Below are 43,452 nucleotides of genomic sequence, written 5' to 3'. Positions count from 1 at the left end.
TCCTGCGCGGCGACGACCGGGCTGGAGGGCGGGTTGCTGTCCTCGTGGCCGTCGACGATCGCCGCGACCGTGACCGTACCCGAGGCGGGCACCGTCGGCAGCGCGTCGGGTGCGTAGGTGTCGGCGGTGCAGTTGATGCCGATGTTCAGCGTCGGGCAGAACGTCACGCGGTACTGCTGCGGACCCGCGCCGACGTTCTGCGGCGGTGCGGACACGGTGACCTGCGCGCCGGCGTCGTACGAGTCCGGCAGGACCGCGCGGGTCAGGACCGGTCGGACGCGCTGCACGTCGGACGGAGGACCGCAGAAGTTGCTCGTGTCGTCGGCGCACGCGATGACCGAGACCCCGGTGTCCGCACCCCACTGGGGGTCGGCGACCCAGTCGGTGTTACCGGCCATGGTCCGGTAGTTCTGTCCGTCCGTGGAGTAGGCGAAGTGGTCGACGCGACCGCTCGCCCTGGCCCCGGAGATCCGGATGCCGTACGCGCCGGCGTTCTGGTCCTGCAGTTCGACGTCGATCGTCGCAGCGGCCTGTCCGGGGGCCTGGTAGCTCGTCACGGAGGTGGGGTCGCTCGCGGTGCAGAACAGCCCGTTGTCCGCGAGGGCGACGTACTGGAAGTCGCCGTTCGCGTTCAGCATGTCGGTCACGCTCCCGCTCGCCCACGTCTTGTCGGACCCGGACGTCGAGCACCCGGCGGGGATCGGGACGCCTGGCTGGTACCGGACGATCCGGAGCGAGGTGCTGCCACCGGCCCAGTCGCTCTCGGCAGCGGTGATCGAGACCGACGTCACGCCGTTGCCCTGGGTCGGCCTGGCGGTGATCGTCGGCTTGGCCGGTCGACCGACGGCGTTGCCGCTCCCGCTGCCGCTGTTCCACTTCACGACGGTGCCGTCGCGGTCGGCGTCGTTGCGTGCTGACACGGTGACGGCGTAGCTCGCGCCGCTCTGCAGGCCCTCGAACGCCGCCGTGGTCGTCGCACCGGCGTTCCTGGTGGTCGAGGCGCCGGGACCGGTGAGCGTGACGACGTAGTTGCGGACCGCACTGCCCTGGTTCGGGCGGGGCACGGCGTTCCAGCGGACGTCGATGCGGTTGGGCGTGGTGGCGTCCGCCGTCACCGTGATGCCCGTCGGTGCTGCCGGGACGAAGTCCGCGCTCATCTGCACCGACTGTGCCGACGCTGCCGACTGCCCCACGGCGTTCGTCGCCGTCACGGAGAACCGGTACGACGCCGTCGGGTCGAGGCCGGTCACCGTGCAGACCGTCGCGGTGCCGCAGTCCTTCGCGATGCCGTTCGTCCCCGTGACGCGGTAGTTCGTGACGGGCGAGTTGTTCGCCTGCGGGGTCGACCACGTCAGCGTCACCTGACCGCCGTTCAGACCGCCCGTGCGCACCGGGGCGCCCGGGGCGTCGGGGACGTCCTGCACCGCGATCGTCACGTCGCCCCAGACGTACCGGTCCGGGTCGTTCGTCGCGTCGGCGACCTGGTACTGCAGGTTCGTGTTGACGGGCTTGGCCGAGGCCGCGACGCTGACCTGCAGCCGCGAGTCGTCGGCGCTCGGGGTGATCGTCACCCCGGACGGCACGCCGCCGGACAGCCCGCGGATCGCCACGACGCGGAGGCGTTCGTCCGGGAACGGGTTGGTCGGCTGGTCGTTCGCGAGCACGTCGATCGTCGTCGACTGTCCGCGCTTCGCGACCGCGGTGTCGGCGCCGGGCTGCACCCGTGGCCGGGTCGAGCCGACGACGTCGATGCTGACGAGCCCGGACCGTCCGGCGTTGGCGGCGTCGGTGACACCGACGCCGATGGTCGCGGTGGTGTCCTTCTTCGCCGTGTCCGCGACCTGGACGGTCAGCTGCTGGCCGGACACGGTGGCGGTCGTGCCAGCAGCCGGACGGCTCACCACGGCGTACTTCAGCTCCGGGAGGTCCTGCGGGTACGGGTAGTCGGTCAGCTTCGACAGGTCGATCGTGCGGGACTCCCCCGGCTGCATGTCGATCGACGACCCGGTGAAGACCGGCGGCTGGTTCGAGCGCGGCGTCACCTTCACGGGGAGGACGAGCGTCGCCACGCGGCCCTTGCCACCGTTGGCGCTGGAGCCGTCGGTGACCTCGAACGAGATCGACGCGTTGCCGTAGTAGAGCTTCGCGGACCGGAACTGCAGCGTCGAGGCGTCGACGCTCAACCGGCCGCCGTCGGCGTGCGTCGCCTTGACGGTCCCCGGGTCGGTGATCCGCGCCGTCGCACCGCTCGCCGTGACCACGTACTTCGACAGCGGGATCCGGACGGTCGACTCACTCGTGACGGTCACGGTGCCGGCACTGCGGTTCACCTGCGGGAGGGCGTCGTCGAACCCGGGGACGTGGATGAACCCGTAGGACACGATGTCCGGGTGGTCGGTCCGGGCGACGGAGAACGGGATGACCTGGGAGGCGTCGGCGAGCGTCACCACGATGCGCCCGTCCTCGGTCGTCCGGGCCGCGTCGCCGTAGCCGTCCACCACGCCGACGCGGAGGTCGGCCGTGCTGCCCTCGGCGAAGAACACGTTCCGGAGCACGTCGACGGTGACGGTCTTCCGCCGGAGGATGTCCTGCAGGTCGAGGGTGGTGTCGTCCACCTCGGGGCGGAGGGGGCGGGCGTCCCGGTCCACGGTCACCGTGAGGAACGCCGTGCTCGTCCCGCCGCTCTGGTTCGTCGCCGTGTAGAGCACGGCGAAGTCCCCGCGCGTGGCGGACGCCGGTGGGCTGACGCGGATCTCCTGCCCGCGCAGCACCTTCGCCGTGACGCCCGACGCGGTCGGCTCGGCCTTGCTCACCGTGAGCCGACCGCCCTCGGGGTCGGAGTCGTTCTGCAGGACGCGGACGGTCACCGAGCCGCCCGGTCGGATCGTGACGTGGTCGGCTTCGGCGATCGGGTTCGAGGCCTGCTCGGCACGCGGCGCGATGCCGACGCGGACCGTCCCGGTGGCACGGGCGCCCAGGGCGTCGACCACGGTGTACGTGAACTCGTCGGTGCCGGCGGAGTAGTCGCCGGCGTCGTAGGTGAGCGAGTCGGAGCTGACGTCGCTGACCGAGCCCTTGTCCGGGTTGGAGGCAACGCCGACGAGCTGCACGGAGTCGCCGTCGGGGTCGATCCCGTTGAGCGGGACGGCCACGCGGACGGACTGCCCGGCGACCACCCGTGCCGTCACGGTCTGTGGCACCGGCGGGTTGTTCGTCGCGCTGTCCTGCTCGCGCACGGAGATGGACACGGCGGCGTCCGCGGTCTGACCGTCCGGGCCGGCGACCCGGTAGACCGCGGTGTAGTTGCCCGGCGTCTCCGGGGCCAGGTAGCGCAGGTGGTCGCCGGAGGCGAAGAGCAGCCCGCCGTCACCCGGCACGTTCTGCACCAGGTCGGGCTGGAGCGTGAGCGGCTCGCCCTCCGGCTGGGTGTCGTTCGCGAGCACGTCGATGTCCGTCACGTCGCCGACGCGGACGGTGGCGGTGTCGGGCTGCGCGACCGGCGGCTGGATCCGGTCGGGCTTCGGGATCTCGACGACGGTGATCGACCCGGTCGAGGACGCCAGACCGTTCGTCTCCGTGTAGCCGAAGGTGACCGGACCGTCGAGCGGCGCCGTCAGCGTCACCCGTACCGTGTGCTGGTCGAGGATGCTCGCCTGCACGCCGGACGGCCGCGCCGGGCCGTCGAGGACGGTCACGAGCAGCACGCCGCCCGCCGGGTCGATGTCGGTGGCGGTGACGTCGGTGTCCTTCGTGGACAGCGTGTTCACGAAGACGGTCTTCGGGGTGGTGATCGGCGCGGTCGAGGCGTCCGGTGGCGCGAGCACCGTGATGCGCACGACCCCGCTCGCGGTCTTCGTGCCGTCGGTCACGGTGTACTCGACCTGGTGGTCGCCGACCGCGCTGCTCTGCACCCGGAAGGTGCCGGCGTCGTAGCTCGGCGTGATCGTCACACCGCTCGCCGACGAGACGCTCGTCAGCGTCACGGTGCCGTTGCCGCCGCGGACGTGCACGAGCGGCGACACGGAGAACGGCTTGCCCGCGTACCCCTGCACGGGGAACGCGTCGGCACGCAGCGGGACGCTCCCCTGCTTCGCGACGTGGACGGTCAGGGACCCGCGGCCGTCGGCGGTGCCGTCGCTGACGACGAGCTGCACGCTGCGGTCGCCGGTGCGGCCGCTGGTGTCCCGGAAGTCCAGGAGACCGTCCGGGGTCGTCGAGACGCGGTCACGGTCGGACGCCGTCGCGCTCCGCAGGTAGACCGGGTCGCCGTCCGGGTCCACCCAGTCGCCGAGCACGTCGGTCGAGACGTGCCCGTTCTGCACGACGTCGGCGGAGGTGTCCCGGACCTGGCGCGGCGGCGAGTTCTGCGACGGCGACCGCACCGTCACCCGGACCGTGGCCGTGTCCGAACCGCCGTTGCCGTCGGTGATCGTGTACCGGAACGTCACCGTGCCCGACGCACGCGAGGTCAACGCGACCTGCAGCCGCTGACCGTCCTCGACGACGGTGACGCGCGCACCCGCGCCGGAGACGTCGCTGACCTCACTGATGACGATCGGGTCGCCGTTCGGGTCGTGGTCGTTGAGCAGGACCGGGAGGCTCGTGGTGCGTCCCGGACGAGCGCCCAGGTCGTCGTCGACCGCGACCGGCGGCTTCTGGTCCTTCTCGACCTCCGGGTCGTCGTCGGAGACCTGCTCCTGCTGCTGGTCGTCGTCACGCGTGATGAGGTCAGCCCAGTTGTCGATGAGCTGCCCGCTGCGGTCGATCGCCCAGGAGCGGCCGGTGGAGGGGTCGTTGGCGACGACGGTGTCCCCGTTGTGCATGATCTGCAGCGCCGCGTTCCCCGGCACCCGGTCGAGCCGCTGGAGCGCACGACCGGTGCAGGTGTCGACGGCCTGGCCCCCGCTCCACGCCCCGAACGTGCAGGTGCCGTCGACGAACGGGCGGGCGGCGCGTCCGGAGACCGCCAGCGCGGTGCGTGTCACCGACCCGGACGGGGTCACGCGGACGAGCCCGGCAGCACCGGCGACGACGACGCTGTCGCCATCGGTCGAGGACGTCTGCAGCGCCGGGGACCCACCGACCCGCGCACCGACGTCGACGGTGTCACCGTCGATCGCGAGCTGCCCCGAAGTGCGGTCGAGCACCGCGACGTGCCCACCGACCGCCGCGACCTGGAAGTCGTCCCTGCGGTCCATGCGGACGTCCCACCGCTCGGCAACGGACAGCGTGGTGCCGACCTGCACGAGGGACGCCGTGCCGGTGCGCGGCGAGTAGACGGCGACGTGGTCGTCGGCGGCGTCGAACACGGCATCGGCGCCGAGGGTCAGGTCGGCCTTGGTCGAGGCGTCGAAGTCGGCAAGGTCCGCCGCGGGCGTGGACCAGAGCTCACCGGTGTCCTCGTTGCCGATCACCGCCGTGTCCCCGGCGAAGAAGACCTGCGGCGACCCGGAGGGCAGCGTGACCGCGTCACCGACCGACGCGTCGGCGACGTCGACCTTCGCGACGGTGCCCTTGGTCTCGTCGACGCTGTAGACCGTGGAGCCGCGCTGCAGCACCGAGAGCGAGTCGGTCGAGGCCTCGATCGCGGTGTTCAGCTCGAGGACCGCGGTGTTCGCGCGACCGACGGCACCGTACTGCGCGGATGGCACCCAGACCGTGCCGTCGCCGAGGTCGACGCGCTGCGTGTGGTAGCCGCTCGACACGACGGCGGCCCCGGCCACGAGCGCACCGACGAGCACCGAGACGCCCGCGGTCACCGCGGCCGACCGGTGCCGGGCGAGGAGGCGACGGATCACGACCCGCTCCCGACGGTCGCGCACCGCTCGGCACTGGCCGCGCCGGTCTTGCCGTCCCGGTTCACGGCGACGGAGATGCACTCCTGGTCACCGCGCTCCCCGGAGACGACGAACGAGGTGCCGGACTGCTGGCTCGACGATCCGTTCGAGGAGATGACGTACGTGTCGCCGGCGTCGAGGCCGGGGTCGTCCCAGCGGAACGTCACCGACTGGCCGGTCGTCGACGCGCGGATGTCGGACACGGTCGGGATCGCGCCGGACCCGACCTGGCCGACCACCACGATCGCGGCGACCGCCACCGCGACCACCACGACGCCCGCGAGCGACGCGGCCCAGGCGACGGTGCGCCGGGACGACCGACGTGCCCGCGTGGTGGAGCCGGTCCGGTGCACGGTGCCGACGCTGCGTGATCCCGTCGCGGCGAGTCCGCCCTGCACCGGGCGCCGCGTGCGTCGGCGACGGCTGACCCGCCGCGGCGGCTGGAGTTCACGGACCATCGTCCGGTCGCCCTCCGGCGTGGGGGTCGCGATGGCCCAGGACTCGACGGCGACGTCGGCGGGGGTCTGCGGCAGCCCGAGTTCGGCCTGCACCTGCTGGAACCCGCGGACGAGCTCCATCACGGTGGCCGGCCGGAGCTGGGTCTTCCGGGACATCGCCGTCGCGAGCAGGCGCTCGAGCGACGGGGGCACGTCGGTCCGACCGGTCGGCTTGACACCGCCCTTGTCGATCCGCGCCATCAGGTCCGCCGCGCCGTTCTTGCCGCCGGGGACCTCGAAGGGGCTGCGGCCGGCCACCAGCGAGAACACCGTGGCCGCCAGCGAGTAGACCTCGGACTGGATCGTGCCGCGGGACTCGTCGATGAGGACCTCGGGGGCGGACCACGGGATCGACATGCCGATCGGCTCGTCGGGGTCGGCCTGCCCGATGGTGGCTGCGATCCCGAAGTCGGACAGCACGGGGTTGCCGTACGCGGTCAACAGGATGTTGGACGGCTTGACGTCCCGGTGCAGCACGCCCTCGCGGTGGGCGGTCTCGAGCGCCGAGCCGATCCGGATGCCGATCGAGAGGACCTCCGACACCGGCACCGGGGTGCGACGGTAGCGCTCGCTCAGCGACGACGAGCAGAGCTCCATCACCAGGTAGGGCCGCCCGTCGGACGCGACGCTCGCCTGGAAGACCGTGAGGATGGACGGGTGCGTGCTCAGGCGCGCCATCAGGTTCGCCTCGGCCTGGAACATCTGCCGGACGCGGTCGTCGACGACCTCGTCGAGCAGGACCTTCACCGCCACCTGCCGTCGGGGCATGTCCTGTTCGTAGAGGAAGACGTCAGCGAACCCGCCGGAACCGAGCACGTGGACAGGGCTGAAACCGGCGATCACGGGAGGGCTGGACGGCAGGCGTCGCACCATGACGGCTCCTCCCTCCGGCCCATGCGGCCGGTTGCTGGTCCAGGCGGTCAAGTCTACGGATGCCGACCGTCACCGATCTGCTGACGCGTGCGCGGGGAACCGCGACCGCGCCCCAGTTCGGGGGTCGGGTCAGTGGCGCGGGAGCGTGTCCTCGAGGTCGCGGTCGACCGGTGCGTCGTCCACCTGCAGCACCACGACCGTGACGTTGTCCCGGCCGCCGGCCACCAGGGCGTCACCGACCAGTCGCTCGGCGAGTTCCTGCGGGTCGACGACCTTCGCGGCGATGCGCCCGATGCCCGCGTCGCCGATCTCCTTCGTCAGGCCGTCGGAGCAGATGATGTAGCGGTCACCGGTGCGCAGCGGCAGCGTCCACCAGTCCGGCTCCGGCGGCTCCCCGAAGCCGACGGCCCGCGTGATCACGTTGCTGTCGGGGTGGGCCTCGGCGTCCTCGGCGCGCAGGACGCCGGCGTCGACCATCTCCTGGACGACGGAGTGGTCCACGGTGATGCGTCGCAGGACACCGTTCTCGGCGCGGTAGGTCCGCGAGTCCCCGACGTTGAAGACGAGGGCGGCCGGCTGACCGTCGGCCTGCACGAGGGCGAGCCCGGTGACCGTCGTGCCGGCACCGATCGCGTTGCCGCCGGCTGCGCGCTCGATGTCGGCGGTCGCGAGCAGCAGCGCGTGCTGGATCGTCTCACGCGACCCGAACGGGCCGGTGACCGAGTCCCCGAGGCGCCGCACGACCGCGTCGCTCGCCCGGTCACCGGCGAGGTGCCCGCCCATGCCGTCGGCGACGACGAAGAAGGGCGCCTCGACGATGTAGCTGTCCTCGTTGTGGTCACGTCGACGCCCGATGTCGGTGGCCGCTCCCCACGAGAGCGTCAGGGTGGCGCCGCCCGCTCCGGGGACGTCGATGGCGTGGGAGGCGGCTGCTCGGCCGAGTTCGGTCACGGTCTTCGATCGCTCTCTGGGGGGTCGTGGGCGTGCCGGTCAACGAGTGGTTCTGCGTGGCGGTGGGGACGTCGGGAAGTCGTCCGTCGGTGGCGTCACACGGAGGTGTGGCGAGAGGATCTCGATCCCGATGCCGTCCCCGATCTCGACTACCGTACCGGTCAACGCGACGATCGACGCACCCGACGGCATCCGGTAGGCAGCAGCCCCGGCGGGCCGGACCACGGTGCCGTTGGTGGAGTGCAGATCGTCCACGACGGCGGCTTCCCCCTCGGCGTGGAAGGCCACGTGGGAGGACGACACCTCCCCGGACGGGGACCGGACGACGACCAGCTCGGGCTCCGGTCCGCGCACCACGCGCGGGAGCGCCGGCCGGCGGCCGACCACGACCGGTCGGTCGAGTCGGATGACACGGTCGGCGATCCGGATCGACGGCACGCGCACACGCGGCGGCTCGACGACGGCCGGGAGGCTCGGGGGGACGCCCGGCACACCGGTCGCCCCGGCGGGAGTGCGACCGCCGCGGGCCCGGACGACCGTGTCCTCGGGGTCGGTGCTCGATGCGTCCACGACCTCGGGCCGCGCGGAGTCCTCGGTGCCGACGGCGACCCGGCCCGGTGTCGGGAGGTCGAGCGGCTCGTCGGACGGTCCGCCTGGTCGCAGCGGGACCCGGATGACGGTGTCCTCGACGACGTCGGAGGCACGATCGGTGCTGACGGCACGATGACGCGGACGCAGGACCGTGTCCTCGATGTCGTCGCCGTCGTCGTGCACCAGTGCCCGCTCCCCTCGTCGTCACCACCGTAGACGATGCGGTGCACCCGGCATCACCCCCACCACGCCGGAGCGGTGCGGGCCCGGACCGACCGCAGCACGAGTCCGGCGAGGGCGTCCGTGGGGACGGCATCGAGGGCGTGGCGCGCTCTGGCCCGCGCGCGCTCCGGTGACCCCAGCGCCCAGGAGCACCAGGCCCCGAGTGCGAGCGCGCCGGCGACACCGAGCCGCTCGTCTTCGGGACACCCGCGCAGACGCCAGTCCTGCCAGGGGCCGACGCACCGGTCCCCCGCCCTCCGGAGGCGATCGCGGTCCGGTGCCGGGCCGGCTCCCTGCAGCGCGAGCGGCGTCGGGTCGTGGAAGGGGTCGAAGGGGCGGATGACCATCGGGATCCGGTCCGCCGGGGCGGCGATGAACGGGATCAGCGCCATCCGCGTCGCCAGGGCGACGCACGCGGTCGACACCGCGGCCCCGCCGCGCCGATCGAGGGGCGCTGTGCCGGGCGCGACCAGCGCCGCGGCGGCGACCGGCAGGGTGACCGCGGCAGCGATCTCACGCGACCGGCCGGCGATCAGGGAGTCAGGAGTTCGGAGTGCGATGGCGTTCATGGGGCCATCGTGACGCGATCCGGGCCTCCTGACCGGGGCAGGTCGTGGCCCGGTGGAGAACCGCGCCGATCCTGGCCCTGTGCAGGGATCGTCCGCTCAGACCGGCGCTGGCTGCAGGCTCTCCGCGACGAGGTCCCATCCGCCGTCCACGCGCTCGAGCACCACGCCGGCCTGCGACGCCCAGTCGATCAGGTCGTCCATCGACCCGACGCTGGCGTCGGTCCGGGCCAGCAGCGACACCAGGCGGCCCTTCGCGGTCTTGTTCCAGTGGTTCAGGGCCTTGCGTCGACCGGACCCGTCCATGCTGACCACGCGGAGCGTGACCGCGCCCTCCGTCGGGCCGAGCGCGCGGTAGCCCTCGGACCGGAGGTCGAGCACCAGTCCGTCGGCGCGGGCGCGGAGGGCGGTGCGGGACGGTCCGGGCCAGTGCGACGCCAGCCGCAGCGTGCCCAGTCGCGCGTCGTGCGACAGCCGGTAGGCCGGGATGCGGTCGCCGGCCCCGATCGGCCCGAACATCGCGGACTGCACCACGACGTGTCGGTACCACCAGTCGCGGACCGCGGACGACGCCCCGGGGACGTCGAGCGGGTCGTAGAGGACCCCCGTGTACCGCTCGATCGCGGGCAGCGTCGCCGACGTGGTGAGCGCGAGGTTCCGGAAGCGCTCGGCGATCGACTTCGGGCCGAGCTTGAGTGCCGTCCGCGCAGAGGACTCCTCGGAACTGACGGAGCGGGCCGCGGTGATCACCGCGGCCCGCTCGTCGGACAGTTCCGGGAACGAGAGCCCACCCAGATCGAGGGTGGAACCCGTGTCCCCGCCCTCCCGCTTCGTCTCGGACGGCGGGAGGAGGACGGTCAGTCCGGTCAGGACGCCAGCGCGGCCTGCCGCGCCACGATCGTGACCGTGTCGTGCTCGACGGAGAGGAAGCCGTCCTCGGCGTCGACCGCGACGGTGGAGCCGTCGGCACGCGTGATGCGGACCTGGCCCTGCGCGAGGATCGCGAGCATCGGCTCGTGCCCCACGAGGATGCCGATCTGGCCCTCGGTCGTGCGTGCGACGACCATGGAGGTGTCGCCCGACCAGATCTCGCGATCGGCCGAGACGACACTCACGGTGAGACCCGCCATGTCAGCGGTTCTCCTTCTGGATCTGCGACCACTTCTCTTCCACGTCGTTGATGCCACCGACGTTGAAGAACGCCTGGGTCGCGACGTGGTCGAACTCGCCGTCGGCGATGGCTGCGAAGGACTCGATGGTGTCCTTGAGCGGCACCGTGGAGCCCTCGACACCCGTGAACTTCTTGGCCATGTACGTGTTCTGCGAGAGGAACTGCTGGATGCGACGTGCGCGCTCCACCGTGATCTTGTCCTCTTCGGAGAGCTCGTCGACACCGAGGATGGCGATGATCTCCTGCAGTTCCTTGTTCTTCTGGAGGATCTGCTTGACGCGCGTGGCCGTCTGGTAGTGGTCAGCGCCCAGGTACCGGGGGTCCATGATCCGCGACGTGGAGGTCAGCGGGTCGATCGCCGGGTAGAGGCCCTGCGACGCGATCTCGCGGGAGAGCTCGGTCGTGGCGTCGAGGTGCGCGAACGTCGTGGCCGGAGCCGGGTCGGTGTAGTCGTCAGCCGGCACGTAGATCGCCTGCAGCGAGGTGATCGAGTGACCGCGCGTCGAGGTGATGCGCTCCTGGAGCACACCCATCTCGTCGGCGAGGTTGGGCTGGTAGCCCACGGCGGACGGCATGCGACCGAGCAGCGTCGAGACCTCGGAACCGGCCTGCGTGAAGCGGAAGATGTTGTCGATGAAGAGCAGCACGTCCTGCTTCTGCACGTCACGGAAGTACTCCGCCATCGTCAGCGCCGACAGGGCAACGCGGAGACGCGTCCCCGGCGGCTCGTCCATCTGGCCGAACACGAGGGCCGTCTTGTCGAAGACCCCCGCCTCTTCCATCTCACCGATGAGGTCGTTGCCCTCACGGGTGCGCTCACCGACACCGGCGAACACCGACACACCGCCGTGGTCCTGCGCGACGCGCTGGATCATCTCCTGGATGAGGACGGTCTTGCCGACGCCTGCACCACCGAAGAGGCCGATCTTGCCACCCTGCACGTACGGGGTGAGGAGGTCGATGGACTTGATGCCGGTCTCGAACATCGAGGTCTTGGACTCGAGCTGGTCGAAGGCCGGGGCCTTGCGGTGGATCGGCCAGCGCTCGGTGATCTCGAGCTTCTCGTCGGTGTTGAGCACATTGCCCAGCACGTCGAAGACCTTGCCCTTGGTGACGTCGCCGACGGGGACCGAGATCGGGGCGCCCGAGTCACGGACCTCCTGACCACGGACGAGGCCGTCGGTCGGCTTCAGGGAGATGGCACGGACGAGATCGTCACCGAGGTGCTGCGCGACCTCGAGGCCGATCTCCTGCGACGACTCACCGATGGTGATGGTCGTGAACAGGAGGTTGTACATCTCGGGGATGGCGTCATGCGGGAACTCGATGTCGACGACGGGACCCGTGACACGGGCGATCCGGCCGACACCGGGCGCCGACGACGTCTCGACCGCGGTGGTTGCGGTGTCGGTCATGGCTGGTGCCTTCCTGGTGGGTTCTGTCCGCGAACGACGCGGACTACTTCTTCTTCGACGAGAGGGCGTCGGCGCCGCCGACGATCTCGGAGATCTGCTGCGTGATCTCGGCCTGACGCGCGTTGTTCGCGAGTCGGGTGAAGTCACGGATCAGGGAGTCGGCGTTGTCGCTGGCCGCCTTCATCGCCTTCTGTCGTGCGGCGTGCTCGGAAGCAGCCGACTGCAGCATGGCGTTGAAGATGCGGCTCTCGATGTAGACCGGGAGCAGCGAGTCGAGCACCGCGTCGGCGTCCGGCTCGAACTCGTAGAGCGGGAGCGGGTCGTTGCCGACGGGCTCGTCGACGCCGTCCACGACCTCGAGCGGGAGCAGGCGCACGACCTGGGGTTCCTGCGTCGCGAGGCTCAGGAAGCGGTTGAAGACGATGTGGATCTCGTCCACGCCGCCCTCGGCCGTGTCCTGGAGGAACTTCGACACGACAGCGTCGCCGATCTCCTTGGCCGTCGAGAACTCGGGCTGGTCGGTGTTGCCGACCCACTGCTGCTCGGACGGGCGCTCACGGAACGCGAAGTACCCGACGGACTTGCGACCGACCAGGTAGTAGACGACGTCCTTGCCCTCGCTGCGGAGCAGGGACGCGAGCTCCTCGCCCTGCTTGAGGACGTTCGTGCTGAACGCACCGTTCAGGCCGCGGTCCGACGTGAAGAGCACGACGGCAGCACGGGTGGACGACTCGGGCTCGGTGGTCAGCACGTGGTCGACGTTCGAGAACGTCGCCACGGCGGACACGGCCCGGGTCACCGCACGCGAGTACGGACCGGACGCGGCCATGCGGGCCTGCGCCTTCTGGATCCGCGACGCCGAGATCAACTCCATCGCGCGAGTGACCTTCTTCGTGGTCTTCGCGGACTTGATTCGCTGTCGGTAGACCCGGACCTGCGCTGCCATCTAGCGACGACCCTTGACGATCTGCTCCTGGTCGACGTCCTCGGCGTCAGCCGACTCGAACTGCTCCGAGCCGAGCGTCTTGCCGTCGCTCGTCTGGAAGCTCTTCGTGAACTCGTCGATCTGCTTGCCCATCTCGGCGACGGTGTCGTCGCTGAGCTGGTTCGTCTCGCGCAGGGTCGTGAGCACGTCGGAGTTGCGACGCAGGTGGTCGAGCAGTTCGGACTCGAAGCGCAGCACGTCCTTCACAGGGACGGTGTCGAGCTTGCCGTTGGTGCCGGCCCAGATCGAGACGACCTGCTCCTCCACCGGGTACGGCGAGTACTGCGGCTGCTTGAGCAGCTCGGTCAGGCGCGCACCGCGGTCGAGCTGACGACGCGAGGCCTGGTCGAGGTCCGACGCGAACATCGCGAAGGCCTCGAGCGAGCGGTACTGCGCCAGCTCGAGCTTCAGCGTGCCGGAGACCTTCTTGATCGACTTCACCTGGGCGTCACCACCGACACGGGACACCGAGATGCCCACGTCGACGGCCGGACGCTGGTTCGCGTTGAAGAGGTCCGACTGCAGGAAGATCTGGCCGTCGGTGATCGAGATGACGTTGGTCGGGATGTACGCCGAGACGTCGTTCGCCTTGGTCTCGATGATCGGGAGACCCGTCATCGAGCCAGCGCCGAGCTCGTCGGACAGCTTCGCGCAACGCTCCAGCAGACGGGAGTGCAGGTAGAAGACGTCACCCGGGTAGGCCTCGCGCCCCGGCGGACGACGCAGGAGGAGCGACACGGCACGGTAGGCCTCGGCCTGCTTCGACAGGTCGTCGAACACGATGAGGACGTGCTTGCCCTGGTACATCCAGTGCTGGCCGATGGCCGAACCGGTGTACGGGGCGAGGTACTTGAAGCCGGCCGGGTCGGAGGCCGGAGCGGCGACGATGGTGGTGTACTCCATCGCGCCGGCGTCCTCGAGCGCACCCTTGACGGAGGCGATCGTGGAGCCCTTCTGACCGATGGCGACGTAGATGCAGCGGACCTGCTTGTTCTCGTCGCCCGAGTCCCAGTTGGCCTTCTGGTTGATGATCGTGTCGATCGCGATCGCCGTCTTGCCGGTCTGGCGGTCGCCGATGATCAGCTGACGCTGGCCACGGCCGACGGGGATCATCGCGTCGATGGCCTTGATGCCGGTCTGCATCGGCTCGTGGACCGACTTGCGGCTCATGACACCGGGTGCCTGCAGCTCGAGGGCACGACGGCCCTCTGCTGCGATCTCGCCGAGGCCGTCGATCGGGGCGCCGAGCGGGTCGACGACCCGGCCGAGGAAGGCGTCGCCGACGGGGGCCGAGAGGACCTCACCGGTACGGGTGACTTCCTGGCCCTCTTCGACGCCGGAGAACTCACCGAGCACGATGGCACCGATCGAGTCCTCGTCGAGGTTCTGGGCGAGGCCGAGCGTGCCGTCCTGGAAGCGGATGAGCTCGTTGGCCATGACGCCGGGGAGGCCCTCGACGTGGGCGATGCCGTCACCGGCGTCGGTGACGTGCCCGATCTCGGCCGTGGAGGCCTTCGTCGGCTCGTAGTTCGAGACGAAGTCCTTCAGGGCATCACGGATCTCATCGGGGCTGATGGTGATGTCTGCCATGGGATTTTCCTTGTTGGTTTCCGGGGCCCTGCGGCTCCGAGAGGGTGATGCTGCCCGGTGGGGACAGTTCCCGTTGTGGACTTGGGGTGACGGGTTCGACCGTACGCTCAGCCGGCGAGCTGGAGCCGGAGGTCGGCGAGGCGCGTGGAGACGGTGCCGTCGATGACGTCGCCGCCGACCTGCACCCGGACCCCGCCGACGACCTGGGGGTCGACGACGTGGTTGACGATGATGTCCCGGCCGTAGCGCTCCGAGAGACCGCGGGCGACGCGTGCCGCCTGGCCGTCGGAGAGCGGGACGGCGGTGATGACCGTCGCCACGACCTTGTCGGCCTGGTCGGCCACGATGCGCGAGGCATCACGGACGAGTTCACCGATCCGGCGGCCACGGGGCTGCTGGACGAGGGCCGACAGGATCGTCACCGTCTGCGGCGACGACTTGCTGCCGATCAGCCGCTCGACGAGTGCCGCCTTCTGCTCCGGGCTGCCGAGCTTGGTGCCGAGCGCCAGCTCGAGACCGGCGTCCGAGCGGACCGCCGTCTCGAAGGCGAACAGCTCGGCCTCGATCGGGGTGCCCGGGTCCGCGGTGGCAGCGACGGCGCGGATGCCCGCGTCCTCGATGCCGGCGAGCAGGTCCTGCTGCGACGACCAGCGCGAGCCGGCCACCGCGGTCAGCACGGCGCGCGTGGCGTCGGACTGGCCGGCGAAGACCCGGTCGACGACCGACTTCTTGCCGACGACGTCGGCGGTCGGGTCGGCCAGCAGCGTGAGGAACTGGGACGCACCGGCGACCACGCGCCCTGCGGCGAGGACCTCAGCACCCGTCACCAGGTCGGCGCTGACGCCGAGGTCGGCCAGCACCGCCTGCGTCGACGTCATGGCTGAACGGGTGGCGCTCCGCATGCTCAGCGCTCCGTCTCGACCTGCGAGGCCTGGACCTGCGAGGACTCGACGCTCTTCGACGACTCGAGGTCGGCGAGGAAGCGGTCGACGACCGCGGTGGCCTTGGCGTCGTCCTTGAGGGACTCGCCGATGACACCCGACGCGAGGTCGAGGGCCAGCGAACCGACCTCGGTGCGGAGCGACTGGAGCGCACTCTGACGCTCGGCCTCGATCTGCGCCTGGGCGTTGCTCGTGATGCGCGCAGCGTCGGCCGAGGCCTGCTCGCGCACCTCGTTGCCGATGGCGGTCGCGTCGGCACGGGCCTGCTCGCGGATCCGCGAGGCTTCGGCACGGGCGTCGGCGAGCTGCTTGTTGTACTCGTCGAGTGCTGCGGCGGCCTGCTGCTGGGCAGCCTCCGCCTTCTTGATGCCGCCTTCGATGGCCTCGGTGCGCTCATCGAGCATCTTCGTGATGCGCGGCGTGACGACACGCCAGAACACCAGGAAGATGATGACGAAGGCCACCGCGGACCACACGATGTCGTACACCGGGGGGATCAGCGGATTGATGTTCTCCTCCGCCGCGATGATGAGTGCAGTGTTCATCGAGGGCCTTAGTTGGTGAAGATGAAGTACGTCGCGATGCCGATGAAGGCCAGGGCCTCCGTGAAGGCGATACCGATGTACATGAGGGTCGTCAGGCGGCCCTGGAGCTCAGGCTGGCGAGCGACGGACTCGATCGTCTTGCCGACGACGATGCCGACGCCGATGGCCGGGCCGATCGCAGCGAGGCCGTAGCCAACCGTCGCGATGTTGCCGTTGATCTCCGCGAGAACGGTCGTTGCGTCCACGTGTTTTCCTTTCGAGGTGCGGGTCCGACGGATGCCGGTCCCGTAGGGGGTCAGTGAGGAATCAGTGCTCGTCGGCCAGCGCCAGCTGGATGTAGACGGCGGTGAGGAGCATGAAGACGTAGGCCTGCAGCAGCGCGACGAGGATCTCGAAGAAGCTGAAGGCGATGCCGAAGGCCAGTGTCCCGATGCCGAAGACCTTGAACAGGCCCTCCGCGTCGAAGAAGAAGAACCACGTGGCGGAGAAGAACAGGACGAGCAGCAGGTGCCCGACGACCATGTTCATGAGGAGTCGCAGCGTCAGCGTGACCGGGCGGAGCACGAACGTCGAGACGAGTTCGATCGGCGTCACGATGATGTACAGCGGCCACGGCACCCCGGGCGGGAAGAGCGAGTTCCGGAGGAACGTGCCCGGGTGCTTGCGCAGTCCCGCGTAGATGAAGGCGACATACGCGACGATCGCGAGGATCATCGGCATCGCGATGCGGCTGGTGCCGGCGAGGTTCATGAACGGGATCAGACCCGTGAGGTTCATGGACAGCACGCCGAAGAAGATCGTCGCGAGCAGCGGCAGGAACCGCTTGCCGTCCTTCTCACCGAGGTTGTCGAAGGTGTTGCGTCGCACGACGTCGAAGCCGTACTCGATGAACGCCTGTCCGCGGTTGGGGATCAGCTTGAGCGCCCGGGTCCCCGCGAAGGCGAAGACGAGCAGCACTGCGACCGCGATGAAGCGGATGATGACGACACGATCGATCTCGAAGGGCGTCCCGGCGAAGAAGATGGGGTCCGGGAAGAACTCGTTGATCGACGGGCCATGGAACTCGGCGGCCTTGCTGCTCCCCGCCGCCACGGTGTTGACCGCAGCGGAGAGAGACAGGGGAAGAGCGTGGGATAGCAGCGCTGTCTCCTGTGTCGGCGCGCGCACGTCATGGCACGCGATGGTGGACTGTGTGGAGGCTCGTCCCGCCCGAGCAGTGCTCCGGACGCGGACTCGTCAAACCCTATCAGGTGCGCGAGCCTTCCCGGGCTCTCAGACGCGCGGGTCCGCGCTCCCAGGCTCCCCGGAGGCGGACGACGAGCCGTCGCCGGGCAGCGGCACGTCGATCGGCACGCGCGCCTTGGCGATGACGGTGACGTCGATCACCAGGGACCCGATGACGCCGACGATGATGGCCACGGCGAGCACGGGCGTGTCGACCCAGTCGCGGTCCTTGAGCAGGACGAGCACGACGATGAAGAGCACGAACTTCACGAGGAACATCCCCATGATCGTGCCGAAGAAGGCGCCGGAGATCATCTGCCCACCGGAGAACCGGATCGCGAGCAGGACACTCACGGCGGTGAGCCCGCAGAACACGACGCTCATCACCGCGCCGATGAGCCCACCGGCGAGTCCTGGTCCCCCGGCGACGAGGAACCCGACGAGTCCCCCGACGACGGCCAGCGCGCCGGCCAGCAGGGCCCCCTGCACGAGGATCCGGCGGAACACCGGGGTGATGTGGTCGAGGCCGTTCGGCGTGGTCACGAGGGGTCTCCAGAGGGGGAAGGGGTCGGTCGGTCGCGGACGGCTGCGGCGCGGTCCAGCGGGTCGAGGCTGGCGTCGACGACACTGCCGGCGACCCGTGCGGTCCTGGCAGCGGTCTGCGCGGCGATCTCGGTCCGTTTCCGGCCGAGCGGTGCGAACGTCGCGATGGCGCAGATGGTGAACCCGACCGACACGAAGACGACGACCCACCACCACTCGACGAACAGGAAGAGCAGACAGCCGACAGCGACGGTGGCCGTCCACGCGTAGAAGATCAGCACGGCGTGGAAGTGCGAGTGCCCCATGTCGAGCAGCCGGTGGTGCAGGTGCTTCCGGTCGGCCGAGAACGGGGACTTGCCCGCACTGAGCCGTCGGGACACCGCGAGGCCGAAGTCGAGCATCGGCACGATGAGGATCGCGAACGGCAGCAGGATCGGGATGAACGCCGGCAGCAGGTCCGTGCGCGTCCGGACGGCGGCCGGGTCGATGTTGCCCGTGATGGACACCGCGCTCGTGGCCATCAGGAAGCCGACCAGCAGCGCGCCGGCGTCGCCCATGAAGAGCTTCGCGGGGTGCCAGTTCAGGACGAGGAAGCCACAGCACGCCCCCACCAGGACCGCGGTGAGCAGCGACGGCAGGTTGAAGAAGAACTCCGTCTGCACGACCACGCGGTTGATGAAGAACGTGTAGAGGAAGAACACCCCGCCGGCGATGATCGCGACACCGGCGACCAGGCCGTCCAGCCCGTCGATGAAGTTCACCGCGTTCATCACCAGCACGACGGCCAGCACGGTGAAGATCAGGCTCATGTAGGACGACCCGACACCGAGCGTGTTCCCGATCGGCAGCGACACGATCGCCACCCCCTGCCACGCCAGGATGCCCGCGGCGATGATCTGCCCGGCGAGCTTCGTCATCCAGTCGAGGTCCCAGATGTCGTCGGCGACACCGAGCACCACGATGATGGTGGCGCCGGCCAGCACGGCGAGCACCCGTTGCGGCTCCGCGAAGACGAGCCGGAAGAAGTCGATGCCCTGGATCTCGGGGAAGACGAACCACGCACACAGCAGCGAGACGACGACCCCGAGGAACATCGCGATGCCGCCGAGCCGGGGCACCGGCGTGCGGTGCACGTCGCGTTCGCGGACCTGGGGGTACCACTTGTACTTCACGCCGAGCTTCCACAGCAGGAAGCTGACGACGAAGCTCACGAGGGCCGAGATCGCCCCCGCGAGCAGGTAGTACTTCACGTCCTGAGGTCGTCCCCGACGACCCGTTCGATCTCGGCGTCCGAGATGACGCCGTGCCGCACGATGCGCAGGCCGTCGCCGGTGGCGAGCCCGGTGGCGTCGACGATCGTCGACCCGGTCGAGGCCGCGAAGCCCTCGTGCGGCGCCAGCGAGCCACCGTCCAGGTAGACGGCCACGCTGTCGCCGAGCATCGCCTCGGCGGCGTCGACGTCCATCGCGGCCGGGTCCCCGGTCGAGTTGGCGGAGGACACCGCGAGCGGGCCGACCTCCTGCAGGAGCTCGAGCGCGATCCGCGAGTCGGGCATCCGGAGCGCCACGGTTCCCCGGGTCTCGCCGAGGTCCCAGTCGAGGGACGGCTGCGCGCCGAGGATCACGGTGAGCCCGCCGGGCCAGAACGCGTCGACGAGGTCGCGGACCTGCTGCGGGACCTCACGCGCGAGCGCGTCGAGCGTCGCCGGCCCGGGGATGAGCACGGGCGGCGGCGACTGGCGCGTGCGGCCCTTGGCGTCGAGCAGCCGCTGCACGGCGGCCGCGTCGAAGGCGTCCGCGGCGATGCCGTAGACGGTGTCGGTGGGGAACACGACGAGTTCGCCCCGTCCGAGTGCGGCACGTGCGAGCCGCATCCCGGTCAGGAGCCCGTCGGGGTCGGTGCAGTCGTATCGGGATGCCATGACTCGCACGATGATAGTGCGACAGAATAGGCGGCATCGTGAACGAGACCCCAGCGCCCCGCCTCCTGTTCCTCTTCGACATGGACGACGTCCTGGTCCGCTACGACTGGGAGACCCGCATGGCGGGCCTCACCGAGCTCACGGGGCACGACCTGGTGGAGCTCCGGCGACGCTGGTGGGTGTCCGGCCACGAGCAGCGCGCCGAGGCCGGGCACTTCCCCGACGGCGACGCCTACCTGAGCGCGTTCCAGGACGCCATGGGCTGCGAGGTCCCGGAGTCCGAGTGGGCGCGGGTGCGCGGTTCCGCCATGACCGAGCTGCCGGAGCGCATCGAGGCCGTCCGCATCGCCAGCGAGCACGGGCGTGTCGCCCTCCTGACGAACAACGGTCCGCTGGCGGGTCGGTGGATCCACGAGTGGGCACCGTCCCTGCCGCCGCTGTTCGGGGAGCACCTGGACACGTCGAGCAACTTCGGCGCCAGGAAGCCCGAACCCGAGGTCTTCACCCGCGCCCTCGAGCACCACGGCGCTGCCGCGTCCGACACGTTCTTCGCCGACGATATGCCCGAGAACGTCGCGGGCGCCAGGAGCGTCGGCATCCACGCGGTCCTGGTCGAGCGCGACACCGACCTGCGGGACGCCGTCCGCGCGTTCGTCGCGTCGCGCACCGGCGCCAGCGTCGTCTGACCAGCCGCCGAGACTCGCCCCGCGGACACGACGCGGGTGACGGAGCGCGCGGACTGTCCGGTGTGCCGAGGCTCGGCCTGGAGGCCCTGCTCGGCCCCGGCTAGCGGGTCGCGGTGGTCGTGCGGTCGCGTCCGGTGAGGTCCTGGTGGGTCTCCGGGGACCGGAACCCCCGGCGCGCCAGGACCTCGCGCACGGCTGCGCCCTGCGGTTCGGCGTGCTCGACCACGAGCAGACCGCCCGGCACGAGCAAGCGCCACGCGGTCTCGGCGAGGGCACGGACCGCGTCGAGGCCGTCCGGGCCGCCGTACAGCGCGAGCGCCGGGTCGTGGTCGCGGACCTCCGGGTCGACCGGCACGGCGTCGTCCGGCACGTAGGGCGGGTTCGACACCACCACCGAGACGGTGCCGTCGAGCTCCGGGAAGGCGTCCGCGAGGTCGCCCTCGACGAGTCGGACCGTGCCCCCGTACGTCGCCACGTTGCGGCGGGTCCACGGGAGCGCCTCCGCTGACCGTTCTACGGCGTACACGAGGGCGTTCGGCACCTCGGTGTCCATGGCGATCGCGATGGCGCCGCTGCCCGTCCCGAGGTCGACGGCGATCGGCTCGGGCACGGCCGCGGCCCGGAGCGCGTCGATGCCGAACTGCACGACGCCCTCCGTCTCCGGGCGCGGCACGAACACGCCGGGCCCGACGGCCAGGGTCAGCGCGCGGAAGTGGGCCTCACCGGTGATGTGCTGGAGCGGCAGGCGGGTGGCGCGTCGGGCGACGGCCTGTCGGAAGCGGTCGACGTGCTCCCCCGCGATCGTCCCGCCGGTCATGGCTCGGGCCTGCACGGCGCCGCGCGACGTGTCGGTCGCCCAGGCGAGCAGCAGCTCGGCGTCCACCCGCGGGGTCGGGACGCCGTGCGCGACGAACGCGGCGGTCGCCTCGTCGAGGAGGCGATCCGCCGCGTACGTCACGGGCGTGTCGGAGGTGATCAGGGCCTCCTGTCAGGCGCCCTGGTCGCCCACGGCGGCCAACCGGGCCTCTTCGTCCGCGCGGATGGCGGACTCGATGACCGGCTCGAGCGCACCGTTCATGACGCGGTCGAGGTCGTAGGCCTTGTACCCGGTGCGGTGGTCCGCGATCCGGTTCTCCGGGAAGTTGTACGTGCGGATGCGCTCCGATCGGTCCATCCCGCGGATCTGCGACCGACGGGCGTCCGACGCGAGCGCGTCGATCTCCTCCTGCCGCTTCGCGAGGATGCGGGCACGCAGGACGCGCATGCCCGCCTCTCGGTTCTGCAGCTGCGACTTCTCGTTCTGCATCGCCACCGTGATGCCCGTGGGCAGGTGGGTGATGCGGACGGCGGAGTCGGTCGTGTTCACCGACTGACCGCCGGGACCGGAGGACCGGTACACGTCGATCTTGAGGTCGTTCTGGTTGATCTCGACCTCTTCGGGCTCGTCGACCTCGGGGAAGACCAGCACGCCGGTCGTCGAGGTGTGGATGCGCCCCTGGGACTCGGTCGCCGGCACCCGCTGGACACGGTGCACACCGCCCTCGTACTTGAGGAGCGCCCAGACGCCCTGCGCGGGGTCCGTGGAGTTCGACTTGATCGCGACCTGGACGTCCTTGTAGCCGCCGAGGTCGGACTCGGTCCGCTCGAGGAGCTCCGTCTTCCAGCCCTTGGACTCCGCGTAGTGGGAGTACATGCGCAGGAGGTCCGCGGCGAACAGCGCCGACTCCTCGCCGCCCTCGCCGCCCTTGATCTCCATGATGACGTCGCGGCCGTCGTCCGGGTCGCGCGGGATCAGGAGCCGACGGAGCCGCTCCTGGCGCTCGGCGAGCTGTTCCTCGAGACCGGGGACCTCCTCCGCGAAGGCCTCGTCCTCACGAGCGAGCTCCCGGGCGGCGGCGAGGTCCTCCCCCGCCGCCGTCCAGGCCTCGTAGGCGGACCTGATCCGGTTCAGCTCGGCGTAGCGCCGGTTGACCTTCTTCGCACGGGACGCGTCGGCGTGGAGCGCGGGGTCCGACAGCTGCTGTGTCAGGTCCTCGTGTTCCGCCAGCAGCCCGGCCACCGACTCGAACACCGGTTACTCCTGGTGGCCGAGGTGACCGTTCCCGGTCGCCGGGACGGACTTCTGGACCTGGACCAGGAACTCGACGTTCGACTGCGTCTCCTTGAGGTTCCGCAGCACGATCTCGAGGGCCTGCTGCGGGTCGAGCCCGGCGAGGGCCCGACGCAGCCGCCAGGTGATCGTGACCTCGTCGGCGGAGAGCAGCTGCTCCTCGCGACGGGTGCCGGACGCGTTGACGTCGACGGCCGGGAAGATCCGCTTGTCGGCCAGGTGGCGGTTCAGGCGGAGCTCCATGTTGCCGGTGCCCTTGAACTCCTCGAAGATCACGTCGTCCATCTTCGACCCGGTCTCGACGAGCGCCGTGGCGAGGATGGTCAGCGAGCCGCCGTTCTCGATGTTGCGGGCGGCGCCGAAGAAGCGCTTGGCCGGGTAGAGCGCGGCGGAGTCGACGCCACCGGACAGCACGCGGCCGGACGGCGGGGTCACCTGGTTGTAGGCGCGGCCGAGGCGGGTGATCGAGTCGAGCAGCACGACGACGTCGTGGCCCAGCTCGACGAGGCGCTTCGCACGCTCGATGGCGAGCTCGGCGACCGTGGTGTGGTCCTCGGCGGGCCGGTCGAAGGTCGAGGCGATGACCTCGCCCTTCACCGTGCGCTGCATGTCGGTGACCTCTTCGGGCCGCTCGTCGACCAGGACGACCATGAGGTGCGCCTCGGGGTTGTTCTTCGAGACCGCGTTCGCGATGGCCTGCAGCACGACGGTCTTGCCGGCCTTGGGCGGCGAGACGATCAGGCCGCGCTGGCCCTTGCCGATCGGGGACACCAGGTCGATGATCCGCGTCGACAGCTTCGCCGGCTCGGTCTCGAGGCGCAGGCGCTCGTTCGGGTACAGCGGGGTGAGGTCCTGGAAGTCGACGCGGCTCGCGGCCTCGTCGGCGGTCTGGCCGTTGATCGTGTCGATCTTGACCAGGGCGTTGTACTTCTGGCGGCTCTGCTGCTCGTTGTCCCGCGGCTGCTTGATCGCACCGACGACGGCGTCGCCCTTGCGCAGGTGGTACTTCTTCACCTGGCCGAGGGAGACGTAGACGTCGCTCGGGCCCGGGAGGTACCCGGTCGTGCGCACGAAGGCGTAGTTGTCGAGGACGTCGAGGATGCCGGCGACCGGGATCAGGACGTCGTCCTCGGTGATCTCCGGCTCGAACTCGTCGTTCTGACCGCCACGGCCGCGCTTGCGGTCACGCTGACGACGGCTGCGGCCGTTCTCGGCCTCCTCGTCGCGACGCTGCTGGTCGTCACGCTGCTGCTGCGCCTGGCTCTGGCCGTTCTGGGCCTGCTGGCCGTTCTGCTTCTGCTGCGCCGGCTGCTGGGCCTGCTTCTGCTGGCCGTTCTGGCCCTGCTTCTGCTGGTCCTGCCTGGCGTCGGCCTGCTTCGGCTCGGCCTGGTCGTCGTCGTGCTTCTCGTCGGCCTGCTTCTGGTCGGCGCGGGCCTGCTGGCCGTTCTGCCGACCGTTCTGCTGGCGACCCTGCTGCTCGGCGTCCTGCTGGTCACCGTTCTGCTGGTCACCGTTCTGCCCACGGCCACGACCGCGACCACGGCTGCGACGCCCGCGGCGCGAACCGCCCTCGCCGTCACCGTTCTGGTCGTCGTCCTGACCCTGCTGCTGCTGCGGCTGCTGCTGCGCGGAGTCCGAGCCCTGCTCGTCGGTCACGGCACTCTGGGGCTGGTCGGCGCTGCGGGGCTGGTCGGCGCTCTGGGGCTGTGCGGCCGACTGCGGCTGCTCGGCGTCCTGGGGCTGCTCGGCCTTCTGTCCGCGGCGACGACGCTGGCCGCCGGACTGCTGGGCACCGGACTGCTGGCCACCGGACTGCTGGCCGTTCGTCTGGGCGGCTTCCTCGGCGTCCTTCTCAGCGCGCACCTGGTCGAGGCCGGCGAGGAGGTCCTCGGTGCCGGTCTGACCGTGGTTCGTGTGCTCCGCGGCCGTCGTCGGCGCGGTGGTCACGGTGCCGCCGGAGGTGGCGCGGCGCGAGCGACGGGCACGGGAGGGTGCTGCCTGCTGCGTCGGTGCGACGTCGGCGCTGTCGGTCGCCTCGGACCCGGCGTCGTGGTGGGTGGGCGTCTCCGGCTGGAGCTCGGTCGAGACCGCGGCGGCGTCGGCGCCGGACGTGGTCGCAGCCGGGGCGGCGGCGGGGGCCTCGGGCTGGCCCTCGGGGCGCTTGTCCTCGATCGAGGCGATGAGGTCGCCCTTGCGGAGCTTCGAGAGCCCCGTGATGCCGAGGGCGGAGGCGATGCGCTGCAGCTCCGGGAGGCGCAGGGCACGCAGGTCGCTGGGGATCTCCACCGAGGCGGAGTTGTTCACGTTGGTCAAGTTGTTCGTTCCTTCCGAACCGCAGAGCGCGGAGAGTTTCCACCGACTTCCCACGCGATGCGCTGGCGCTGGTGTGCGCTGGCACGGGTGTGCGACGGCCGCCGTTCAGACGACGGACCGGGAAGCGGTGATCTGAGGGAGATCACACCTGCGGACCGGGAGCTCGTGCTGGCAGTTGATCCGCGCTAGGAGCGTCCGACGTGGTCCACCGGGTGCGCGTTCACTGTAGCACCACCGAGATCGACGGCCAGCATGAGGGGCCGCCAGGTCGATTCGGCGTGTCGTTCCACCAGCGCGGCGGCCGTCAACCGCTGTGCCGGGTCGGACCCGAGCACGAGCAGGCTGGGTCCGGCGCCGGACACCACGGCCGCCAGCCCGTGCTGCCGGAGCAGACGGATCAGGGCGTCCGTCTCGGGCATCGCGCTGGCCCGGTACGTCTGGTGGAGCCGGTCCTCGGTCGCCGCGAGGAGCAGCTCGGGGCTCTGGATGAGCGCGGCGACGAGGAGCGCCGAGCGGGACACGTTGAACGCGGCGTCGGCGTGTGGGACGCTCTCCGGCTGCAGGGACCGTGCGAGCTTCGTGGAGAGCGTCGACGTCGGCACGAAGACCACGGGCGCGACGCCGCGGTGCACGAGCAGGCGCTTGTAGGCGGGGCCGTCGGCGGTCATCCACGCGATGGTGAGTCCACCGAAGAGCGCGGGCGCGACGTTGTCGGGGTGCCCCTCCATCTCGGTGGCGAGGGTGAGGAGCGTCGAGGCGTCGAGGTCGACGATGCCCTCGAGCAGGCCGCGGGCCGCCATCAGCCCGGCGACGATCGCCGCCGCCGAGGAGCCCATGCCCCGTCCGTGCGGGATCGCGTTGACGGCGCGGAGCTCGAGCCCGGGCTGCTCGACGCCGGCGTGTTCGAGGCCACGACGGACGGCACGCACGACCAGGTTGGTGTCGTCGGTCGGGACCTCACCGGCCCCGACGCCCTCGACCGTCACGGTCGCGCCGGGCTCCCGGCGGACACGGACGTCGACCTCGTCGTAGAGGGAGAGTGCGAGACCGAGCGAGTCGAAGCCCGGTCCGAGGTTGGCGGACGTCGCCGGGACGCGCACGCGGACCGCCCGTCCGGCCGGTACAGCGATGCGGGCAGTGGTGCCCTCTCCCGGCCCGGACGAGCGGTCGAGGGTCACCGGGCGCCGGCCAGTCCGAGGACCTCGGCGATCGCCGTTGTGTCGACCGGGACGCTCGTCGGCGTCACGTCGCCGCCGTCCTCGGTCTTGAGGGCCCACTGCGGGTCCTTCAGGCCGTGGCCGGTCACCGTGATGACGACCGTCGCGCCCTTGCGGATCTCGCCGGCGTCGGCACGCTCGAGGAGTCCGGCGACACCGATGGCCGACGCGGGCTCGACGAACACACCGACCTCGGCGGAGAGGATGCGGTGCGCGGCGAGGATTCCGGCGTCGCTGATCGCGCCGAAGTAGCCGTCCGTCTCCTCACGCGCTTCGAGCGCGTACTTCCACGACGCCGGGTTGCCGATGCGGATGGCGGAGGCGATGGTCTCCGGGTGCGGCACGACGGCGCCGCCCACGATCGGTGCGGCACCGGCGGCCTGGAACCCGAACATGCGCGGGAGCTTGGTGGAACGGCCGGCGGCGACGTCCTCGCGGTAGCCACGGGAGTACGCGGTGTAGTTGCCCGCGTTGCCGACGGGCAGGAAGTGGAAGTCCGGCGCGTCACCGAGGACGTCGACGACCTCGAACGCAGCGGTCTTCTGGCCCTCGATGCGGTCGTTGTTGACCGAGTTGACCAGGTGCACCGGGTAGTTCGCGGCGAGGTCCCTGGCGATGTCGAGGCAGTCGTCGAAGTTGCCCTGGACCTGCAGCAGCTGGGCGTCGTGGGCGACGGCCTGGCTGAGCTTGCCCATGGCGATCTTGCCCTCGGGCACGAGCACGGCGGCGGTGATGCCGGCGTGCGTGGCGTACGCGGCGGCCGAGGCGCTCGTGTTGCCGGTCGACGCGCAGATGACCGCCTTCGCCCCGTGCTCGACGGCCTTGGAGATCGCCATCGTCATGCCGCGGTCCTTGAACGACCCGGTCGGGTTCATGCCCTCGAACTTGACGTACACGTCCGCGCCGGTGCGCTCGGAGAGGCGTCGTGCCGGGATGAGCGGCGTGCCGCCCTCGCCCAGCGTGACGATGGGCGTCGCCTCGGTCACGTCGAGTCGGTCGGCGTACTCGCGCAGGACTCCCTGCCACTGGTGGGCCATCAGGGTTCTCTCTCTGTCTGGTGCTTCGGGGCGGGTGGGGCTTGTCGGCCGGAGAGCCGGAGGACCGGCTGTCCGGCTGCCGACGCGCGGGTGCGACGGCAGGTTCTGGGGCTGGCGGTCAGGCGCCGACGACGCGGAGGACGCTCGCGACCTCCGCCACGACGTCCTCACCGCGGAGGGCGACGACCGTGTCGGCGAGGTCGGATTCACGGGCTTCGTGCGTGCCGATGACGAGCGTCGCCGTGCCGCCGTCGCCGTGGGCGCTCGACTGCTCGACGGTCTCGACGCTGACGCCGTGCGCGGCGAGGACCCCGGCCACGGTCGACAGCACGCCGGGGGCGTCCGTCACGTGCAGGGTGATCTGGTAGCTCGTCCGGACGGCGCCGATCGGGAACACCGGCAGGGCGGACTGGGTCGACTCCGCGACGCCCGGGCCACCGATGACGTGCCGCCGGGCGGCGGAGACGAGGTCACCGAGCACGGCGGACGCGGTCTCGACACCGCCGGCCCCGGCACCGTAGAACATCAGGTCGCCGGCTGCCTCGGCCTCGACGAACACGGCGTTCTTCGCCCCGTGCACGCTCGCGAGCGGGTGGGTGTCCGGCACGAGCGCCGGGTAGACCCGCGCGCTGACGCCCTCGACGCCGTTCTCGTCCGTCAGGCGCTCGCACGTGGCGAGGATCTTCACGACGTAGCCGGCCTTGCGCGCGGCACGGACCTGCTCGATGGTGACGGAGGTGATGCCCTCGCGGTGCACGGCGACGAGCGGCACCGAGGTGTGGAACGCGAGCGAGGCCAGGATCGCGGCCTTCTGGGCGGCGTCGTAGCCCTCGATGTCGGCGGTCGGGTCGGCCTCGGCGTACCCGAGCTCCGTCGCGGTGGCCAGGGCGTCCTCGAACGTGGCGCCCTCCCTGTCCATCAGGTCGAGGATGAAGTTCGTGGTGCCGTTGACGATGCCCATGATCCGGACGATGCGGTCCCCGGCGAGGGAGTCGTGCAGCGGCCGGATGATCGGGATCGCGCCGGCGACCGCGGCCTCGTAGTAGAGCTGCGCGCCGACCTGCTCCGCCGCGGCGAAGAGCTCGGGGCCGTGCGTGGCGAGGAGGGCCTTGTTGCCGGTGACGACGTCGGCACCGGACAGCAGGGCCTGGAGCACGAGGGTGCGTGCCGGCTCGATGCCGCCGATCAGCTCGACGACGATGTCCGCGCCGAGGATGAGCGACTCGGCGTCCGTCGTGAACAGCTCGCGCGGCAGGTCGACGTCCCGCTGGGCGTCGAGGTCGCGGACGGCGATCCCGACGAGCTCGAGACCGGCGCCGGCGCGGGACGCGAGTTCGTCACCGTGCTCGAGCAGGAGCCTGGCGACCTGGGACCCGACCGAGCCGGCGCCCAGCAGTGCGACGCGGACGTTGCGGTATTCGATCATGTGGTGCGTGTCTCCGGGATCTCGGGGGTTCACCGCGCGGCACCGGCTGCGGCCACGGGCGACACCCCGGTGTCGCGAGCGAGGAGGTCGTCGACCGTCTCGCCCCGGACGAGGATACGGGCAGTGCCGTCAGCGACCGCGACGACCGGCGGGCGCCCGACGTGGTTGTAGTTGCTCGCGAGGCTCCAGCAGTAGGCACCGGTGGCCGCGACGGCGAGCAGGTCGCCGCGCTGGACGTCACCGGGCAGGTACTCGTCCTGCACCACCACGTCACCGCTCTCGCAGTGCTTGCCGACGACGCGCGTGAGCACGGCGGGCTCGTCCGACGTGCGGGTCAGTCGTGCCGTGTACTCGGCACCGTAGAGCGCCGGGCGGATGTTGTCGCTCATCCCGCCGTCGACGGAGACGTAGGTGCGCGTCGCGGTGCCGTCCCCGCCGGGCTGGCCGCTCCCGCCGTCGAGCTCGAGGGCGACCGGCTTGATGGTGCCGACGCGGTAGAGCGTGATGCCGGGTGGGCCGACGATGTAGCGTCCGGGCTCCACGGCGATCTCCGGGACGGGGATGTCCCGCTCCGCGCAGGCTTCCGCCACGATGGCGGCGAGGGCGTCCGCGACGTCCTCCGGTTCGAAGGCGGAGTCGCTCTCGGTGTAGTCGATGCCCCAGCCACCGCCGAGGTTCAGCTCGGGGACCGGGCCGGTGGCGACGAGGGTCGCGTGGACGTCCATGAGGCGCCGCGCGGCTTCTCGGAAGCCGGACTCGTCGAAGATCTGCGACCCGATGTGCGAGTGCAGGCCGACGAACGCGAGCGAGGGCTCCGCACGGACTGCCTCCGCTGCACGGACGGCCTCGTTCAGCGGGATCCCGAACTTCTGGTCCTCACGAGCCGTCGCCAGGTACTCGTGCGTCGAGGCGTGCACCCCGCTGTTGATCCGGATGCGCACGCGCTGCACGATGCCGGCGTCGGCGGCTGCACGGGCGACGCGACCGATCTCCTCGTGTGAGTCGAGGACGATCGTGCCGAGCCCGATCTGGACCGCGCGGGCGATCTCGGCGTCGGACTTGTCGTTGCCGTGGAAGCCCATCAGCGCCGGGTCAGCGCCGCCGGCCAGGGCCACCGCGATCTCGCCGGCGGTGCAGACGTCGAGCCGCAGGTCGGCCTCGGCCATCCACGCGGCGACCTGGGTCGTGAGGAAGGCCTTGGCGGCGTAGTAGACGTGCGCCCGGGTGCCGATGCGCGCGAAGGCATCCGTGAAGGCGTTGCGCACACGGACGGCGCGGGACTGCACGTCGCGCTCGTCGACGACGTACAGCGGCGTGCCGAACTGCTCGACCAGGTCGGCGGCGGTGACGCCGCCGACGGCCAGTGAGCCGTCGTCGGTGCGGGTGGCGGAGGCCGGCCAGATGCGGGTCGTCAGCGCGGAGGCGTCGGACGGGTACCGCAGCCGCGGCGGGGCAAGGGGGTTCTCGCTCACGCGACCGATCCTACCGAGCCGCACCGGGCCTCCCGGCTCGTGTGACGCGACCTGTGCAGAACCCGCGTCAGCAGCGGCCGGTGGTCTGCAGGCCCCGCTCGCTCAGCGGGAGCTCGTCGGCGACGATCCGAACCGTCGCCTGCTGCTTCGTGACGTGGAGCGACCGCACCCGGAGGTCCTGCGGCAGGAACCGCGCCGTGCAGACCGGCACGGGGGTGTTCGTGACGCCGGGGATCGCGCCGACGTCCAGGTCGAGCGACGAGTTCGTGATCCGCACGGTCTTCGGGGTGATCGTGATCCCGCGGCCGCTGTCCTGTGCCACGACCGATCCGCGCGCCAGGTACGAGATCTGGTAGCCGAGGACGGCGGTCTTGCCGGAGAGCTGCACGCCGCCGTCCACCAGCGACATCCGGTCGAACAGCGGGCTGTACTTCGCCAGGTCCTTGATGCTCGACGAGGCCAGGGTGACGGTGCCGTCGACGTCGTGCACCGCACCGGCACCGTCGAGCGGGACGTCGTGCACCGTGACGTCGGCCGCGAGCGGGATGCCGTCGACGGTGATCCGCTTCGAGTGGATGTCGACGTCGTCGAGGGAGCCGCCGAGGAGCTGCGGGATGATGACGCCCTTCGCGTGCGCGTCGACCGAGCCCGTGGTGCCGTCCGGCAGTGACTGCTCGACCTGCTGGGCGACCTGCCGGTCGACGACGCCGCGGAGGACGAACTCGGCGACCACCACGAGCACGGCGAGCACCACCAGGACGCTGACCAGGACGATCGCCGTGGTGCGGCCTCGGTGGCGCTGCTTCGGGGCGGTGGCGGGTGTGGACATGCGTCCCACCCTGCCAGGGCCCACCGTCAGACAGCCGGGAGGCTCGGTGCGCGTCCGGCGGTCAAAGCGCGGCGCGCGCTACATGCGCTCGGGCGCGCTCACCCCGAGGAGCCCGAGGCCGTTGCGCACGACCTGGCCGGTCGCGTCGTTGAGCCAGAGCCGCGTGCGGTGCAGGTCCGTCACGGGCTCGTCGCCGAGGGGCGTGACGCGGCAGGCGTCGTACCAGCGGTGGTAGAGGCCCGCGAGCTGCTCGATGAACCGGGCGATCCGGTGCGGCTCGCGCAGCTCGGCGGCACGGCGGACGACGCTCGGGTACTCCGCCAGCGCGCCGAGGAGTGCGCCCTCAGTGTCGTGGGTGAGCAGCGAGGCGTCGAACACGGAGCGGTCGACCCCGGAGGCAGCGGCGTTCCGCGCGACGGACTGCGTGCGGGCGTGGGCGTACTGCACGTAGAAGACGGGGTTGTCGTTCGTGCGCTTGGTCAGCAGGTCGAGGTCGATGTCGATCGCGGTGTCGCTGGCGAACCGGACGAGGGCGTAGCGGCCGGCGTCGACGCCGACCGCGTCGACGAGGTCCTCCATCGTGACGATCGTGCCGTTGCGCTTGGACATGCGCATCGGCTCGCCGTCCTTGAGCAGGTTGACCATCTGGCCGATGAGGATCTCGAGGTTCGTGCCCGGCTCGTCCCCGAACGCGGCGCACATCGCCATCATCCGGCCGACGTAGCCGTGGTGGTCGGCGCCGAGCATGATCAGGTTGCGTTCGAACCCACGCTCGCGCTTGTCGAGGTAGTACGCCAGGTCACCGGCGATGTACGCGGGCTCCCCGTCGGACTTGATGACGACGCGGTCACGGTCGTCGCCGAAGTCGGTCGTGCGGAGCCACTCGGCGCCCTCGGCCTCGTACATGTGGCCGTTCTCACGGAGCCGCTCGATGGCGCGCTCGACGGCCTTGGACTCGTGCAGCGCGTTCTCGTGGAAGTAGACGTCGAAGTCGACGCCGAACTCGTGCAGCGACTGCTTGATGTCCGCGAACATGAAGTCGACGCCCTCGCGACGGAACAGCTCCTGGGCCTCGTCCCGCGGCAGGTCGTGCACGTCGCCGTCGAAGGTCGCGAGCACGCGGGTAGCGATCTCCGGGATGTACGCGCCGCCGTAGCCGTCCTCGGGCGTGGGCTCGCCGAGCGCCGAGGCGACGAGCGACCGGGCGAAGCGGTCGATCTGGCTGCCGTGGTCGTTGAAGTAGTACTCGCGGGTCACGAGGCCGCCCTGGGCCTGGAACACCCGGGCGAGGCTGTCGCCGACCGCCGCCCAGCGGACGCCGCCCATGTGGATCGGCCCGGTGGGGTTGGCGGACACGAACTCGAGGTCGATGCGCACGCCGTCGTACAGGTCGCCGCGCCCGAAGGCCTCGCCCGTCTCGACGACGGTGCGGGCGACCTCGCCGGCGGCAGCGGCCTCGAGCGTGATGTTGATGAAGCCGGGGCCGGCGATGTCGACGGAGTCCACGCCGTCGAGCTCGGTCAGCTCGCCGGCGATCTCCGTCGCGAGCTCGCGCGGGTTCGTGCCGAGGCGCTTCGCGAGCTGCATGGCAGCGTTCGACGCCCAGTCACCGTGGGAGCGGTTCTTCGGGCGCTCGAGGGCCGCGTGGGACTGCTCGACGGTCACGGTGTCCGCGGCCCCTCGTCGCTCGACGATCCCGGTCAGGATCGACAGGTACGCGGCGGAGAGTTCAGCAGGAGTCACGGCAGACGAGTCTACCGGGCGGCATGCAGCATCATGGCCGCATGACCTCCCGCCGATCCGCACGGGCCATCGTCGTCGCCGCACTCGCCGTCCCGGCCGCCCTGGTGCTCGCTGCCTGCACCGGTGGTGGTGGCGCCTCCCCCACGCGGTCGCCCGGCGCGACGACGACCACCGGGACGATCGGCACGCCCGTCGAGCAGCGCTGCGCGGAGCTGCTCCCCGAGTCCGCCCTGGCGGTGTACGGGAAGCGCTTCGAGCTCGACGCCGACGCCGAGCCGGCAGCACGGTCCGCCGCCGCGACGATCGCCCAGCAGCGCGGCCGGGTGTGCGTGTTCCGGCAGGTCGACGACCACTCGGTCACCGTCACGCTCGCCGTCGCCCACCTGCCCGAGAAGTCCCTCACCACGCTCAAGGACGCCCTGTTCGAACGCGGCGGTTCGGTGCCGACCTACACGGTGGAGGGGTACTTCGCGCTGAAGGACGGCGTCGGACGCGCCGACGCCTTCCCGGACCCGTACTGGATCACCGCGTCCTCGTCCCTGTTCACCGAACCCGGGTCCGCCCAGCCCGTGCTCGACGCGGCGCGCCAGGCCGTCGGACCCGCGTCGACGGCGCCCTCGACCCCGAGCGCGACCCCCGCGGGCTGACACCGGCGGCTTCCCAGGCGGGCCGGCAGCCTCCTGCCTGACGGGTCGCCGGTTTCCGTTCTCGGGGATGGCGGATCTGGTTCGCCAAGGCCGAGGATCGACGACCAGATCCGTCAGGCCCCGAAACGGAAACCGACATGCGTCCGGCCGCGGCCCGTGCCCCGGGCTCCGAGCTCCGGGCTCCGGGCTCCGGGCTCCGCGACCGTCCCGCGTCACTGGGCCAGCGGTGCAGATGACGACCCAACCCAGCAGCGGTGCGATCGACGATCCACGTCCCAGGAGATGACGGATCTGGTCGGCCAACCCCGAGGATCGCCGACCAGATCCGTCAGGCCCCGGAACGGAAACCGACATCCGCCGGACCGGGCTCCGTGACCCGTGCCCGTGCCGCGGCCAGCGGTGCGGACGGCCCGCTCGGACCTGCTACGGTGGTTCTCACCCAGGGCCCCCATAGCTCAGGGGATAGAGCACTGCCCTCCGGAGGCAGGGGCGGAGGTTCGAATCCTCCTGGGGGCACAGTGACGTTCCCGGTCAGGCGGGCGTTGACACTTCCGCGCAAGCAGACGTTCTCGCTGCGCTCGATCGGCAGCGCGCGATGTCGCGGCAGGCCGCGACGGATCCCCCGTCCTCGCCTTCCTGACGAGCGCGCAGCATCACCGGGGCGGTAGCTTCGGCGCATGACGTTCTCGTTCCCGGAACCGGAAGTGTCGGCGCTGCGCGGTGGGGCGGTGCTCCGGTGGGGCGTCATCGGGCCCGGGCAGATCGCAGACGACTTCACGCGCACCCTGCACGCCAATTCCGACCAGCGCGTCGTCGCCGTCGGGTCCCGCTCCGCCGACCGCGCCGCAGCCTTCGCCGCACGCCACGCCATCGACACCGCGCACGACTCGTACGAGGCCCTCGTTGCCGACCCCGCCGTGCATGTCGTCTACGTCGCCTCACCACATCCGCAGCACCTCGAGCACGCCCTGCTCGCGATCGCCGCCGGCAAGCACGTCCTCGTCGAGAAGCCGATGACCACCTCCGAGGCCGACACCAGGACCCTCGCGACCGCCGCTCGGGCCGCCGGCGTCCTCGCGATGGAGGCCATGTGGACCCGCTACCTGCCCGGCACCACGGTCATCGCACGGCTGCTCGCCGACGGCGCCCTCGGGACCGTCCACCTGGCGAACGTCGACGTCGGCTGGCCGCACGACCCCGACCCGACCGACCGGATGTTCGACCCGGCGCAGGGCGGCGGCGCGCTGCTCGACGCCGGCGTCTACGCGCACTGGTTCGCCCGGTTCGCCGTCGGCGCCCCGGTGACCAGCCACACGACGGGAGCGGTCTCGGACGGTGGGGTGGACCTCCAGTCCGTCACCGTGGCGACGGCCACCGGCGGCGCACAGTGCGTCGCGACCACGTCGATGACGGCGTGGACCCCCGGGCTCGCCACCATCGCGGGCAGCACCGCGACGATCCGGTACACCGAACACTTCGTGTTCCCGGCCTCGTTCGCCCTACACCACGGAGCGGACGTCGAGCACTGGCAGGAACCGACCGGGCTGCAGGGCCGCCAGGGGCTCGTGTGGCAGGCGGCGGCGCTCGCGCGGTACGTCGCCGACGGCCGGACCGACTCCCCCGTGCACGGGCTCGACGTGTCGATCGGGATCGCCGCCTCGCTCGACGCGGCACGGGCGGCGCTCGACACCGCTGTTCCCGAGCAGGACACCTCGGCCCTCTAGGATCACGGGCCGGTCGTCCTGCACGCGACCGGGAAGAGGACTCGATGACCACCGCCACCGGGAACCCGCAGTCGGAACTGGCCCGCGGGGACGCCGCTCCCCCGGCCAGGACGCTCCTCGACGTCCTCACCGCCACCACCGCGGAGCACCCGGACGCGCTCGCGCTCGAGGACCCGGACGGTGCCCTCGACTACCGCTCGCTGCTCACCGAGGTGCACCGGCGGGCCGACGACCTCGCCCGACGCGGCGTGCGTCGAGGTGACCGCGTCGGCATCCGCGTCCCGTCCGGCGGCCGCGACCTGTACCTGTCCGTCCTCGCGGTGCTCGCGGCTGGCGCGGCCTACGTCCCCGTGGACGCCGACGACCCCGAGGAGCGGGCGACCCTGGTGTTCGGCGAAGCCGGGGTCGTCGGCGTGATCGGTGCCGGCGGCGTGCTGCGGACCTCCGGCGACGCGGACGCGCCGGCGTCGGCCGTCGTCCACCCCGCGGCGAGCGCCGACCTCCCGACGCTCGACGACGACGCGTGGGTGATCTTCACGTCCGGCTCCACCGGCGTGCCGAAGGGCGTCGCGGTGACGCACCGGTCGTCGGCGGCGTTCGTGGACGCCGAGGCGCGGATGTTCCTGCGGGGTGCGCCGATCGGTCCGGGTGACCGGGTGCTGGCGGGGCTGAGCGTCGCGTTCGACGCGTCCTGCGAGGAGATGTGGCTGGCGTGGGGGCACGGTGCGTGTCTCGTGCCGGCGCCCCGGTCGCTGGTGCGGACGGGGGTGGACCTGGGCCCGTGGTTGATCGTCCGCGGGATCACGGTGGTGTCGACGGTCCCGACGCTCGCGGCCCTGTGGCCGGACGACGCGCTGGAGCAGGTGCGGTTGGTGATCTTCGGGGGTGAGGCGTGCCCGCCGGAGCTCGCCGCGCGGATCGCGAGTCGGGACCGGGAGGTGTGGAACACCTACGGGCCGACCGAGGCGACGGTGGTGGCGTGCGGGGCGCTCCTCGACGGGAGCGCCCCGGTCCGGATCGGGTTGCCGCTCGACGGGTGGGACCTGGCGGTCGTGGACGCCGCGGGGCAGCGGGTCGCGCCGGGTGAGGTCGGGGAGCTGGTCATCGGCGGTGTGGGGCTGGGGCGGTACCTGGACCCGGAGAAGGACGCCGTGAAGTACGCCGCGTTCCCGGAGCTCGGGTGGGCGCGGGCGTACCGGAGCGGGGACCTGGTGCGGTACGACCCCGAGGGGCTCGTGTTCCAGGGGCGTGCGGACGACCAGGTGAAGCTCGGTGGTCGGCGGATCGAGCTCGGGGAGATCGACGCGGCGCTGCAGGCGCTCGACGGCGTGGCCGGTGGGGCGGCCGTGGTGCAGCGGACGCCGGCGGGGAACCAGGTGCTGGTGGGCTACGTGGCCCCGGTGGCCGGTGTGTCGATCGACGTGCAGGCGGCGAACGCCCGGCTGCGCGAGGAGCTGCCTGCGGCGCTCGTGCCCCTCGTCGCCGTGGTGGACGAGCTGCCGACGCGGACGTCGGGCAAGGTCGACCGGGCGGCGCTGCCGTGGCCGCTGGCTGCCGAGGACGGCGGGGCCGCGCTGCCGCCGACGGTGGCGTGGATCGCGGAGCGGTGGGCGGCGATCCTGGGGGTGCCGGTCGCGAGCGCGGACGACGACTTCTTCGCGCACGGTGGTGGGTCGCTGACGGCGGCGCAGCTGGTGTCGGCGATCCGTGAGCGCTACCCGACGACGACGGTCGCTGACGTGTACGACCACCCGAGGATTGGTGCCCTCGCGGACGCCCTCGATGCGTCGGGTCCGGTGGCCGCAGTGGAGCGGGACGTGCGTCCGACGCCGCGGGCGACCGGGGTGGCGATGACGCTGCTCGGTCTCCCCGTGCAGCTGCTCCGCGGGCTTCGGGTGCTGACGTGGACGGCGCTCGTCGCGGGGGTGCTGCACGCGACGACGCTGCCGTTCCTGCCGGTGTTGCCGGTGCCGGCGCTCGTGGTGGCCCTGCTGGTGTTCGTCACCCCGGTGGGCAAGATGGCGCTGACGGTGGTGCTCGTGCGGCTGGTGCTCGTCGGGGTCCGTCCCGGTGACCATCCCCGCGGTGGTTCGGTGCACGTGCGGGTCTGGTTGGCGGAGCGGATCGCGGAGGCGGTGGACGGCCCCTCGACGGCAGGTGCCCCGTGGATCAGCTACTACGCCAGGGCACTCGGTGCGACGATCGGCCGTGACGTGGACCTGCACACGCTGCCCCCGGTGACCGGGTTCCTGACGATCGGCAAGCAGGCGTCGATCGAGCCCGAGGTCGACCTGGCCGGGCACTGGGTCGACGGCGACGTCTTCCGCCTGGGTCGGGTGCAGGTCGGTGCGGATGCCGTGGTCCACAGCCGGTCGACGCTCCTGCCGGGTGCCGTGGTCGGCGACGGCGCCGAGGTCGAGGCCGGTTCCGCCGTCACCGGCGTCGTGGTCCCCGGCGAGCGCTGGGCAGGGTCACCGGCGGAGCGCGTCGGTTCGGCGCGGCACGGCCGGGAGGCTCGTCCCCCGTCGCGTCGACGCTGGCTCGTCGCGTACGGGGCCGGGTCGGTCGCCGTGGCCGGGCTGCCCGTGCTGGGCGTCGCGGCCGGACTGCTCGTGAGCGTCCTGCTGGTGGGCCCGGCGCCGACGCTCGGCAGCGCCTTGGTGCGGGCCCTCGCGTCCGTGCCGTTGTCCACCCTGGTCGCCGGGCTCGTGTACGCGGGGCTCGTGGTCGCCGTGGTCCGGCTGCTCGGCATCGGCCTGGACGAGGGTCGGCACCCGGTGCGCTCCCGGATCGGCTGGCAGGCGTGGTGCACCGAGCGGGTGCTCGACGCGGCCAGGACGCTGCTGTTCCCGCTGTACGCGAGCCTGGTGACGCCGCTGTGGCTCCGGCTGCTCGGGGCGCGGGTCGGGCGGAACACGGAGATCTCCACCGTGCTGCTGCTGCCGTCGCTGACGCAGATCGCGTCGGGCGCCTTCCTGGCGGACGACACGATGGTCGCCACGTACGAGCTCGGTGGCGGGCGGATGACGATCGGTCGGTCGAAGATCGGGCGTCGGGCGTTCCTCGGCAACAGCGGCATGACGGGTGCCGGGCGGTCGGTGCCGCGCGAGGCCCTGGTCGCCGTGCTCTCCGCCGTCCCGAGGAAGGCCAAGCGCGGCTCGTCGTGGCTCGGGTCACCCCCGGTGCGGCTGCGGCGGGCGGCGACGACCTTCGACGAGGAGCGCACGTTCCGGCCCCCGCGCCGCCTGCGGGTGGCCCGCGGCTGCTGGGAGCTGCTGCGCCTGGTCGCCCCGATGGTGTCCGGCGCGATCGCCCTCGGCGTCGGCGGGACCCTGTTGGCGCTGTGGGCGTCGGTCGGGCTCGGCTGGACGGTGCTCCTCGCCGCGGTGGTGCTCGTCGTCGCCGGGGCGGTCGCCGCGGTCGTGTCGACGGTGGCGAAGTGGGCGTTCGTCGGGCGCATCACCGCCAGGGAGCACCCGCTGTGGTCGTCGTTCGTCTGGCGCAACGAGGTGCAGGACACCTTCGTCGAGACCGTCGCACGGCCGTGGTTCGCCGAGCAGGCCGTCGCCACCCCGGCGCTGGCCGTGTGGTTGCGGAGCCTCGGGGCGCGGATCGGCCGCGGGGTGTGGTGCGAGACGTACTGGCTGCCCGAGGCCGACCTGGTCAGCATCGGCGACGGCGCGACGATCGCCCGCGGGACCGTCGTGCAGACGCACCTGTTCCACGACCGTGTGATGCAGCTCGACCAGGTCCGGCTCGAGCGGGGTGGCACCCTCGGCCCGCACAGCGTGATCCTGCCGGCGGCCGGCATCGGCGCGGGCGCGACCGTGGCCCCGGCGTCCCTGGTGATGCGCGGCGAGCAGGTCCCCGGCGGCACCCGGTGGGCGGGCAACCCGATCTCCCCGTGGGTCGTGCCAGAGGACGGCGTCTCCCGGACAGCGGACCCGGTCGCCGCCAGGTCGGTGCCGCAGCCCGTGACAGACTGACCGGCACCGTGAAGCCGATGAACCCCGCACCGACCGAACACGCCGACGCCGACCCGTACACCCCGCACGACGGCGACCGACGGTGGCGGGCGTCGCACTACGAGCTCCGGCTCGACTACCGGGTGGCGACGAACCGGCTCGAGGCCGAGGCCACGATCACCGCCACCGCCGTCACCGCCCTCGACAAGGTCGTGCTCGACCTGCACGGGCTCGGCGTGGACCGGGTCGACGTCGACGGGCAGCGGGCCCGCAAGGCGTCGACGGGCGCGCACAAGCTGACGGTCACCCCGGCGACCCCGATCGCCGCCGGTGCCGAGTTCACGCTGCACGTCCGGTACAAGGGCGCCCCGCGTCCGCTCCGCAGCCCCTGGGGGCAGATCGGCTGGGAGGAGCTCACCGACGGCGTCATCGTCGCCGCGCAGCCCACCGGCGCCCCGTCCTGGTTCCCGTGCAACGACCGCCCGGACGACAAGGCCACCTACCGCTTCGAGATCACCTGCGAGTCCGGCTACGACGTCGTGGCGAACGGGGAGCTGCTCGGCAGGGAGCGCGCCGGCCGCGGCACCCGGTGGACGTACGCCACGACCGACCCGATGGCGACGTACCTGGCGACCGTGCAGATCGGCCGCTACCGCACCCACACCCTCCGCGACGCCGGTGCCGGTGTCCCCGTCACCGTGCACCACCCCGCGGACCTCACCGCGGCCGCGAAGACGGACTTCGGCCAGGTGCCCGAGATGCTCGCGCTCTTCGCCGACCGGTTCGGCCCGTACCCGTTCCCCGCGTACGGCGTCGTCGTCACCGACGACGAGCTCGAGATCCCCCTCGAGGCCCACGGGCTCGCCGTCTTCGGCCGCAACCACGTCGACGGCGAGCACGGCACCGACCGGCTCATCGCCCACGAGCTCGCGCACCAGTGGTTCGGCAACTCGGTGACCCTCGGGCGCTGGCGGGACATCTGGCTGCACGAGGGCTTCGCCTGCCACGCCGAGTGGCTCTGGTCGGAGCACCGCGGCGGCGACACGGCGGACGACCTGGCGGCGCGGGCGCGTGCGGGCCTGCTCGACCAGCCCGAGGACCTCGTCGTCGCCGACCCGGGCCCGGCGGACCTGTTCGACGACCGGGTCTACAAGCGCGGTGCCCTCGCCCTGCACACGCTCCGACGGACCGTCGGCGACGACGCCTTCTTCGCGGGGCTCCGCACGGTCACCGACCGGCACCGCCACGGCACGGTCACGCCCGAGGACGTCCACGACGCGTTCGCCGACGCGGCTGACCGCAGCGCGAGCGAGATCGCGGCCGTGCTCGCGCCGTGGATCGACGAGCCGGGCATCCCGGAGCTGCCGACGCGCCAGCGCTAGCGGTCGCGCCGGCGGTGGTCGTGCTCGCGCCGGTCGTGCTCGCGCCGGTCGTGCTCGCGGGGGTCGTGCTCGCGCCGGTCGTCGATGACGATCCGCTCGGTGTCGGTCGCCACGGCCAGCACGACGTCGTCGTCGAGGTACCGCACCCGCACCCGGTGCACGGCACCGTCGAGCACGGCGGTGCCAGCGTCGAGGTCGACGTCGACGGACGCCGGGTCGACTCGGAGCCCGCGGCCGTCCCGCTTCAGCACCGCCTCCGTCGCCGCCCAGCACGCCGCCAGTCGGACGGGGTCGGAGCCGTACCGCGCGCGCTCCCCCGGCGAGGACGCGTCGAGCGGCGCGGCGGCCACCCGGCTGACGCGCTCGACGTCGACCCCGATTCCGACAGGTCCCACCGCGAGGGCGAGCACCCCGGGCGTCCGGGACAGGCTGACCCCGACGGCGGCCCCCTGCACGGTCGCCCAGGGCCGGCCGTGCGTGTCGCTGCCGCAGTGCGGGCACCGGCGGCCGACGGCGGTGGACGCGGGGTCCACTCCGGTGACCTGCGCGGCGGACGCGAGGAGGGCCTCCCGGTCGGCTGCACGGGACCCGCCCGGGTGCGCGAGACGCACCGTCACGGCCTGGAGGCTCGGCTCACCCATCCCGGCAGCGTACGTGTGCAGGTGGTCGGGGTGCGCCACGGACGCACACGAGGCGCCGCCATCGCTGGCGGCGCCTCGTGTGCGGCACGGTGCCTCGGGTGCACCGTGGTGTCGGTCAGGCGTGCGTGAGGGCGATCAGTGCCACGTTCATCGTGGAGTACTGGCCCTCGGACCGCGTGGCCTGACGGACACGTCCGCGCAGGACCTCGTACCGGCCGTTGTGCTCCCGCACGAAGCCGATCACGCCGCTCGCCGGTGTCGACACCCGGTGGAAGCCGTCCTCCAGCGGGACGACCTCGGTGTTCATCGTTCGTTCCATTGCTGACCCCTTTCGTCGTCGAAACGGTCACTTCGGCTGATGGTACCCCTCGTCGGGGGACAGAACCCGTCCCCCGGCGCAGTCTGTCCACAGGCGTGGTGGTTCTGGGGGAACCCGTGCGCTGCCTGGATACACTTCGGGCGACGGCGCTCCCTCCGCGGCACACCGGGCCTCCCGGGCCGCGGGCGCGGGCGCTGCCGGACGGACGGAGAACGGATGCGAGCGGTCCAGCGTGGATCGGACACCAGGCGGTCGAGCACGGACAGGGGGACGTCCGGGCGGTGGGCGGCGCGCGTCGCCGCGGCCCTCATCGCGGCGTTCCTGGTCGTGGCACCGGCGACGGCAGCGCGGGCGACCGCGCCGGTCGACCTCGGCGGTGCCTACGTCCTCGACCAGGCCGACGCCCTCACCGGTGCCCAGCAGGCCTCGGTGGAGAAGGCGGTCAGGAACCTGGCCGACCAGACCGACACGCAGCTCTACGTCGTGTTCGTGCCGGAGTTCACCGACCCGACCGACCACACCGCCTGGGGCGACGCGACCATGTCGCAGAACCAGATCGACTCCAACGGCATCCTGCTCTCCATCGCGACCCAGGCGCGCACGTACGACGTGCAGCAGACGAACGAGACCTCGATCACCGCGTCGGACGTGCAGTCCGCGGTGAACGACGACCTGATCCCGAAGCTCCGGGACAACGACTGGGCCGGAGCCGCGACCGCGTTCGCCACCGGGCTCGGCGACAGCCAGAAGCCGGCGAACCTGACCGGGCTCTGGATCGCGCTGCTCGTCATCGTCGTCGCGGTCGTCGTCGTGGTGCTGGTCATCCGTCGCCGGAACCTCCGCCGACGAGCCGAGGCCACCCGGGCACAAGAGGCATCCCTGGCCGACCTCGAACGCACCGCCGGCGGGGCACTCGTCACCATCGACGACGAGCTCCGCACCGCTGAGCAGGAGGTCGGCTTCGCCACGGCTCAGTTCGGTGCCGAGGCGGCCGAGCCGTTCGCCAAGGCGGTCGCCGCAGCCAAGAAGGACGTCCGACGGGCGTTCACGTTCCAGCAGCAGCTCGACGACGAGATCCCAGACTCCCCGCAGCAGCGCGCCGAGTGGTCGAACCAGATCATCCAGATCTGCGAGCAGGCGCACGCGTCCATCGAGCAGCAGACGGAGTCGTTCGACCAGCTCCGCTCGCTCGAGGACGGCGTCGAGGGCGCCGCTGCGGCACTCGGCGACGCCGTCCGGGCCGCGCCTGCCGAGCTCGCCGCTGCCGCCACCGCCCTCGACCGCGTCCGGGCGGCGTACGGCGGGCGCACCCTGGGGTCCGTCGCTGACGCGGTGGACCAGGCGCACCAGGTCCTCACGTTCGCCACGGAGCGCTCCCAGGCCGCCGACGCCGCCATCGCGAGCGGCGACAAGGGCCAGGCCGTCGTCGCCGTCCGTGACGCCCAGCACGCCCTGGCCCAGGTCCAGCAGCTGACGGCCAGTGCCACGGGTGCCGAGGCCACGTTCCGCGAAGCCACCGCCCGCGTCGACGCCATGCGCCTCGACATCCAGGGCGACGTCGCCGCGGCACGGGCCATGCGCACGACCACCCCCGAGCTCGCGTCCGCGGTCGTCACCGCCGAGACCGTCCTCCGCGAACGGCTCGACCCGAAGGACCCGATCGCCGCGGTCGACTCGCTCACCCGCGCCAACACCGAGATCGACGCGGCCCTGGCCTCCGCGCGCACCGCCCAGGAGCAGCAGCAGCGCGCGCAGCAGGCGCTCGACGCAGCCCTCCGCGACGCCCGCACCCGGATCAGCCAGGCACGGGAGTTCATCTCGCTGCGCCGCGGTGGTGTCGGCCCCACGGCCCGCACCCGCCTGTCCGAGGCCGAACGTGCCCTCGACGACGCCGTGCAGCTCGCCACCCACGACCCCCAGCAGGCACTGCAGGCCGCCCGAGCGGCGGAGCAGTACGCGGCCGCCGCGATGGACGAAGCCGGCAACGACATGGGCGGCTGGCCCGGCTCGGGCGGCGGCGGCAACGGCGCCCAGCTCGGCGGCCTCGTCACCGGCATCGTGCTCGGCGG

At 71.7% G+C, this 43,452-nt stretch carries 34 protein-coding genes and 1 tRNA gene; 7 read left to right on the top strand and 28 right to left on the bottom strand.

Annotated elements, in window-relative coordinates:
• From OXR63_RS14730 to OXR63_RS14650, 17 genes are all read right to left on the bottom strand, one after another.
• Nucleotides 1-5,798 (bottom strand): Ig-like domain-containing protein (locus OXR63_RS14730; RefSeq protein ID WP_267424518.1); only part of this gene is annotated, 5,798 nt, incomplete at its 3' end.
• On the bottom strand, nucleotides 5,795-7,207 hold the full coding sequence (locus tag OXR63_RS14725; protein ID WP_267424517.1) for a serine/threonine-protein kinase: 1,413 nt from the start codon (nucleotides 7,205-7,207) through the stop codon (nucleotides 5,795-5,797). The genes OXR63_RS14725 and OXR63_RS14730, both read right to left, overlap by 4 nt.
• A gap of 129 nt (nucleotides 7,208-7,336) precedes the next feature.
• Complete coding sequence (locus OXR63_RS14720) at nucleotides 7,337-8,158, bottom strand: PP2C family protein-serine/threonine phosphatase (RefSeq protein ID WP_267424516.1); 822 nt, start codon at nucleotides 8,156-8,158, stop codon at nucleotides 7,337-7,339.
• Between the two features lie 39 nt (nucleotides 8,159-8,197).
• Nucleotides 8,198-8,932 (bottom strand): hypothetical protein, encoded by a 735-nt coding sequence (locus OXR63_RS14715; protein WP_267424515.1) that lies wholly within the window; start codon nucleotides 8,930-8,932, stop codon nucleotides 8,198-8,200.
• Nucleotides 8,933-8,985: 53 nt separating this feature from the next.
• Complete coding sequence (locus OXR63_RS14710) at nucleotides 8,986-9,540, bottom strand: hypothetical protein (RefSeq protein WP_267424514.1); 555 nt, start codon at nucleotides 9,538-9,540, stop codon at nucleotides 8,986-8,988.
• 96 nt (nucleotides 9,541-9,636) lie between these two features.
• On the bottom strand, nucleotides 9,637-10,398 hold the full coding sequence (locus tag OXR63_RS14705) for a YaaA family protein (protein WP_267424520.1): 762 nt from the start codon (nucleotides 10,396-10,398) through the stop codon (nucleotides 9,637-9,639).
• Nucleotides 10,399-10,403: 5 nt separating this feature from the next.
• On the bottom strand, nucleotides 10,404-10,667 hold the full coding sequence (locus OXR63_RS14700) for a F0F1 ATP synthase subunit epsilon (protein WP_071274948.1): 264 nt from the start codon (nucleotides 10,665-10,667) through the stop codon (nucleotides 10,404-10,406).
• A 1-nt stretch (nucleotide 10,668) separates the two neighbouring features.
• On the bottom strand, nucleotides 10,669-12,123 hold the full coding sequence (gene atpD / locus OXR63_RS14695; protein ID WP_071274944.1) for a F0F1 ATP synthase subunit beta: 1,455 nt from the start codon (nucleotides 12,121-12,123) through the stop codon (nucleotides 10,669-10,671).
• 43 nt (nucleotides 12,124-12,166) lie between these two features.
• Nucleotides 12,167-13,069, bottom strand: coding sequence for a F0F1 ATP synthase subunit gamma (locus tag OXR63_RS14690; RefSeq protein WP_071274942.1), 903 nt, complete (start codon nucleotides 13,067-13,069; stop codon nucleotides 12,167-12,169).
• Nucleotides 13,070-14,698 carry a F0F1 ATP synthase subunit alpha gene (atpA, locus tag OXR63_RS14685; protein ID WP_267424513.1) on the bottom strand — a complete coding sequence of 543 codons (1,629 nt, stop codon included), beginning with the start codon at nucleotides 14,696-14,698 and terminating at the stop codon, nucleotides 13,070-13,072. It abuts the gene before it with no gap.
• 107 nt (nucleotides 14,699-14,805) lie between these two features.
• Complete coding sequence (locus OXR63_RS14680) at nucleotides 14,806-15,600, bottom strand: F0F1 ATP synthase subunit delta (protein WP_267424512.1); 795 nt, start codon at nucleotides 15,598-15,600, stop codon at nucleotides 14,806-14,808.
• Between the two features lie 2 nt (nucleotides 15,601-15,602).
• The gene (locus OXR63_RS14675) at nucleotides 15,603-16,184 is read right to left on the bottom strand and encodes a F0F1 ATP synthase subunit B (protein ID WP_267424511.1); all 582 of its coding nucleotides are present in this window, start codon (nucleotides 16,182-16,184) and stop codon (nucleotides 15,603-15,605) included.
• An 8-nt stretch (nucleotides 16,185-16,192) separates the two neighbouring features.
• Nucleotides 16,193-16,429, bottom strand: a complete 237-nt coding sequence (gene atpE / locus OXR63_RS14670; protein ID WP_027465781.1) for an ATP synthase F0 subunit C — start codon at nucleotides 16,427-16,429, stop codon at nucleotides 16,193-16,195.
• Nucleotides 16,430-16,490: 61 nt separating this feature from the next.
• Complete coding sequence (gene atpB, locus OXR63_RS14665) at nucleotides 16,491-17,276, bottom strand: F0F1 ATP synthase subunit A (RefSeq protein ID WP_267424463.1); 786 nt, start codon at nucleotides 17,274-17,276, stop codon at nucleotides 16,491-16,493.
• Between the two features lie 180 nt (nucleotides 17,277-17,456).
• Entirely contained in the window at nucleotides 17,457-17,951 is a 495-nt protein-coding gene (locus tag OXR63_RS14660) for a hypothetical protein (RefSeq protein WP_267424461.1), read from the bottom strand.
• Complete coding sequence (locus OXR63_RS14655) at nucleotides 17,948-19,201, bottom strand: MraY family glycosyltransferase (RefSeq protein WP_267424459.1); 1,254 nt, start codon at nucleotides 19,199-19,201, stop codon at nucleotides 17,948-17,950. Before OXR63_RS14655 ends, OXR63_RS14660 begins: the two co-directional genes overlap by 4 nt.
• The gene (locus tag OXR63_RS14650; protein ID WP_267424457.1) at nucleotides 19,198-19,872 is read right to left on the bottom strand and encodes an L-threonylcarbamoyladenylate synthase; all 675 of its coding nucleotides are present in this window, start codon (nucleotides 19,870-19,872) and stop codon (nucleotides 19,198-19,200) included. The genes OXR63_RS14655 and OXR63_RS14650 overlap by 4 nt, the downstream gene beginning before the upstream one ends.
• Nucleotides 19,873-19,910: 38 nt before the next feature.
• On the opposite strand from OXR63_RS14650, the gene OXR63_RS14645 reads away from it, so the two are divergent.
• Nucleotides 19,911-20,558: an HAD family hydrolase gene (locus OXR63_RS14645; protein WP_267424455.1), complete on the top strand. Its 648-nt coding sequence runs from the start codon at nucleotides 19,911-19,913 to the stop codon at nucleotides 20,556-20,558.
• Between the two features lie 100 nt (nucleotides 20,559-20,658).
• Here OXR63_RS14645 and prmC read toward each other — a convergent pair whose 3' ends face one another.
• The 9 genes from prmC to argS all read right to left on the bottom strand — a co-directional run bounded on the left by prmC (nucleotide 20,659) and on the right by argS (nucleotide 32,705).
• On the bottom strand, nucleotides 20,659-21,534 hold the full coding sequence (gene prmC / locus OXR63_RS14640; protein WP_374116141.1) for a peptide chain release factor N(5)-glutamine methyltransferase: 876 nt from the start codon (nucleotides 21,532-21,534) through the stop codon (nucleotides 20,659-20,661).
• Nucleotides 21,535-21,546: 12 nt separating this feature from the next.
• Nucleotides 21,547-22,629, bottom strand: a complete 1,083-nt coding sequence (gene prfA, locus OXR63_RS14635) for a peptide chain release factor 1 (protein WP_267424450.1) — start codon at nucleotides 22,627-22,629, stop codon at nucleotides 21,547-21,549.
• A 3-nt stretch (nucleotides 22,630-22,632) separates the two neighbouring features.
• The gene (rho, locus tag OXR63_RS14630; protein ID WP_267424448.1) at nucleotides 22,633-24,981 is read right to left on the bottom strand and encodes a transcription termination factor Rho; all 2,349 of its coding nucleotides are present in this window, start codon (nucleotides 24,979-24,981) and stop codon (nucleotides 22,633-22,635) included.
• A 185-nt stretch (nucleotides 24,982-25,166) separates the two neighbouring features.
• Nucleotides 25,167-26,111, bottom strand: coding sequence for a homoserine kinase (thrB, locus tag OXR63_RS14625; protein ID WP_267424519.1), 945 nt, complete (start codon nucleotides 26,109-26,111; stop codon nucleotides 25,167-25,169).
• 44 nt (nucleotides 26,112-26,155) lie between these two features.
• Nucleotides 26,156-27,235: a threonine synthase gene (thrC, locus tag OXR63_RS14620; protein WP_267424446.1), complete on the bottom strand. Its 1,080-nt coding sequence runs from the start codon at nucleotides 27,233-27,235 to the stop codon at nucleotides 26,156-26,158.
• A 118-nt stretch (nucleotides 27,236-27,353) separates the two neighbouring features.
• Complete coding sequence (locus tag OXR63_RS14615; RefSeq protein WP_267424444.1) at nucleotides 27,354-28,661, bottom strand: homoserine dehydrogenase; 1,308 nt, start codon at nucleotides 28,659-28,661, stop codon at nucleotides 27,354-27,356.
• A 29-nt stretch (nucleotides 28,662-28,690) separates the two neighbouring features.
• On the bottom strand, nucleotides 28,691-30,133 hold the full coding sequence (lysA, locus tag OXR63_RS14610; RefSeq protein WP_267424443.1) for a diaminopimelate decarboxylase: 1,443 nt from the start codon (nucleotides 30,131-30,133) through the stop codon (nucleotides 28,691-28,693).
• Between the two features lie 67 nt (nucleotides 30,134-30,200).
• Nucleotides 30,201-30,962: an LmeA family phospholipid-binding protein gene (locus OXR63_RS14605; protein WP_267424441.1), complete on the bottom strand. Its 762-nt coding sequence runs from the start codon at nucleotides 30,960-30,962 to the stop codon at nucleotides 30,201-30,203.
• A gap of 78 nt (nucleotides 30,963-31,040) precedes the next feature.
• Entirely contained in the window at nucleotides 31,041-32,705 is a 1,665-nt protein-coding gene (argS, locus tag OXR63_RS14600) for an arginine--tRNA ligase (protein ID WP_267424438.1), read from the bottom strand.
• Between the two features lie 41 nt (nucleotides 32,706-32,746).
• Between argS and OXR63_RS14595 the strand changes: the two genes are divergently transcribed.
• The 5 genes from OXR63_RS14595 to OXR63_RS14575 all read left to right on the top strand — a co-directional run bounded on the left by OXR63_RS14595 (nucleotide 32,747) and on the right by OXR63_RS14575 (nucleotide 40,423).
• Entirely contained in the window at nucleotides 32,747-33,352 is a 606-nt protein-coding gene (locus OXR63_RS14595) for a hypothetical protein (protein WP_267424436.1), read from the top strand.
• Between the two features lie 444 nt (nucleotides 33,353-33,796).
• Nucleotides 33,797-33,868, top strand: a tRNA-Arg gene (locus tag OXR63_RS14590).
• 161 nt (nucleotides 33,869-34,029) lie between these two features.
• Nucleotides 34,030-35,076: a Gfo/Idh/MocA family protein gene (locus OXR63_RS14585; RefSeq protein ID WP_267424435.1), complete on the top strand. Its 1,047-nt coding sequence runs from the start codon at nucleotides 34,030-34,032 to the stop codon at nucleotides 35,074-35,076.
• Between the two features lie 44 nt (nucleotides 35,077-35,120).
• On the top strand, nucleotides 35,121-39,062 hold the full coding sequence (locus OXR63_RS14580) for a Pls/PosA family non-ribosomal peptide synthetase (protein WP_267424433.1): 3,942 nt from the start codon (nucleotides 35,121-35,123) through the stop codon (nucleotides 39,060-39,062).
• Nucleotides 39,063-39,079: 17 nt separating this feature from the next.
• Nucleotides 39,080-40,423: a M1 family metallopeptidase gene (locus OXR63_RS14575; protein ID WP_267424431.1), complete on the top strand. Its 1,344-nt coding sequence runs from the start codon at nucleotides 39,080-39,082 to the stop codon at nucleotides 40,421-40,423.
• Here the strand turns inward: OXR63_RS14575 and OXR63_RS14570 are convergent.
• Nucleotides 40,420-41,064, bottom strand: coding sequence for a 4'-phosphopantetheinyl transferase family protein (locus OXR63_RS14570; RefSeq protein WP_267424429.1), 645 nt, complete (start codon nucleotides 41,062-41,064; stop codon nucleotides 40,420-40,422). The genes OXR63_RS14575 and OXR63_RS14570 overlap by 4 nt on opposite strands.
• A 115-nt stretch (nucleotides 41,065-41,179) precedes the next feature.
• The gene (locus OXR63_RS14565; RefSeq protein ID WP_071274881.1) at nucleotides 41,180-41,383 is read right to left on the bottom strand and encodes a hypothetical protein; all 204 of its coding nucleotides are present in this window, start codon (nucleotides 41,381-41,383) and stop codon (nucleotides 41,180-41,182) included.
• 216 nt (nucleotides 41,384-41,599) lie between these two features.
• Between OXR63_RS14565 and OXR63_RS14560 the strand changes: the two genes are divergently transcribed.
• A partial coding sequence (locus OXR63_RS14560) for a TPM domain-containing protein (protein ID WP_267424426.1) occupies nucleotides 41,600-43,452 on the top strand: 1,853 nt, incomplete at its 3' end.

Source organism: Curtobacterium sp. GC_Cur_3 (genome assembly GCF_026544205.1).
Taxonomy (GTDB): Bacteria; Actinomycetota; Actinomycetes; order Actinomycetales; family Microbacteriaceae; genus Curtobacterium.
This window is presented reverse-complemented; position numbering and strand designations above follow the sequence as displayed.

Coding starts and splice junctions, on each gene's coding strand:
- OXR63_RS14725 (WP_267424517.1), bottom strand. CDS start 7,207: ATGGTGCGACGCCTGCCGTCCAGCCCTCCCGTGATCGCCGGTTTCAGC.
- OXR63_RS14675 (WP_267424511.1), bottom strand. CDS start 16,184: ATGAACACTGCACTCATCATCGCGGCGGAGGAGAACATCAATCCGCTG.
- OXR63_RS14710 (WP_267424514.1), bottom strand. CDS start 9,540: ATGAACGCCATCGCACTCCGAACTCCTGACTCCCTGATCGCCGGCCGG.
- OXR63_RS14585 (WP_267424435.1), top strand. CDS start 34,030: ATGACGTTCTCGTTCCCGGAACCGGAAGTGTCGGCGCTGCGCGGTGGG.
- OXR63_RS14580 (WP_267424433.1), top strand. CDS start 35,121: ATGACCACCGCCACCGGGAACCCGCAGTCGGAACTGGCCCGCGGGGAC.
- OXR63_RS14650 (WP_267424457.1), bottom strand. CDS start 19,872: ATGGCATCCCGATACGACTGCACCGACCCCGACGGGCTCCTGACCGGG.
- atpA (WP_267424513.1), bottom strand. CDS start 14,698: ATGGCAGACATCACCATCAGCCCCGATGAGATCCGTGATGCCCTGAAG.
- OXR63_RS14680 (WP_267424512.1), bottom strand. CDS start 15,600: ATGCGGAGCGCCACCCGTTCAGCCATGACGTCGACGCAGGCGGTGCTG.
- OXR63_RS14605 (WP_267424441.1), bottom strand. CDS start 30,962: ATGTCCACACCCGCCACCGCCCCGAAGCAGCGCCACCGAGGCCGCACC.
- OXR63_RS14570 (WP_267424429.1), bottom strand. CDS start 41,064: ATGGGTGAGCCGAGCCTCCAGGCCGTGACGGTGCGTCTCGCGCACCCG.
- atpD (WP_071274944.1), bottom strand. CDS start 12,123: ATGACCGACACCGCAACCACCGCGGTCGAGACGTCGTCGGCGCCCGGT.
- thrC (WP_267424446.1), bottom strand. CDS start 27,235: ATGGCCCACCAGTGGCAGGGAGTCCTGCGCGAGTACGCCGACCGACTC.
- OXR63_RS14595 (WP_267424436.1), top strand. CDS start 32,747: ATGACCTCCCGCCGATCCGCACGGGCCATCGTCGTCGCCGCACTCGCC.
- OXR63_RS14565 (WP_071274881.1), bottom strand. CDS start 41,383: ATGGAACGAACGATGAACACCGAGGTCGTCCCGCTGGAGGACGGCTTC.
- OXR63_RS14575 (WP_267424431.1), top strand. CDS start 39,080: ATGAACCCCGCACCGACCGAACACGCCGACGCCGACCCGTACACCCCG.
- OXR63_RS14700 (WP_071274948.1), bottom strand. CDS start 10,667: ATGGCGGGTCTCACCGTGAGTGTCGTCTCGGCCGATCGCGAGATCTGG.
- OXR63_RS14615 (WP_267424444.1), bottom strand. CDS start 28,661: ATGATCGAATACCGCAACGTCCGCGTCGCACTGCTGGGCGCCGGCTCG.
- OXR63_RS14690 (WP_071274942.1), bottom strand. CDS start 13,069: ATGGCAGCGCAGGTCCGGGTCTACCGACAGCGAATCAAGTCCGCGAAG.